This window comes from Accumulibacter sp. (genome assembly GCF_029255145.1).
Taxonomy (GTDB): Bacteria; Pseudomonadota; Gammaproteobacteria; order Burkholderiales; family Rhodocyclaceae; genus Accumulibacter.
Window position 1 is genome coordinate 1 of sequence record NZ_JAPUVQ010000016.1, and the last position, 57,671, is coordinate 57,671.

Sequence of the window (57,671 nt, forward strand, 5' to 3'; positions counted from 1 at the left end):
GGAGGCTTCAGCCGCTTCGTTACCTCCACGACTGCTCCAGTTGCTACCGGCCGGAGCGAAAGTCGCCGGGCGGGATTCGCACCCGCTGGAAAACAGCGCCTTAGCACGGCGCACAGGAAAATAGGATCAAGTGCCAGAGATTCGCTCGCCTTCAGGAGGGTGTTCTTTCACGGTAATGTCTATGAACAGCAAATGGCAGAGAAACAACCTAGCCCGGTGTCCGAAATTACTTGACCACTACGGAAACGCACGACCCCGTGTTACGACGACGCCGCTTCCTCATGCAACCGGGGGCGTACAGACAATTCCCCAGGCGGGACTTCAACCCGCCAGACTTACTGTTTAACGGTCCGGCTCGCCATTTCCTGGGACCGCCGAGGAGCGCACAGAACCGCCGCCCCGCCCGGCCCTGGCGGGCAGCATCTGCCCCTCGCGCCGCTCTCAGGCCTTCTTCAACGCCTCATCGCGCAGTTCACGACGCAGAATCTTGCCGACGTTGGTCTTCGGCAACTCGGCACGGAACTCGACCTGACCCGGCACCTTGTAGCCGGTCAGGTGCTCCCGGCAATGGGCGATCAGGACCTCGGCGGTGAGCGCCTGATCCTTCTTGACCACGAAGATCTTGACGGCCTCACCGGATTTTTCATGTGGTACGCCGACCGCGGCCACTTCCAGGACGCCCGGATGCTGTGCGACGACATCCTCGACCTCGTTCGGGTACACGTTGAAGCCGGACACCAGAATCATGTCCTTCTTGCGATCGACGATGCGGACGAAGCCCTTGTCGTCCATGACCGCAACGTCACCGGTAAGCAAGAAGCCGTCGGGCATGATCACCTTGGCCGTTTCTTCGGGCCGATTGTAGTAACCCTTCATCACCTGCGGACCGCGTACGCACAGTTCACCCCGCTCACCCAGAGGAACATCGGCCCCCGCGTCGTTGCGAATCGCCACTTCCGTCGACGACACGGGTAAGCCGATCGAACCGTTGTACTCGGGAATGTCGAGCGGATTGATGGTCGCCGCCGGCGACGTTTCGGTCAGACCGTAAGCCTCGATCAGAGGTTTGCCGGTCACCTGCTTCCACTTCTCGGCGACCGCTTTCTGTACTGCCATCCCACCACCAAGGGTAACCTTCAGCTTGCCGAAGTCGAGCGCACAAAAGGCGTCATTGTTGAGCATTGCATTGAACAGCGTGTTGACACCGGTAATCACCGTGAACGGATACTTTGTCAACTCAGCGACAAACCCCGGAATGTCGCGCGGATTGGTAATCAGCAAGTTGCTGGCGCCAACCTTGAAAAAGGTGAAGCAGTTCGCCGTCAAGGCAAAGATGTGGTACAACGGCAATGCTGTGACCACCAGGTGCTGCTCCTTGCCCAGCGCCGGCCTGATCCAGGCGTGCGCCTGCGCCAAGTTTGCCAGGATATTGCGGTGGGTGAGCATGGCGCCCTTTGAAACGCCGGTCGTCCCGCCCGTGTATTGCAGAAACGCGAGATCCTCCTGGCTAACCGCAACGGACTTCAGCTCGGCCGATGCGCCCTTGGCGAGAGCGGCCCGGAAATCGACCGCGCGCGGCAGACTCCACGCCGAGATCATCTTCTTGACGTACTTGACGACAAAATTGACGACCGCACCTTTCGGGAAGCCAAGCATGTCGCCAAGTCGAGCGAGCACGATATGCTTGACCGGGGTCCTGGCCACCACCTGTTCGAGCGTGAACGCGAAGTTTTCGAGGATGATGATCACTTCGGCACCCGAATCCTTGAGTTGGTGCTCCAACTCACGTGGTGTGTAAAGCGGGTTAACGTTCACCACCACATACCCTGCGCGCAAGGCGCCGAAGATACAAATCGGGTACTGCAGGACATTCGGCATCATCAGCGCCACCCGCGCCCCCTGCGGCAGCTTGATGACCGATTGCAGGTACGCCGCGAAATCACGCGACAGCTTGTCGAGTTCCCCGTAGGTAAGTTCCACGCCCATGTTGATATAGGCCACGCGGTCGCGGTACTGTGCAACACTCTGTTCGAAGAGTTCGCCGAGCGACTGGAAGTCGCTTAGGTCAACCTCGGCGGGCACACCCTCCTGATAGCTCTTGAGCCATATCTTCTCCACCTGCTCTCCTCCTGAGTCACTCGGTATGTATGGACCTACGTACGTAAGGCGACACCGCCGATCGGTTTGCGGCATCCCGGGTTGATCCCTGCCAGACAAGCACCCTACGCCTTGCACTACCAGTCTAATTCTAATGGATTTTTGCGCTTAGTTCCCTTTTCCACCCCGGGCCAGCCGACGAGCGTCCTGGCAACCGCCGTCCGGGAAGTGGCGGACAAGATGGAGGCGCCCCGCCCTGTTCCCCGAGGCCATGCGCCGATCGCCAGCGCCCTGCCTGACGTGGCGACAAATGTCTCGGCACGCGGAATGCGCGCAGCGCACGCTCCCGTCGCCATCAGATTGCCCAGGGAACGTGCAACCTATCAAGAGCTCACTACTCACCGCAGCGCTGCCGGGTGCTCCCCATGAAGCCACGAGGCGCCTACGTGCCGGCCCAGCCCGCGCGCACAGGCGGCGGCAAGTGCCCTGCTCACCGCTCCAGATATTTCAGCTTGTCGGGCTTGTTGTTCCACTCGTCGGCATCGACCGGCGGTTCCTTGCGCTCGGCGATCGTCGGCCAGATCTTGGCCAGCTCGGCGTTGAGTGGAATGAAGGCGCGCTGCGAGTCCGGCACGTCGTCCTCGGCAAAAATGGCCTCTGCCGGGCACTCCGGAACGCACAGAGTGCAATCAATGCACTCGTCAGGATCGATTACCAGGCAATTCGGGCCTTCGCGGAAGCAGTCAACGGGACAGACATCGACACAGTCCGTGAATTTACACTTGATGCAGTTCTCAGTGACGACGTAGGTCATTGTCTGGATTCTTGAAATTGAGACGCGAAACACTATAGCGTACTTGCCGGTGCCGAGACAGCCGGCGGCTTCCCTTCGAAGGATTTTTTCGCTAGCATTGCGTGACTGGCTGACCGACCGCGCTGGAGGCTCGATCCGGAAGGCCACTCCACCCGCTGCCGTTACGCACTCCACCCAAGTCCCCCGCACGAGGCTTCTCAATGAGCGAACACATCCACCACGTTTCGGACGCCAGCTTCAGCGCCGAAGTACTGCAATCGGAGCAACCGGTTCTGGTTGATTACTGGGCCGAATGGTGCGGTCCATGCAAAATGATTGCACCCCTCCTGGACGACATCGCCAATGACTACGCCGGGCGTCTGACGGTGGTAAAGCTGAACATCGATGACAATCAGAAGACGCCTGCCAGCTATGGCATCCGTGGCATCCCGACGTTGATGATCTTCAAGAATGGCCAGGTGCAAGCCACCAAAGTCGGCGCCCTGTCCAAACTGCAGCTGACCACGTTCATTGACAACAACCTCTGAAGTCGATACCCTGAACCTGAAGGTTGGGGCAGCATCTGGCCGATAGCAGGTCACGAAGCCGCGCAGAACCTTCAGGTCTCCTCCTCCCTATAGCAACTCCGCGACTCCCGCCCGCCGGCCCCCGCCGCAGTTCGCCCAGCACGCGCTTCGTTCGCGGCAGCGCGCGGCGCTCTTGCTTGTTCCCTCCTGTTTCCCCCTTCTCCGTCTCCAACACATGCATCTATCCGAACTCAAAGCACTCCACGTAAGCCAACTTCTTGACATGGCGATCACCAACAACGTCGAAGGCGCCAACCGCCTGCGCAAGCATGAACTGATCTTCGCCCTGCTCAAGAACCAGGCCCGGAAAGGCGAAAGCATCTTCGGCGACGGCACGCTCGAAACGCTCTCCGATGGTTTCGGCTTTCTGCGCTCGCCTGACACCTCGTATCTCGCCAGCACGGACGACATCTACGTCAGCCCAAGTCAGATAAGGCGCTTCAACCTGCATACCGGCGACACCATTGAGGGCGAAATCCGCACGCCGAAAGAAGGCGAACGCTATTTTGCGCTGGTCAAGGTCGACAAGATCAACGGTGAAGCACCAGAGGCATCGAAGAACAAGATTCTCTTCGAGAACCTGACGCCTCTGCACCCCGCCGAACACCTGAAACTCGAACGCGACATCCGCGGTGAGGAGAACATCACCAGCAGAATCGTCGACATCATCGCGCCCATCGGCAAAGGTCAGCGCGGCCTGCTTGTTGCCAGTCCGAAAAGTGGCAAGACGATCATGATGCAGCACATCGCGCATGCAATTACGACCAACCATCCGGATGTCACTCTGATCGTGCTGCTGATCGACGAGCGTCCGGAGGAGGTCACCGAAATGACCCGCTCGGTCCGCGGAGAAGTCGTCGCATCGACTTTTGACGAGCCGGCAACACGCCACGTGCAGGTCGCCGAAATGGTTATCGAAAAGGCCAAGCGGCTGATCGAACATAAGCGGGACGTGGTCATCCTGCTCGATTCGATTACTCGCCTGGCGCGGGCGTACAACACCGTTCAGCCGGCATCCGGCAAAGTATTGACCGGCGGCGTCGATGCCAATGCCCTGCAGAAGCCAAAACGCTTCTTCGGAGCCGCACGCAACATCGAGGAAGGCGGTTCCCTGACGATCATTGCCACCGCGTTGATCGACACCGGCAGCCGCATGGACGACGTTATCTACGAGGAGTTCAAGGGCACGGGAAACATGGAAATCCACCTTGATCGCCGGATGGCCGAGAAACGCGTCTATCCGGCGATCAACGTCAATCGCTCGGGCACCCGCCGCGAAGAACTCCTGCTCAAGCCGGATGTCCTCCAGAAAATGTGGGTCCTGCGCAAATTGCTGTACAACATGGACGATCTCGAAGCGATGGAGTTCCTACTCGACAAGATCAAGGCGACCAAGAACAATGGTGAGTTCTTCGACTCGATGCGTCGCTGATCACCAGCGCATTGCAGAGCATCGAAAAATCACCGATAATCCACGTCTTTCCGAAGAGCCTCAAGTCCCGGTCGCCGCCCCTGGCGAGGGACTTATCGATTTTACATACAGGAAATGCACCAGATGAAAGCCAACATCCATCCTGCCTACAACGAAATTGCGGTGACCTGTTCCTGCGGCAACGCCTTTGCCACCAAATCAACGATGAAGAAACCCTTGCACGTCGAGGTTTGCGCGGCCTGTCACCCTTTCTACACCGGCAAGCAGAAGATCATCGATACCGCTGGCCGCGTCGAGAAGTTCAACCAGAAGTACGGCGCAATGCGCAAGTCGGCTTAGGCCGGCCCGCGAGGTCGACTGGAGTCGGCAAAAAAAGGCAGCCGCATGGCTGCCTTTTTCATTTCCGTCAGCGCACGAAAATGGTGTGAGGACCAGTCTCTAGATGCCAGTACAGCCGGAACACACGCGCTTCAAGGGGATCGCTCTGCCGCCTAACGGCTGGGCACTCGCGGTCCTGCTCGTCCTCTACATCTTCACCGGACTGATCGGCCACGACCCGTGGAAAAACGACGATGCCGTGACCATTGGCGTGGTGCACGACCTGGTCATCAACGGTCAGTGGTTGACCCCAAGCCTGGCTGGCCGCCCCTATCCCGACGCACCGCTGCACTATTGGGTTGCAGCCACCAGCAGCCACCTGTTCGCCTGGATCCTGCCGGTACACGAGGCCGCACGACTAGCCAACGGCATTTTCACGTTGCTCGCGCTGGCCTTTATTTACTTCGCCGCACGCCAACTGCACGGCCGCGAACAAGCGCCGGCGGCCCCACTGCTGCTAGCCGGCAGCATCGGCTTCCTGTTTCACGCGCACGAGGCGCAGCCGATGTTGGCCACGCTTACCGCACACACCGCCGCCTACTGGGGACTCAGCCAGTTCGAGAGTCGGCCGCTACCTGGCGCGTGCTGTTTCGGGTCGGCACTGGGGCTCGGGTTCCTTGCCAACGGTCTGGCGCCAATGCTCCCGCTCTTGCCGGTCGCCGCCTTTGTCGTCTGGCGCTCGGAAAATCGCCAGCGATCAGCGCTCCTGCTGCTCGCCTCCCTGCTCCTTGCCACCATGATCGCGGGCGCATGGCTGGCGGCCCTGCTCGCCAGGTCACCCGATTACCTGACGGATTTCTGGCAACTCGAGTTGACCCAGCTCAGTGGCAACGCACAAGCGGGACTCAGCTTGCTGAACTTCGCCACCCTGCTGCCCTGGTACGCTTGGCCGGCCTTCCCGCTGGCCGGATGGACGCTCTGGGTGAAGCGAAGACAACTGCGCTCAACCCAACTGGCCCTGCCGATTGTCGCTTTTCTGGTCACCCTGGTGGTGATCAGCGTCTGCCTAGGAGCGCGCAGCGCGCCAGCATTGCTGCTCTTGCCGCCGCTGGTTCTGCTGGCCGTGCCAGGGGTCACCTCTCTTCGGCGCGGTGCAGCAAACGCCTTCGACTGGTTCAGCATGATCACCTTCAGCTTTTTTGCCGTGCTGGCGTGGGTTGGCTGGTCGGCGATGGTATTCGCCTGGCCAGAGCGCCTCGCCCGGCAGGTCAATCGACTGGAACCGGGGTTTGTCGGTCAGTTCAGCTGGTTCAGTGCCAGCTTCGCTGTGCTGGCGACGCTCGTCTGGTGCTGGCTGATTGTCACCAGCCCGCGCTCGCCAATGCGCGGAATCATGCACTGGATGGCCGGCCTGACCCTGTTCTGGCTATTGATCGCGATGCTCTGGATGCCGTGGATCGACTACGGAAAGACCTACCGTCCGATGTCTGCATCGCTGGCCAAAGCGCTGCCCGAGAAGCGCGGCTGCATCGCCGGCGTCAACCTCGCCGATTCGCTGCTCGCCTCGCTCGACTATTTCGACGGAATACGCACGGTTTCGCCAGAATCGCCCGAGGGCAAGGACTGCGCCATGCTGCTGATCCACGGCTCGCCGAGGACTGGCAACTGGCACAAGATATGGGAGGGCGGACGTCCCGGCGAGCGCCGCGACTCCGAAAAGCTTCGCCTCTACCGGCGTGAGGCAGGCCGCAGCGGCCATTGAGCGGGCATCCCGGACAAGCTTCTTCGGCAATGACCTTGTCAGAGCCTGATGAAGTGCTCACGATAGTAGGCCAACTCGGCGATCGACTCGCGGATGTCGGCCAGCGCGGTGTGGTCGGAGCGCTTGACGAAGCCCTTCGCCACCTCCGGCTTCCAGCGCCTGCAGAGCTCCTTCAGGGTGCTGACGTCCAGGTTGCGGTAGTGAAACCAGGCCTCGAGCTGCGGCATGTATTTCACCATGAAGCGCCGATCCTGCCCGATCGAGTTGCCACACATCGGACTGGCCGCCTGCGGCACGTAGGCCTGCATGAAAGCCAGCGCCTCCGCTTCGGCAGCCGCCTGCTCCAGCGTGGACGCCCGCACCCGATCAATCAGGCCAGACCGCCCGTGCGTTTTCCGGTTCCACTCGTCCATCGCGTCCAGGCAGGCATCATCCTGATGCACCACCCACGCCGGCGATTCGGCAATCGTCGTCAATTGGCTGTCGGTAACGATCATTGCCAGCTCGATGATCCGGTCACGCTCAGGTTCGAGACCGCTCATCTCCATGTCCAGCCAAACGAGGTGATTTGCATCCTGTGCCATATAATCCGCCTGAACCCTTGAAAACAACATTGTGTCACACTCGCATGTCCGATACTTTCTCCCTCGTTTTTGTTGCCGCATTGATGTCGATGTCCGCCTTGCGCCTGTGGCTGGCAGGGCGGCAGATTTCGCATGTCATCGCGCGTCGGGCGAAGGTACCAGCAGCCTTCGCCGGCCGTATCGAGCTCGCCGCGCACCAGAAGGCTGCTGACTACACGGTGGCGCGTACTCGTCTGGGCCGCCTGGGCCTGGCCGTGGAGGTGACGATTCTGCTCGCTTTCACTCTGGGTGGCGGCCTTCAGGCCTTGCATGACTTCTGGTCGGTGCGCGTGGACGGCCTGCTTTACGGCGTCGTGCTGATCTTCAGCGTGCTGGCGATTTCCGCTGTCGTTGATCTGCCGCTGGCGCTCTACCGTCAGTTTGTCGTCGAAGAACGATTCGGCTTCAACCGCATGAGCGTACAGCTCTTTGTCGTCGACCTCTTGAAGCAGACAGCGCTCGCCGTCGCCATCGGCACGCCGGTGCTGCTCGCAATGCTCTGGCTGATGGCGAGCATGGGCGAGCTGTGGTGGCTCTACGTCTGGCTGTTCTGGTGCGCCTTCAATCTGCTCCTGCTGTTCCTCTACCCGACCTGGATCGCGCCGCTGTTCAACAAATTCATCGCGCTCGACGACGCGCAGCTCAGGGCGCGCGTCGAAGCGCTGCTGACACGCTGTGGCTTCACCAGCTCGGGCCTGTTCGTGATGGACGGTTCCAGACGGTCGGGCCACGGCAACGCCTATTTCACGGGCTTTGGCAGGACGAAACGTATTGTTTTTTTCGACACCTTGCTAGGTCGCCTGCAGGCGGTCGAGGTGGAAGCCGTGCTCGCCCACGAACTAGGTCACTTCAAGCACCGGCACGTGCTCAAGCGGGTCGCGCTGCTCTTCGCGATGTCACTCGCCTTTCTCGCCGTCCTTGGCCAGCTGATCGACGCCAAGTGGTTCTACAATGGTCTCGGTGTCGACACCAGCAACACGGCGCTCGGGTTGCTCCTGTTCTTCCTCGCCGGACCGGTGTTCACCTTCCTGCTGACGCCGCTGCTGAGTCTGCTCTCTCGCCGCGACGAATTTGAAGCGGACCGCTACGCGGCGGCGAACAGTTCGGCCAGCGATCTCGTTGCAGCGCTGGTCAAGTTGTACGAGGACAACGCCGCAACCTTGACCCCCGATCCATTGCACTCGCTGTTCTACGATTCTCATCCACCCGCCGCGCTACGCATTGCCCGCCTGCAGGAGGCGTGACCAGACCGTCACCGGAGACCCCCGCCATGACTACCGCCGAGGAACTTGCCCTCGAACATTGCCGCCCCTTGCGCGGCAGCGAACACTTGCTTGATCTGGCGCAGGCATCTGCGTTGCACGCCTGCCTGCCCGCCGACTGGACGATTGCCGAAAGCGGCGTCCTGCAAAAGGACTTTTCCTTCGCCAGTTACCCGGCGACGCTGCTGTTCGTCAACACCGTCGCCGGGCTCGCTGAACGCGAAAACCATCACCCTGATCTGGCAGTCGGCTACGGCCGGGTCCGGGTCAGTTACTGCACGCACGACGTCGGCGGCCTGTCGCGCAACGATTTCGTCAGCGCGGCAAAGATCGAGGCACTGACACGGATCTGAACCGCACGGGCACCGTCGTCGCGGCCTACGGACGGCAATACCGGGTCGAATTGGCCAATGGCGCGACGCTGCTTTGCTTTCCGCGCGGCAAGAAGAGCGAACTGGCCTGCGGCGACCAGGTCACGGTCCAGCAAACCAGCGCCGCGCAGGGCGTGATCGGCGTGGTGGCAGCGCGGCAAACGCTGCTCTTTCGTTCGGACCAGTTCAGGCAGAAGCTGATTGCCGCGAACGTAACGCAGGTAATCGTCGTGGTCGCCACTGAACCGCCGTTTTCCGACGAACTCGTCACACGCTGTGTCGTCGCCGCGGAAAGCCAGGACATCAGGGTGCTGATTGTGCTCAACAAGTGCGATCTGAGCGATCGACTGGCGGCAGCCAGCAGCATGCTGGTGCAGTACGAGAAGCTCGGCTACCCCGTCGTCAAGCTCTGCGCGCGCGACAACAGCGCGCTCCTGTTGCCGTATCTTGCCGGTCATCTCAGTCTACTGATCGGCCAGTCCGGAATGGGCAAGTCAACCCTGATCAACGCCCTGATCCCCGGCGCCAGAGCGCCAACCAGAGAGATCTCGCAGGCTCTCAACACCGGCAAGCACACCACGACGCACGCCAGGCTCTATCGCCTCGACAGCGCCGCCAGCGCCGCGGCAATCATCGACTCGCCGGGACTGACCGAGTTTGGCCTGCATCACCTGTCGACCGAAGACCTCGCTCTGGCCTTTCTCGAACTGCGGCCGCTGCTCGGCCAGTGCCGCTTCCGCAACTGCCGGCACGATCGGGAACCCGACTGCAGCGTCCATGCGGCGCTCCGGAACGGCGACATCGACCCGCGCCGCTACGCCGCGTTTCGCTCACTTTGTGGCGAAATCGCCTAAACCGACAGGATCCTTCGATGAGCGACATCAGCATTCGCCGCCAGCATGGCAAGACCCGTGCCGAGGCCCGCGCCTCCGCCGAACACATGGCTTCCGAACTGAAGGACGAGTTCGACCTGAACTACGCCTGGGAAGGCGACGTTATGAACTTCAGGCGCCCGGGGGTCACCGGCGAACTGTCGCTCGACAACCAGGAGGTCGCGCTGAACATTCGTCTCGGATTGCTGCTCTTCGCACTCAAACCGAGCATCGAGCGCGAAGTCCTCAAGTTCTTCGACGAGAACTTTCCGGCCTGAGAGGGCCGGCGCGAGAAACCGGCACGCGCGGGTTTCAATGCGCTTTCAGACGTTCGATCAGCGCCACGTACCGGGTCATCGCTGCAGCCGGCGCAGTGCCTTTGATCGCGGCCCAGGCGTCATACTTGGCGCGCCCGACCAGATCCGTAAACCCCGGACGCCGGCCCTCGACGTCGCCGTCGCTGGCCTGCTTGTAGAGTGCGTAGAGCTGCAGCAACGTGGCATTGTCCGGACGCTCGGCCAGATCCTTCGAACTGGCCACGGCGGCCTCGAACTGGGATTGCAGGTCACTCACGCTGATTCCTCCGGTTGATGATCTGATGAAATGGCTTGCTATTATATGGGTTTGCCACTTTGTACGGGCTTGCCATTTGCCTGGGGAGCATAGGCGATGACTTCGCGCCAAAGAGTTTCCCACGTCGACACCGCCTGGCTGCGCATGGACCGGCCCGAGAACCTGATGCAGATCGTCGGCGTGATGATCTTCGCCGGCCGGATCGACGCCGAGCGTTTCAAACGTACGGTCGCCCGACGCCTGCTGCGCTACCGCCGCTTCCAGCAGATCGCGGTGCACGACACCGACGGTGCGTGGTGGGTCGATGACCCGGACTTCGACATCGACATCCACGTCCGCCACTCGTTGCTGCCCGCCCCCTGCGGCCAGCACCAGCTGCAAAAGTTCGTTGCCGAGGCGGCCAGTGCGCCGCTCAACCCGGCGCGGCCGCGCTGGGAGTTCAATCTCGTGGAACTGGCCGACGGAAACTCGGCGCTGGTCGTTCGCATCCATCACGCGATTGCCGACGGCATCGCCCTCATCGGCGTCATGAACTCGCTGACCGACGAGCGCATCGATGCCCCGGAGGACGGAGACCCGCGGCCGACCAGGCACGCCGCCGCGGCAGAACTCACCGAGCAAGGCAACGCTTTCTGGCACTTGATTCTTGAACCGCTTACCGGCCTTGCGCAGACCGCGATCAGCGTCGGCGGCAATCTTTGGGGGCAATACCTCGGTCTGCGCAGCGCGCCGGGGACAATCGGTGACTACGCGCGCGTCGCTCACGCGGTCGCCCAGGAGGTCGGCAAACTCGCGCTACTACCGGCCGACAGCACGACGCGCTTCAAGGGCAAGCCCTGCACCGTCAAGCGCGTGGCCTGGTCCACACCGATCTCGCTGGCCGAAATCAAGGCCTGCGGTCAGGCGCTTGGGTGCACGGTGAACGACACGCTGCTGTCCGCTGTCGCCGGCGCCCTGCGCGCTTACCTGGTGGCCAAAGGCGACCCTGTTGCGGCTGCCGAGATTCGCGTCATGGTCCCGGTCAATCTGCGCGCGCGCGGGGAGGTTGACGACCTCGGTAACCGCTTCGGACTGGTCGCCCTCGAATTGCCGATCGGCATCGAGAACCCGCTGGCCCGGCTGCATGCCACGCGTGCGCGGATGGAAACCGTGAAGGGGTCTTATCAGGCGATGCTGACCTTTGCGCTGCTCGGCGCGGCAGGCATGGCGCCTAGCTTCGTCGAGGAGCAACTGCTCAAGCTGCTGGCCGGCAAGACGACCGCGGTGATGACCAATGTTCCCGGCCCGCAACAGGCGCGCTACTTCGCCGGCAGCAAGATTGAGCAGCAGCTGGTCTGGGTTCCACAGACAGGCGACATCGGCCTGGGGGTGAGCATCCTCTCGTACAACGGTCGGGTCCAATTCGGGGTAATCACCGACAAGGGGATGGTTGACGATCCACAGAACATCGTCGAGCGCTTTGCCGGCGAGTTCGAGAAGCTCCTGTGGATGACGCTGCTGCTACCCGCTGATCTCCTGGTCGACCCGGCAGCCGTCGAAGGACACCTGGCCAGCCTCGCCAGCCGCTGATCGGCAGCGGCGAGTCCGGCGCCATTCCATGCCCCGTCGGGGGGCTTTCAATCGGCCAGTTCGGCCTTTGCCACCTCGACGTCAAGACGCTCCATGGCGTCCATCGGCACGCAGTCGGCGGCCTCCTGGTACAGGCGCTCGGCATCCTTCATCCTGGACTTGCCGAACATCATCACCAGCGCATTCGCATACTCGACGCGACTGATCGCCGAATCGGGGTTAAGCTTGAGGGCCGCTTCAAGCAACTCGTTGCCGGTAGTCTTCTTGGCTCCATAGGTGAGCCCGCCAACCAGCACCCCCACCTTGTCGATGACCTCGGCGTGGTAGGCCCCAAGAGCGACCAGTGCGTCGGCGTGCCCGGGCTGGATTTCCAGGGCCCGCGTCAGGCTATGTTTGATCTTGCCGCCCAGGCCCTGCGCCAGCGCCTTGACCACCGAGATGCTCTGGCTATAGCGACCCAGCGCATAGGCATGGAGATACCAGGCATTGGCGTCGTCAGGCATCTGTTCCTGCTGCTCTTCGCAACGCTGCGCAACTTCCACCAACAGGCTGCGCTTTCGCTCGTCATCGGATTCCAGGTAGTTCGCGTAAATCGCAGCAGCCTTGTTGGCCGCGTTGTAAGCCGCCATGCCGCAAGCCAGACCGGCGTCGACGGCCTTGCCGAAATCCCCCGCGTGATAGCTGCGCCATGCCTCCTGCACCGTGGGATCTTCGGGAAACGGCTCACAGTCGCCGCGATGCAAGCGCGCCCAGTTTTGTTGCAACGCGGCGCCGGGATAGACGTACGCGGCGTCAGGATAGGGAAACCGCTTCCATGCCATGATCATTCTCCAGATGGGTAAAGCACTGCCGGCAAACGCAAAGCAGTCGCTACCGTCAAACGTACTCGCGTGACAGCTTTTCGAGCAGGCCTCTCGATTCATCGAGCAGAAAAGGTGAAACCATCGCCATGACCTGGTACACACCGCGCCCGATGCGACCACTCTCGACTTTTCCTCGCGGGTCGCAAGCGTACTCAAAAGACAGCCAGTAGCTGGCGATCACCGTCATGTTGGTGGCCAGGGCCCGCAATTCATCGGTCGTTGCCCGCATGGCGCCGGTCGACACCAGTCCCTCGCAGAGCTTCGTAGCGGTGTGCACCTTGTGCGCCATGATCTGCTTGAAGTGGATCTCGAGGACACGATTGCGGGTCAGCAGATCGTTCAGGTCGCGGTAGAAAAAACGATACTTCCAGATCTGTTCGAAGAGCAGGTGCAAGAACAGCCAGATGTCTTCGACGTCGGCCAGTCGGCGTGTCGGCGCGGCAAGCGTTTCCTCGATCTCCCGCTCGAAGACGGTGAAAATCGCCTCGAGGATCTCGTCCTTGTTGTGGAAGTGGTAATAGAGGTTGCCCGGACTGATGTTCATCTCGTCCGAAATGACCGTGGTCGTCACGTTCGGCTCGCCGAAGTCGTTAAACAAGCGCAGGCTGGTCTCGATGATCCTTTCCCGTGTCCGCCGCTTCGGCTTCCGTTCCATCAGCGCCTCGCCGTAATCCTGATTCTGGTCAGCCGCCAGCATAGCACCGCCGGTCCGCGCAGCAAATGCCGGCGCTCGCAATCCTGCTGCCGGACGCGTGCCATCACCTCTCCAGCGCCTTCAGCCAGACCTCCAGGTCGTGCAGCGAAGACTCCAGCGCGCTGGCACTGGTCGCCAGATCGGGGCGGCGCTTGTGTGACAGCAACGAGCGGGTGTGGTCCTTGAGCACTCCGAGGTTCAGACTGATCCCGTGGCGCTCGAGGATCGGCCGCAGCGCATGCCGACGCGCGTACAGATCCTTGCGGGTGCGCTGGTAGGCGTGCTCGCACAGGCGACTGCGGCCGCGGTAGCTGAAGACATTGGTAAAGAACATGTCTGCATCATCGCGCGTCGGTTCGAACAGCACCACATCGGCATTCGCGAACTCAAGCCGGTAGCGATCCATGCCGGTGCGCATCCGCGAGTGGATGATGGCGCGAAAGGTCTGTGCCAGGACCACCGGCAAACCACCGTCTACCAGATGCGCTGGAGCGGCCGTCGGCGGATCGAGCGGCGAACGCTGTGCCGCCAGGCGCAAATCGAAGGGCACCAGCGGGTTGATGCAAATCACCAGTTCGGCGCCTTCGTGCAGGGCAACCGAAGCGTGCAGGGTCTTGATCAGGGCGCCGTCGACGAAATCGCGCTCGCCGATCCTGACCGGTGGAAACAGCCCCGGCAGGGCGGCGCTCGCCTGCACGGCGACAGAAATCGGCACATCATCATGTCCTTCGGAACCGAAAGCCACCGACTCACCGGTATCGAGATCGGTGGCTACCAGAAGCAGACGACGCTTGAGTTGGCGGAAATCGTTGCTTCGACCACCCGTCGAAAACAGCTTGCTCAGCAGCTGATCGATGCCTGCATTGTTGAAAACACCGGTCGGGATCGCATGGCTGAGACCCTGAAACGACTCCACCAGACGGAGATGCCACGGGTCCGAGAGATACTGTCGCAGCGACGACCACAGCAGTACCGGTACCGACAGCGCCCGCTGGAGGTATTCACCGAACGCTGGACGCAACAGCATTTCGGGGTCGAACACTTCATCGGTATCGTTCTCGACGAGCATCCGCGCCAGCGTCTCGGGCCCCAGACCGTTGGCCACCGCCGCCGAAATGAAGGCGCCGGAGCTGACGCCGACGTAGATATCGAAGGCCGTGAAGTCGACACCATCTAGTGCCTCGGCCAGCGCGGCCATCGCGCCAACTTCATAAATGCCTCCGACCGGACCACCACCGGCCAGTGCCAGGCCAATCTTTGCCCGCTCCTTTCCTACCGCCATAGAACAGCCCCTTGTCGAGGAAAACGCCGCCTTTGGCAGCCTTGCTGGCTGCTCGCTCGCACCGTGGTGTCTAGCCGGCGGTGGTTTCACGCTGGCGCCGGCAGCGCCGACGCGCCAGGCAATCAGCCGAAGGCCCTCCCGGGGAGGGACGGCTGCGCGAATTCTGGCGACCTCCTGGTCCTGATCCGATCCTTGGCGGATCCCGAATCAGGACCAGGAACGGTGGGCCGACTTACTCGGTGGTCTGCGGAAGGGTCTTTAGCACATCGGCCGGCGTCACCGGTGCCGCAGGTTTGGCGGCAGCAGGTTTACGGACTGCCGGCTTGCGGACTGCTGCTCTCGGTTTGGCGGTTGCCGACTCAGCCGCGGCCGCAACATCCGCCACGACTTCCTTGGCCACGTCCTTGGCAGCCGGTTTGGCCACAACCTTGGGAGTTGCCTTGACAGCAGGCGTCCCTTCCGTCAGTGCCTGCACTGCGGCGCTCAAGTCAACGACGCGCCTGGACAGCTTCTCGATATCCTGCTTGCTCGGTACGCCGAGACTGCCCAAAGCCCGCGCGACGCGATCCTCGAACACCTGCTCGAGGCGATCCCAGGTCCCAGTCGCTTTGCCCGCGACCTGCGCGATTTTTTCATCAGTCATCTTGCGGGTTTTCGACTGAATGTTCTCGCCTTCCTTGACCAGCGCGTCAAACACCTTGCCGCCCTCTTCCTGTGCTTTGGCAAAAGCGCCAAGCCCGGCCAACCAGATTTGCTGGGCAGACTCCTTGACCGTCATTGCCAGTTGGTTCTCCGTTGCGTCACCCGCCAATTCCTTGAGTTTCTTGCCCATTTCCATCTCCTTCCACGTAGTAATCAAAAAGGTCAACAAGTTTTCTGCTTGCCCTGGAAAGCCAGTCTAGTGACAATATCTAGAGGACGCACACTAAAGGGCCCGAGTGTGGCCTCTAGAGGCCGCTAGTCTAGCAAATACCAATGACCCAGCAAGTTCATGCCTATCAGGAGACAGCAATGAATTACTTCGTTACCGGCGCCACTGGCTTCATCGGCAAGCGGCTGGTCGCAAAACTATTGAGCCGCCCGGACAGTGTGGTCTATTTCCTGACGCGTTCGCTTGAACTTCCCAGACTGCAGGAGTTGTACGAGTACTGGGGCTGCGACGACAAGCGCGTCGTCGCCATCGTTGGCGACCTGAGGCAGGCCGATCTGGGCGTCTCGAAAGCCGATATCCGCAAGCTTAAAGGCAAGGTCAAGCACTTCTTTCACCTGGCGGCCGTCTACGACCTCAAGGCCAGCGCCGAGGAGCAGCAGCTCGCCAATGTGGACGGCACGCGCAACACCGTGCGGCTGGCCGAGGCAATCGGCGCCAAGCACTTTCACCTGGTCAGCTCGATTGCCGCCGCCGGACTCTACGAAGGCTTGTTTCGCGAGGACATGTTCGACGAAGCGGAGAACCTCGACAACCCCTACTTCCGTACCAAGCACGACTCCGAAGCGATCGTGCGCAAGGAGTGCACCGTCCCGTGGCGTGTCTTCCGCCCGGCGATCGTCGTCGGCGACTCGCGCTCCGGCGAAATGGACAAGATCGACGGTCCCTACTACTTCTTCAAGCTGATCCAGAAAATCCGCAAGAGCTTCCCGTCGTGGATGCCGACCGTCGGCATCGAAGGCGGCCGCATCAACGTCGTCCCGGTCGACTTTGTGGTCGCCGCCATGGACCATATCGCACACCTCGAAAACGAGGACGGTCACTGTTTTCACCTGACCGACCCGACGCCGATGCGCGTTGGTGATCTGCTCAACACCTTCGCCCGCGCGGCGCACGCACCCGAAATGGCGATGCGCATCAATGCCGCACTACTCGGTTTCATCCCGCGCTCGGTGCGCAAGGCGATGTTCGCCCTGACGCCGGTGCGCAGGATCCGCAACGCGGTGATGAAGGACCTGGGACTGCCCGACGACATTCTGGACTTCATCAACTACCCGACCCGCTTCGATTGCCGGGAAACCCAGCGCGCGCTCAAGGGCACCGGCATCGTCGTGCCGCCGCTCGACAGCTACGCCTGGCGTCTTTGGGACTACTGGGAACGTCATCTCGATCCGGATCTGTTCATCGATCGCACGCTGCGCGGCAAGGTCGAAGGCAAGGTCGTTCTGGTTACCGGCGGATCGTCCGGAATCGGCCGAGCCACCATTCGCAAGCTGGCCGAGGCCGGCGCGATCGCGATCACCATCGCCCGCGATCCGAAGACTCTCGACGAGACGCGCGCCGAGTTCGAGGCTGCCGGTCTGAGGCTGATCACGCGCGCGGTGGACATTGCCGATCCACAGCAATGCGCCGATCTCGTGAAACAGCTCACCGACGAGCATGGCGGCGTCGACATCCTGGTCAACAACGCCGGTCGCTCGATTCGCCGCGGCATCGAGAATTCCTTCGATCGCTTTCACGATTTCGAACGTACGATGGAGGTCAACTATTTCGGCGCCCTGCGCCTGACCATGGGCCTGTTACCGGGAATGATCGCCAAGCGCAAGGGACAGGTGATCAACATCTCGTCGATCGGGGTGCTGACCAACGCCCCGCGTTTCTCGGCCTACGTGGCGTCGAAGGCGGCGATGGATGCCTGGGCACGTTGCGCCGCATCCGAGTTTGCCGATCGTGGCATCGAGTTTACGACCATCAACATGCCGCTGGTCCGGACGCCGATGATCGCACCGACCAAGATCTACGAACAGGTGCCGACGCTGTCTCCGGAAGACGCCGCCGATCTGGTCGTCGAAGCAATCATCCACAAACCGGTGCGCATCGCCACCCGACTGGGCATCTTCGGCGCCCTGCTCCATTCGCTGACCCCGAAAGTGGCCCAGATCGTGATGAACACCAGCTTCCGCATGTTCGCTGATTCAAGCGCTGCGTCGCACCAGCTGGAGAAGGCTGCACCGCAGACTGCCGACCAGATCGCCTTCTCGCAGATGATGCGCGGGATTCACTTCTGAACGCGCTACGGCAACCGCCGGACGCGCGTGCCGTCGCCGAAAAAGACGCCAGACCGCTTGCTCGACTCTGGCCCTCCCGCCTACCCCTTACTGCAGCACAGTAGCCATGACAACACCCACCTCAAGCCCGGAACCCGCCCCAGCCAAGAACCCTCGCCAGCTGCTGAAGGATTTGCAGGAGACGTTTCCCGTGTTCCGTGACTGCCTGCCTTTGGCTATCGGCATCGACAAGCAACTCCTGTTGCGACAGCCTGGCCTCGATCGCAAGCCTTTGCGTATCGCATTGGGGATCCATACGCACTCGCTGCGTTACCTGAAAACCGTCGAAAGAGCTGCCGGACGAGTGGACCTTGATGGCAATCCAGCCGGAGAGATCACCCCTGCGCATCGCTCGCACGCGTCGGAAGTGCTCAAGGAACGGCTGCAAAAACAGGCGGAGCAACGCCGGGCGCAGCGCGAAGCTGAAGCACTGGCGCGCCAGCATGCGGAGAAGCTGGGACAGCTGATCGAGAAGTTCGGTCGCAACAAATGAGTCACCGACACGGCTCGACTCCGCGCCAGCAAGCGCACCGTGCGGCCTAGCCGCCAGCCAGAGATCATGGATCACCTGCTGAAGGACAGCAGCACGCTCGAGTTATACGCGTGGCTGGACGACGACGCCTTGTCGCCGGGCTGGGACATTCTGGTCGGCAATCCCTTTGGCGAGTCGCCTCCGGACGACCGGATCATGACCGTCCGGAACTACTTTGCCGAGTATCACCTCGAGTATTTCCGCCAGCGGCTGTACCAGCACTTCCCCAGCCGGCTGCACGCGGTCCTGCTCTTTGCCACCCGCGTCGATGCCGAAACCTTCCGCGCCAAGCATCCAGCCCAGGTTTTTGGCAAGGCGCTCACCCGGGCACGAAGCAAGGGGACTTACATCTGTTCGTTCCACGATTGCAGCTGGCTGGATTACCTTCGCCTGCCGCATAGCCTTAGTCTCTCGACCCTCGATGAAATCGCCAACCACTACTGGCGCGGCGCGCTGGTCGAGGAGGTCGGGCTGACCTTCATGAACGAACGCTGGCGAGAGCCGCCGGTGATCGAAGCGCTATTTCAAGGCACGCTTGAGACCGTCAACACGTCACAGCAAAGTGGCTGGCTCCCCGGATTCGGGTGACGCAGCAGTTCGGCCGGTTCGCCCGGCGAACGCACGGCAGCGCCGTGCTTGGCACGTGGACTGATGCGAGGCAGACGTCCCGATGACTGGCGAAACACGACTGACCGGGGTGATTCTGGCTGGCGGCCTGGGCCGCCGGATGGGCGGCGCCGACAAGGGATTGCAACTCCTCGACGGCAAAGCGCTGGTGCAGCGCGTAGTCGAACGCTTTGCGCCGCAGGTCGATGAATTGCTGCTCAACGCCAACCAGAACCTAGCCCGCTACCAGGCCTTCGGCTACCCGGTGGTCGCCGATCAGCTCCCCGGCTTTGCCGGCCCGCTGGCCGGTCTGCAGGTCGCTATGGCGACAGCCAGCCACCCGTTGGTGGCCACCGTACCGTGCGACTCGCCGTTCCTGCCGGTCGACCTGGTGACCCGCCTGCGTGCGGCGCTGCTTCTCCACGGCGCCGACGTCGCCACTGCCCGGACTTCCGATCAGCGACAACCGGCGTTCTGCGTCTGCCGACGTGCGCTGCTGCCGCAACTGAGCAGCTTCCTGGCCAACGGCGGGCGCAAGCTCGACTGGTGGCAGCGAACACTCAAGGCAGTCGAGGTGAGCTTCGACGACCAGCCGGAGGCTTTCAGAAACATCAACACCGCCGAAGAACTCGCCAACTCCGGCAGCCGCGCGCGTTGAGCACCGCAGCGCCGATCGGACACGTCGGACGGCAGCGAACAGCATGCCCCGGCCACTCCTGGCCTCCCGTCGAGGTCCGCCGATGGCAGCGAGCGAGGCTTTTTCGGCGATGACCAAAGCCTTGCCCCTGCCAAAATCTCGGTAACTGCTTGCCGCCGGGCCGGTCAGCCGCTAGAATCCCCGGTTCGCTTCGCCAAGCGATTTACTATTTGTCCATCTGGCTTTGGCTCTATCAAACCGGGGCTGCGCCGTTTTTCATGAAAGAGAGTTTGACATGGCGATCACCGTTGCGCAAAAAGCGCAAATCATGACCGACTACCAGCGCGCCGCCGGCGACTCGGGTTCTTCCGAAGTCCAGGTGGCGCTATTGACCGCACGCATTAACGACCTTACCGGTCACTTCAGAGAGCACAAGAAGGACAACCACTCGCGTCGCGGTCTGTTGCGGATGGTCAGCAGGCGCCGCAAGTTGCTGGACTACCTGAAGCGAACCAACGTCGACTCGTACCGTTCGCTGCTGCAGCGACTCGGCCTGCGCAAATAAGTCCGGCCGCCGATCCGCATCGCGGTCGGAGATGCGGACAATCCCGAAAGCCGTCAGCGGCCAGCCCCTCGTGGGCTGCGCCGCTGTTTCCGCTGCGGCGGCTTTCTTGCCAAATTGGTGCGCTTGTTGATTTGCCTGCCGGAGTCGTGGGCAGGCGCCGCGCCAGACTATTGAGAAAGGCAACAATGTTTACTATCGTTAACAAGAGCTTCCACTACGGCGCCCATCAGGTGACCCTGGAGACCGGCGAAATCGCCCGCCAGGCCGGCGGCGCCGTCATCGTCTCGATGAACGACACGGTGGTGCTGGTCAGCGCCGTCGGCAACAAAGCCGCCAAGCCCGGTCAGGACTTCTTTCCACTGACCGTCGATTACATCGAGAAGACCTACGCTGCGGGCAAGATCCCCGGCGGCTTCTTCAAACGTGAAGGCCGCCCCTCGGAGAAGGAAACGCTGACCTCGCGACTGATCGACCGGCCGCTGCGTCCGCTCTTCCCCGAAGGCTTCTACCACGAAGTCCAGGTCGTCGCGATGGTGATGTCGCTAAACCCGGAAATCGATCCCGACATTCCGGCGATGATCGGCGCCTCGGCAGCTCTGGCGATCTCCGGCATCCCCTTCGACGGTCCGATTGGCGCCGCCCGCGTCGGCTACATCGACGGTCAGTACGTGCTCAATCCGACCAGCACACAGCTCGCCTCCAGCCAACTCAATCTGGTCGTCGCCGGCACCGAGACAGCCGTGCTGATGGTTGAATCGGAAGCGAAGGAACTCTCCGAGGAAGTCATGCTCGGCGCCGTGGTGTTCGGCCACCAGCAGATGCAGACGGTGATCCAGGCGATCAACGAACTGGTTGACGAGGCCGGCAAGCCGGAATGGGACTGGACCGCCGCAGCCAGAAATGAAGCCGTCCACGGCAAAGTCAACAAGCTGGTCGAAGGCGAGCTTGAAGAAGCCTATCGGATCACCAGCAAGGGCTTACGCAGCCAGCGTCTCAAGGAAATTACCGCCTACGCGGTCGAAGCCATGACCGCCGACGACAACGCCCCCGACGCCAGCGCGATCCGCAGAATGGTCTCCGACGCCGAAGCACGGATCGTACGCGGCCGGATCCTCGCTGGCGAGCCGCGCATCGACGGCCGCGACACCCGCACGGTCAGACCGATCGCCATCCGCTCCGGCGTGCTGCCGCGCGCGCACGGCTCGTCCCTGTTCACCCGCGGCGAAACGCAGGCGATCGTTGTCGCCACCCTCGGCACTGGCCGCGACGAGCAGATCATCGACGCGCTGGCAGGTGAATACCGTGAGCGCTTCATGTTCCACTACAACTTCCCGCCGTACGCGACCGGGGAATGCGGACGCGTCGGAACGCCGAAGCGTCGCGAAATCGGTCATGGCCGCCTGGCCAAACGGGCGCTGATCGCCGTGTTGCCGTCGCCGGAAGACTTCTCCTACACCATTCGCGTCGTCTCCGAAATCACCGAATCGAACGGATCGAGCTCGATGGCCTCGGTCTGCGGCGCATCGCTGGCGCTGATGGACGCTGGCGTGCCGCTCAAGGCACACGTCGCCGGTATCGCCATGGGGCTGATCAAGGAAGGCAATCGCGTTGCCGTGCTGACCGACATTCTCGGTGACGAGGATCATCTCGGCGACATGGATTTCAAGGTCGCCGGCACCGAGTCCGGGGTCACCGCACTGCAGATGGACATCAAGATCCAGGGCATCACGCAGGAAATCATGCAGGTCGCCCTCGCCCAGGCCAGCGAAGCCCGCTTGCACATTCTCCAGCAGATGCAGAGCTCGATGTCCGTTCATCGGGAAGAGGTTTCGACCTACGCGCCTCGCCTGTACACGATGAAGATCAATCCCGAGAAGATCCGCGATGTGATCGGCAAGGGCGGCGCCGTGATTCGCGCCATCACCGAAGAAACCGGCACGACGATCGACATCAAGGACGACGGCACGATCACCATCGCCTCGGTCAGCGGTGAAGCAGCCGACGCCGCCAAAGCCCGTATCGAGTCGATCACCGCCGACGTCGAAGTCGGGAAAGTCTACGACGGCACGGTGCTCAAGCTGCTCGACTTTGGTGCCATCGTCAGCATCCTGCCGGGGCGCGACGGCCTGCTGCATATTTCCCAGATCGCCAACGAACGCGTCAATGCGGTAGCCGATTACCTCAAGGACGGCCAGAAGATCCGCGTCAAGGTGCTCGAAGCCGACGAGAAGGGGCGCGTGCGCCTGTCGATGAAGGCGCTGACCGCCGAAGAAGGCGGCGGCGCCGCGGTGACGCCGGCATCCTGACAGCCGCGCGTCGGGACCAGGCAGCACAAGAAAGGACGCCGCGGCGTCCTTTCTTCCTTCTGCAGCCATCGGGATCGATCGAACCCCGGCGCAACCCCTTACTTGGCGATCTGTTTCTCGCGCACTTCTTCGAGCGTCTTGCAGTCGATGCACAGCGTCGCCGTTGGCCGCGCTTCCAGGCGCTTGATGCCGATGTCGACGCCGCAGGCGGCACAATAGCCATAGTCGCCGCTCTCGATCAGATCCATCGTTTCCTCGATCTTCTTGATCAGCTTGCGCTCGCGATCACGGTTGCGCAATTCGATGGCGATGTCGGTTTCCTGACTCGCGCGGTCGTTGGGATCGGCGAAAACGGTCGCCTCGTCCTTCATGGTATGCACCGTACGCTCGATGTCGTCCATCAACTGTTTCTTGAGCGCCTCGAGGATGCCGCGAAAATGATCCAGCTGAGCGCTGTTCATGTACTCCTCGCCAGTTGTTGGCACGTATGGGGTGAAATGCTTGTGCAGCAACTCGTCAGCCATTATCGGGAACCCTGATTTGAAAAAACACGACTAGATAACAGAAATGGCGCCGTCTTGCAAGCGACGCGCACGCGCGTGGGCCAACAGCGGAGTAGCTAGCGGGCAGCCGGGCGTCACCGATCGGAGTCCGGTAGCGCCTCTCGACGGTGGGCCTTGTACCGTTCACGCTGGGCCATTGCCATCTCGAACGCCGCCTGCGTGAAGCTCAGGATCTCGGAGAATTCCTGGTCACTGAGGCCGCGCGCCGCGTCATTACTGCGGTAGACGTTGACGAACTGGTGCTCGCGTACCGACTGCAGCACCAGTTTGCCGACGCCGAGCGTTTCGAGGCTCTTCCACAAATCCGGATTAGCCGTGCGGGTCAAGCTCATGACAAAACCGATCGGATCCTGGCGACCAAAAACCGCCGCCAGACGGAGAATCAACTCGAACGACAACGCCATGCGACCGTTCTCCAGGGCCTCGATCAGCGACGGATCCTTGAGGTCGATCGCCGCACCGACTTCAGCGATCGTCAAGCCCGCGGCCTCGCGCATCGCCCGGATCGCGGCACCGGTCCTGGCCCAGGCAGCGGATTCCGCCGCACTCGGCAAGACCACGCGCAAGACCTCGGAAGCCGCCTCGATCGCCTGCCCGTCCCACAACGCTTTGGACACCTTGCTGGCGGCCTCGAGCGTTCGCCCGGCGACGCCGGCTGCCGAGCTCACGTCGAGCAACTTGCCGGCCATGCTGCGCACCTGGTCGATCAGACCGGGCTCGTGCCGGGAGTCCGGAGCAGCGGTGACGGCAGGCGGCTTTTTCGTTGTTCGCCTGACGGCATGGGCCTTGCGCTCCGGAGGTGGCGCCGGTGGCTTGTTCATTGGTCACTCCTTTTCTCATGACTCGTCCGACACAGCAATGGTCAGCGCCCTGCCGTTCGGCAGCAGGCGAGCCGCCCAGCGACGCACCGCCGACGATCACTATACATCGGCCGGTCGCGGTCGCGGCACTTCCGCCGCTACCACACCAAGGACAGCGCGTCGGACAGCGGCCACGGCGGCCGGCAACCTGCCAGCGCGTGGCCAGGAACTACATCGGCTTCCCGGACGGCGCTGGCACCGGCTTCGGCAGCGGGCGGGCAGTGCTCGCCGCTGGCGCCGCCGTGCGACCGGCGATGGCCGGGAAGCTGGCCCGGCACTTGATTCCCGCCGGCAGCTTCAAACCGGGATTGGCCAGCGCCAGGCGAACACCGAAAGTGCCGCTGGCGGCGTCGAGAACGCGGTCGATGACCGCCACCGTCGCCGCATAGCGACCGCCGACAGGCGCTTCGGGCAAGACCTCGACGGTCTGGCCAGGCGTCAGCTTTCCGAAGGCATCGATCGGCATCAGCACTTCGACGTGCAGCGTGCCGATGTCGGCCAGCCTGAGGATCGGCTTGCGCAGGTCGCGGTTGTCGGCAAGTTCGCCAGCATTGAGGAGCCGGTCGACGACCACCCCGTCAACCGGGCTCTTGATGGTCCGCAGGCGCAGTTGCTCGGCAAGGCGGCGATACTCGATCTCCGCCAGGCGACGTTCATCCTTCGCCTCGAGCAGCTCGGAATCAGCCAGCCGCTTCTCGGTCAACGCCTCGTCGCGGTCGCTCAGCGAAATGAAAGACTGGCTCGCTAGTTGCTCGCGGCGCTTGTATTTGGTCGTCGAAAACTCGACACGGCTTTCGCCGGTCCGGATCTTTCCCTGCATCGTCGCGCGATAGCGCGCCGATTCGGCTGCCGCTCGCTCGACTCCCGAATCGAGCGTCACCAGGATCTGGTCCTTTTTGACCATATCGCCGCGGTCAACCCAGATCTTCTCGATCAGGCCTTCGCTCGCCGCGCGCACGTCGACCGTCTTGCTGGGTTCGATGATGCAATCGAATTCGCCCGCGTAGCCCGCGCCAACCGACGCCAGCGCCAGCGCCAAGGCGCAGCGCGCTGCTCTTCCCAAGCGCGTCGCCATCTCCTACTCTCCCTTTCCGGCAAAGGCCAGAGACTGTTCCATGCGTCTGTCCATCTCGACCGTCAACTGTCGAATCCGTGAATTCTGTCGTTCGGCTGCCGCCTGCGCCGACCGCCGAAGCGCGCGGCCCATCACGGCCGGCAGCACACCAGCCGGAGAAACCCGCCCGCGCAGCCAGCCAAGCCACTGCGAAGCATGCGCGAGAAACAGTTCGTCATCAAGCGAAACGATCGCTTCGCACGATCCCGGGTCACCCTGACGACCAGCGCGACCGAACAGCTGGCGGTCGATACGGGCGGCATCGTGGTACTCGGACAGGATCACGTGCAGGCCGCCTGCTTGCCGCACTTCCGGGCTCAACACGATGTCGGTGCCGCGCCCCGCCATGTTGGTCGCCACCGTGATCCGGCCAGCCTGCCCCGCCTGCGCGATGATCTCCGCCTCGCCCTGATCCTGGCGGGCGTTGAGCACTTGATGCGGCAGCGCGGCGTCGGTCAGCCACTGGCTCGCCAGTTCCGACGCTGCCACCGAACGGGTGCCAATCAGTACGGCACGGCCGCTGGCGCGCATTTCCCGGGCGCGTTCGACCACCGCCCGCCAGCGCCCCTGGGCGTCCAGGAATACGCGCTGGCCGAGGTGGCGGCGCACCGCGGGACGGTTCGGGGGAATCCGGACGACGTCCATCGCATACACCGAACGCATTTCTGGCGCCACCTCGATGGCCGTACCGGTCATCCCCGCCAGGCACAGGTAGCGGCGAAAGAAGCGCTGATAGGTAATCCGCGAGATGGTGTCGCGCCGCTTGCTGATGTCGAGTCCTTCCTTGACCTCGATCATCTGGTGCAGGCCACGCTCCCACGAACGATCGGCCATCACCCGGCCGGTGTATTCATCGACGATCTGCACCTTGCTGTCGGCGATGATGTAGTGCCGGTCGCGCTGGAACAGGTGCAGCGCCGACAGCCCCTGCTCGACGAGTTCCTCGCGCGCGCGCGGGATGGTCCACAAGCCCCGCAGGCCCGAGGCGAATGCGGCGATCGCCGCACGGCCCGCATCGGTCAGCTCAATGCTGCGCTCGCTGGGCCGCAGGCGATATTCACGCACGTTGGCCAGACTGGCGGCAAGCGCCAGAGCCTGCTCGTAGAGGACACGCCCGTTCGGGTCTTCGACGTCGCTGGAAATGATCAAGGGGGTCCGCGCCTCGTCGACCAGCACGCTGTCGGCTTCGTCGACAATCGCGAAATAGAGTCCGCGCAACAGCGCCGCTGGCCGCTGCTGCTTGCGCGGCCCGGTCAACCAGCCGTCGAGTAACCCACGGGCGCCGACAGACACTCGCTTCTGGGTAATGCGATCGCGCAGATAATCGAAAACCAGGTCCTTGTTGACGCAGTAGGTGACGTCGGCGCCGTAGGCCTCGACGCGCTGCGCACTTTCCTGGTCGGGGACGATCAGGCCGACCCGCAGACCGAAGAACGCGTAGACCGGCGCCAGATACTCGGCATCACGCGCAGCGAGATAGGGATTCACGGTGATCATGTGCACCGGCGCACCAGCGAGCGCGACGGTCACCGCCGGCAGCACCGCGGTCAGGGTCTTGCCTTCGCCGGTTCGCATCTCGGCCAGCGAGCCGCGCAGCATGGCATAGCCGCCCATCAGCTGCACCGGGTAATGGCGCAGCCCGAGCTGGCGCGAGCAGACTTCGCGCACCAGCGCGAAGCACTCGCTGGCAGCGTCGTCGGACGGACCCTCGGCGGTCAGCGTCGCGCGTAGCGCCGACGCTCTGCGGCTCAGTTCTTGCCTATCGACACCGATCAAGTCGCCGCCGAGCGCCTCGACGCGATCGGCAAAGCGCCGCAGCCGTTGCCGCCGCAGCGGCAGACCGCTTTGCGCCCAGCGGCCGATCAAGCGGCCGATCAGGCGGTCCAGGCGACCGTCCTTGACGTCGCGACGTTCCGGGTAGAGGCCGCCGGCGAACTCATCCACCTGCCAGCTGTCGAGCAGCGCCCTAGACATCGAAGCGCGCCAGGAAGAGTTGTCGCAGGCGTCGCGCCCACTGATTGGCGAGGGATTCGGGGCGATGCTGGAAGCGCACGAAGACGCGCGTGCCGATCTGCAGCGGGCCGACCTCCGGCGGCAGTTCGAGGTCGAACTGGAACAACCGCCGCAGGGTTTTCAGACCGTTCGGGTCGTGCGGGTCGGTAACCTGCTGACCGCCGCCCTGCAGCGCCAGCGCCTTGCTCGGCAGCCGGTCGTGCGCCCCCGGCACCTCGCGGATCAGCCGCGCCTCGTAGGTCCGCTCCAGCCGGTCGGCAATCTTGACCTCGACGTGCTGGCGCCGCTCGCGAACCAGCGCGATGTCGTCCTGGCTGACGATCACCCGCACCAGCCGCGGTGGCCCGGAGACGATGTAGCCGAGCAGTTCGCCTTTCTTCACGAAACGGCCCGGCAGGTCCTGCGGCCGCGCCAGCTTGACGACGCCGGGCACCGCGGCAAGCACCAGCAGCGCGTCGAGTTTCTCTTCGGAACGCGCCAGAGCAACCCGTTCCCGGAACAGGTCCTCCTGGATCGCGGCGGCCCGCGAGCGTTCCTCGAACATCAGCGCGGCATACTGGACCTCGAACTGGCGAACGCGCGCCCGCGCCTGTTCGACGTTCGCGGCGAGGGCCGGCTCGCCGGTCGTCAGCAACAGGTCGCCGGGGCTGACCGGCGACTCGGGTTCGACCCACAGCCGCTCGACGAAGCCGTTGGCGCCGGCGCGGACTTCAGCATTCTCGGGCACCCACACGACGCCCTCGGCGTAGGTGCGCAGCGGCATCGGCACCGCCAGGACGAACAGCAGGAAAGCCGCCAGCGATCCGAAGGTGACCAGTTGGGCACGTCGGCGCGTGCGCTGCAGTTCGGGACTCGACAGCACGTAGGAGAGTCCCTTGGCCAGCGGCAGGACGAGCAGGGTGAACGCGCCCCAGATCGCCAGAACGACGCCGACGAAGAAGAACTCGCCGGCGATGAACAGGGTGATCATGATCATCACCAGCGTCCGGTAGAGAAAGGACGCAGAGCCGTAGAAGAGGAACCAGCGCCGCTCGCCGGCGGTCGCCGCTGGCCGCTCGACGGTGGTGGCTCCGAAGAGGTAGCGTTTGGCGAGCCACTGCCAGTATTGGTTCGAGCGGTTGCCGAGATTGGCGATTTCGATCAGGTCGGCGAGGATGTAGTAGCCATCGTAGCGCAACAGCGGATTGCCGTTGAACAGCAGGGTAGACGCGCCGGCGACGAACAGGACGTTGAAGGCGATCGAGCGCACCAGCCCGGGCTCGATCAGGACCCACAGGGCCATCGCGATCGCCGCCAGGAAGAGTTCGACCAGCATCCCGGCGGCGCCGACCAGGGCGCGTCGGGCCTTGCTGCGAAAGGCGCCGGCGGCGGTCGCGTCGACGTAGGGAATGGGCGCGAGAACGAGGAGCATGATGCCCATTTCGTGCACTTCGCCGTCACCCGATTTGACGGCGTAGGCGTGGCCCAGCTCGTGCAGGGCCTTGATCAGGGGATAAACCAGCCACAGCAGCAGGAGGTTGTGCGCGGAGAGTAGCTGGTCGCTGAGGTTGGCGGTCAGTTCGTGCCAGTGCACGGCGGCGAGGACGATCGCGGGGACGACGGCAGACAGCCATAGCAGCAGTCCGAGCGGGGTGAACAGGTGACTGAAGAGCGGCCAGGTCCTGTTCAGGAAGGGGTCGGGGTCCCACAGCGGGATGCGGATCGAGAGGGGGTTGATGAAGCGTTGGAGGAGCCGCTGGCGCCTTTGTTTGCTGCCGCGTTCGGCCAGTTCGTCGACGTCGGGCGACAGCTCGGTTTGCAGCAGGTCGCCGGCGTGCAGCTGCGACAGTAGCCGGATCACGTCGTCCTGGGTCGGTGCTTCGGCCCCGGCCTGGGCGGCGACTTCGCTCCAGATGTGGTGGATGGTCCGCTGGCCGTCCATCAGCTGGATGACCCGGTAGGCGGCGGGGCTGAAGCGGTGGAGCTTGCCCGAGGCGCTGTCGCGCAGGATGTACCACGGCTGGCCGCGAAAGCGCTGGCGGTGGATGCGGGCGTGCGCTCGTAGCTGCGGCCGCAGTTCGGCGACCCGGTACCATGATGCGCTGAGGAAGGGGCCGGCCATGCCGCGGCTAGGGCAGCCAGGTCCAGGCTTGCATGCGCAGCCAGTCGGTCAGTCGGTGCGTCCAGATCCAGGCGTAGGTCTGTTCGCCAACCTTGATCTTGCCGACGCCTTCCATGCCAGGGCGCAGTTTGAGGTCACTGCGGGCGAGCCGGGCTTCGACGCGAAAGACGTTCTTGCCGTCTTCGGCTTCGGCCATCGAGACGTTGTGGACTTCGAAGTCGAGTGCTTCGCCGGTCAGCCCGGTCAGGACCAGGGTCCCCTTCTGACCGGCGTGGACGTCGCGGATGTCGCGGTCTTCGACCTTGAGGATCACCCGGTAGGCGTCGAGCGGGGCGAGTTCGAAGAGTTGCTTGCCTTGTTCGAGCGGCGACCCGAGCAGTTGGCTCAGGTCGCCGGAGACGATGATGCCGTCGAACGGGGCGACGATGTTGGCGCGGGTCAGTTTCTCGTCGACCAGCGCCAGTTGTGATTCGGCTTCCTGCATCTGCGCCAGCGAGACGTTGGCGTTGGCGCGTTCGTGCTTGGCCAGGGCATCGCGGTAGCGCCCCTGGTGCTGTTCGCGTTCGGACAGCCAGCGCTGGCGCTCGACCAGCAGGTCGCGGTCGTCGAGGCTGGCCAGGGTCTGCCCTTGCTTGACGACAAAGCCGGCGCGTACGGGTGCTTCGTGCAGGAAGCCGTCAAAGGGGGCGACGACGGCGCGCTGGACTTCGCCCTCGACGACCGCCCGGGCACTGACCCGGTAGTCGCCGTCGAGCGCGAAGACGCCGATGGTCAGCACGGCGGCGAGCGCCAGGGCGACGCGAAAGCCGGGTCGCCGCGGGTCCTTGAGATGGCTCGACCAGTCGCGCAGCAAGTCGACCAGCCGGCCGGCCAGCCAGCGGTGCAGTTCGAGGCGGTCGTCAAGCACCGGGCCGAGTAGTGCGCTGACGGCTTCGAAGGTGCTGATTTCTTCGCTGCTGAAGGGTTGGCCGTCGTCGCGCTCGAAGGTGAGTACGCCGACGCCGATGCCGCGGCTGTTGAGGACGACCGAGCAGGCGGTGCGCGCGGCGGCAAAGTCGCGATGGGCGATGGCGATTCCGCTGGCGTTGTCGTCGGCCGGCGGGAAGGCGACGCTGCGCCGCTGGTCGAGCGCTTCGTCCATGGCGTTCTCGAGGGCGGTCACGAACTGGCTCTTTTTTTCGAAGAAGGCCGAGTGGGAGATCGCCAGCAGGCGCGCGCGCCCTTGCCGGTCGACGCCGAGCGATACCCGGTCGCAGGCAAAGCGGCTGGCGAGGTCGTTGACGACGGCCATCGCCAGCGGTTCGAGGCGCGCTTGCTCGGCGGCGACGGCGAGGACGTCGAGTGCGGCGCGCGCGCGCTGCAGGGTCTGCTGCTGGTCGCTGTTCTGGCGGCGCAGGAACAGGGTTTCGATCCAGCCAACGCCCCAGTGCAGTTGCCTGAGGACCCGTTGCAGGGCGTCATCGGCGCGCTCGGCGACGTCGAGGACGATGGCTCCCTGGAGCTGATCGTCGAGTTCTATCGGGTAGGCGACGATGGCCAGGGCTCCGGGGTGTTCGCGCAGGAGCAGGCCGCGCCGCTCGCGCAGGCATTGCTGCGCGGCCGCTGCGAGATAGGTGACGTCGGTCTGTTCGCTTGGCCAGACGGCGGCCGGGACGAAGGTGCCGCTGCTCTGTTCGAGGAGCAGCATGCCGGTGCGGGCGTCGGCGACCTGCGCGCACTGCAGCGATAGCCAGCTGCTGCAGAATTCGGCGGCGCTATCCGCGGCGGCAAAGGCGCCCCACTGGGCGTCGTCGTGCGCCCGGCCGGCTTGCGCGCCGATGCCGGGCGGCAGGTCGGCCTGGTGCGCACTGGGGGGGGTGGGGCTTGCAGACAAGTGCGGGCCTTACCGGGGTGGTCAGGGGGACGACAAGGAAGCCGGCCGCTTCCCGAGCAGGCGGACGGTCGGCCAGCGCATGCGGGTTCGGGGGGCGCCCGCCGAGGCTTACTTCAGTTCGCCGTAACGTCCTTCGTATTCGTCGACGAGTTTGCCGAGCATGGTCGCCAGCCGCTTGGCGGCGAATGGACTCATCACGATGCGATGTTCGAGCCGGACGTCGTATTCGGAGGCGCCCCGGTCCCAGCTTTCGTTGACGCCGAAGTTCATGACGACTTCTTCGCGCGTGGTGGTGACGTTGACCATGTTGCAGTAACTGCTTTTTACCGACGCGGTGTTCATCCGGATGCGCTGCCCCTCGTCGCCGGCGGCTGCGCTTTCGATTTTTTCGTCTGCCACTTCCTTCTCCCTGGTAGGTTCTTGAATATTTCCGGCTCTTGTGGTGCCAGCGGCAGGATGACCATCAGGCTCTCCAGTAGGCCGGCCTCGGTGCGGTTGTCTTGCCAATTGTTTTCCCGGTTGTTTTCCTGTGTGGGCTCCGGCGGGCTGTCGGGCGTGCCGTTCGGCGCGCTGGCCGGGGTGCCGAACGGGGTATCTGGCGAAGGACGATTTTGCCTGTCTTCCGGTGTCCCTTGCGACATGCCGTCCGCTAGGTCTTGGCGGAGTTGGTCAGGCGCCGACGGGCTGGCTGGCGATGGTCCGGGCACCACCCGCAGCGCGGCGTTGGGATTGTCGCGCTTTTGCGCCATGTTGGTCACGAACAATTTCCGCCATTCGTCACGCTCGCCACGCCCTGCGTCCACCGGGAATCTGAAGCCGGCCGGACGCGGGCTAAAGTCGATCTGCGGCAGGTTTCCTGGGGTTTCTGCCACCGTCGGCGTCGAGGCGTCGGCGGTGAAGCCGAGTTGCGCGCGGGCCAGGGTGTCGGCGGGCGCGACGGTGCGCTGGGCGGGCAGATTGGCTGCTGGTTCGACGCTGCCGGGCTGCTGCCCGGTGCCGGCACTGCCGGCCGTGGCGGCGAAGCCGTTGCTGTCGCGACCGAACGAGGTGAGTTGCAGGGGTGGCAGCCGGCTGAAGATCGGTGGTGGTACTTGTGGTGGGATTTGCGGTGGTACTTGCGGTGCTGGCGGCAGGACGACGATTGACAGCGGCGCGAGGCTATAGCTGCCATCTTCGTCGGTGGCTACTGCCTGGATCTGGATCGGCCCGTCGATGCCGCTATAGCGGTGCTCCAGCTGACTCGGGTTGCCGGCATGGTCGATGATCTGCCCGTCGCCCCAGTCGATCCGCCAGTTGCGGATGGTGTCGTCGCCAGGGTCGGCGCTGCTCAGTGCGAGGCGGTAAAGTTCGCCGGCCTGGGTCGATGGCAGGCCGGAAACGCTCAGCGCTGGTGCGACGTTGAGGACCATTACGGTGAAGCGGCGCGCCGCCGAGGCGCCGGCACGGTCGGTGACCTGAACGCTGAAGTCGTGGCGGCTGTCGCCGTCGAGGGCCCGCCAGTCGATGGCGCCGCTGCTGGCGTCTATGTGCGCGCCTGCCGGCGCGGTGAGCAGTGTGTAGCTGAGGACGTCGCCAGGATCGACGTCGTTGCCTACTGCGGTCAGGGTGAGGGTGTCGCCTTCGGAAACGCTGCGGTCGGCCAGCGCGGCCAGCGTCGGTGCGTGGTTTGGCCCAGGGCCGATGGTCACGTGGACGGCTCCGATGGCGGTGGCGCCGGCGCTGTCGGCGACCAGGTAGTGGAAGTCGTCGACAGCGAAGTTGCCGGGACCCGGCGTGTAGCGCACCTGGCCCTGCTCGATAACGGCGCTACCGTGCAGCGCCTGGCCGACCGCGGCCAGCGTCAGGACCTGATTCTCGGCGTCGCTGTCGTTCGCCAGGACGTCGATCAGCACCGAGCCGCCAGCAGCAACCGTGGCGCTGTCCGAAACAGCGACCGGCACATCGTTGACCGGCGTAACGGTGATCGTCGTCTGGCCGGTCGCGGTGAACTGGCCATCGCTGACGCTGTAGCGGAAGTCACCAACGACATCACTGCCGTTGTATTCGGCCGGTGGCAGGTACTTCAAGCCGACCAGTTGCGTACTGCTCAGGGTGTCGTTGTCGCCAACCGCGCTGCCATTGGCGTACTGTACCTCGCCGACGATCGGCAGCCCGGTCACGACGATGGTCAACGCCGGGCCATCGACGTCTATCGGCGCTCTCAGGCCGAGTGCCACGGCGGCGCCCTCTTCGTTGGCGGTGATCGCGCTGCTGCTGGCGATCGGCGCGTAGTTGCCCGGGATGACGGTGATCGCCGTCTCGCCGGTCGCTGAACGGCTGCCGTCGCTGACGCTGTAGCTGAAGCTGCCGACCGCATCGTTGCTGTTGTAGAGCGCCGGTGGCAGGTACTTCAGGCCGACCAACTGCGCGCTGGTCAAGCTGTCGTGGCCACTGACCGCGCTGCCATTGGCGTACTGCACGACGCCGAGCGCCGGCAAACCGCTGACGACGATCGTCAGCAGCGTGCTATCGACGTCGCTTGGTTCGCTCAGACCGAGCGCCACCGGGCCGCCGCCTTCGGCGGCGGTGATCGCGCTGCTGCTGGCGACCGGCGCGTCGTTGACCGGCGTGACGGCAATCGTCGTCCCGCCGGTCGCCGAGAACTGGCCATCGCTGACGCGGTAGCTGAAGCCACCGACGACATCGCTGCCGTTGTACTCGGCGGGCGGCAGGTACTTCAATCCGACCAGTTGCGCGCTGCTCAGGGTGTCGTTGCCGCCGACCGCACTGCCGTCGGCGTACTGCACCTCGCCAATGGTCGGCAGACCGGTCACGACGATGCTCAGGACGATGCTATCGACGTCGCTCGGGGCGCTCAGAGCGAGCGACACCGGGCCGCCGCCTTCGGCGGCGGTTATCGCGCTGCTGCTGGCGACCGGCGCGTCGTTGACCGGCGTCAGCGTGATCGCCGTCTCGCCGGTGACCGTGCTGACGCCGTCGCTGACGCTATAGGTGAAGCGCCCGACCGCATCGCCGCCGTTGTACTCGGTCGGTGGCAAGTACTTCAGGCCGAGCAGCTGCTCGCTGTTCAGCGTGTCGTTGACGCTGACCGCGCTACCGTCAAAGTACTGAATCTCGCCTAGCGTCGGCAGACCGGTAACGACGATCGACAGGAGCGGACTGTCGGCGTCGGCCGGTGCGCCGAGAGCGAGCGATACCGCCGCGCCCTCCTCGCTGGCGGCAATCGCACTGCTGCTGGCGACCGGCAGCAGATTGTCGCCAGCGCCGGCCTTGACGATGCTGACGTTGTCGATCCGCAACTGACTCGCCGCGCCGGAAAAGCCCAGCAGGTCGAAGTAGAGCGTCAGTACCGTGCCGGCGGCGATACCGCTCAGGTCGATGCTGACCGTCACCGGCTGACCGGCTGGCAGCGTACCGCCATTGCGGTTGGTGAGCCCGGTCGCGCTCACCGACGATGCGGCGAAGACCTTGCCACCCGCCTGCAGGTTGAACAGCGCGTCGCTGTTGCCCACCGGGATGGTGCCGGCGACGGCGTTGCCGAAGAGATCGAGCAGCGCCACCTCGAAGGCATCCGAAGGGCCTTCCTGATTGCCGACGAAATCGGCGCCGAGCAGTTCGAAGCGCAGGATCTCCGCCTGATCGGGGACCGTGAAAGTCTGTACCAGACGCGACGCCAGCCGCGGATCTTCGTTGAGAACGCCCTGTCCGTTGACGACGCCGGCCTGGCCGACGCCGGTCCAGCCGAAATCGGTCGCCGTTACGTCGTCAACGTCGAAGCCGTCGTTGACGATGCCGGCGTGAATGTCGCCATTGAGCAGCAGCGCTTGCGAAGTGACGCCGGCGGTCGCGGCGCCCTTCATGCCGATGAACGCCAGCAGCGCGGTCAGGGGATCGGCCTCGGGGTTGCCGTCGCCGGCTCCGGGCGACAGCGCCTGCACACCCCGGCCGGCGCGGTTCGACGCGTCGAGCGCGTCAAGGTCCAGGTACCAGGTCGCCAGGGCATTGGTGCCGGCCAGTGAAACCGTCGTCTCCGGATTGTCCATCGCCAGGTGCAGCGCTTCGCGCTGTCGATTGGCGACACTGACGGTGTTGGCGGTCGACATGAAGTTGGCCCCGCCGTTGCGCGGCACCGACTGGAAGGGATTGTAGATGTATTCGTCGAACAGGCCGAGATTGTGCGCCAGTTCGTGACCGACCACCCAGCCGAATGATTCGCCGACGTCCTGCCGCGTATCGCCGACGTTCAGATAGGCGCGCAGGATGCCATCGACGACCAGCGTCATCGCGCTGCCACCGGCCATCGCGCCGGTACGCAGCGGATTGACCACCTGTGAGAGCAGAAAGCGCTTGCCGGGAATCGAGAGGTCGTCGCGCAGGACCTTGCCGCCAAAGCTGCCGGCGCCGGCGCCCGCGGTGGTGAGCTTGTTCTCGAAGCTGGTGTAGGCGAAGTCGAGCCCGGCAAAACTGCGCGCGTCATTGTCGGTCGCGTTCAGCCACGGCCGGTTGATCATCACGATCGGATTGAGGCCGTTTTCGCCGTACGCGAACTCGTTCTGCTGGATGCTCGGCAGATAGATCGAGGCGGCGTACACCGGCCCCATCGCGTTAGGGTCCTTGCCGAAAACGGTGTGGAAGCCGGTCAGCACGTCGGCCCATTCAGCATCGGTGATCACTGGCGAGAACAGACCGGCGAAGATTCCGTAGTTGCCGGTCGCAAAACCGTTCGCGTCATGCACCGGCGTCGTCGGATCGGCCACCCACTGGTCGTACTCGGTACGAATCGCCTGCACCATCGTGCGCAGCGTCGCCAGCGAAACGCCGACGGTCTGCTTCTCGACCGCACGCGCCTTGACCGTGATCTTGCCCAGGTTGCGGCCACCCTCCTCGATCTGGTACTCGGCGAAGTCGTCGATCGGGCTGGTATACACCGACTGGTACTTGATCCCCTGCGCGATACCGCCACTCTCTCCGACCGAGAATTGTCCGGTCGGATTCGACACCGGCTTGACTTCGACCTGGGCAGCGTTGTCGAAGCCCAGCGTGCGGGTCTTGCCGTCGAGCGTGTCCATCATCGACCACACGCCGTCGCTGGCGTCGCCGTCGGCGAAGTCCGGCAGGTAGAAGAGGTCTACCACTTCGTCACGAACGCTGCCGTTGCCAAGCGTGATGGTGAAATACAGAGCGGTCTTCTCGATCGGCAGGTCGGCGTCGGCGTAGGTCTTGATGAAGTTGTCGCTGAACCTGGCTTTCAGGTCGAGGTGCAGCGTGCCACCCGGATTGACGACGAAGCTGTCATAGAGCGGCGCGTGCGCCTGGTTGTCGTTGAGCAGTTTTTCAAGCCCGCCATCGACGAAGACCAGGAAGTCGTTCGGGTCGGTGGTCACGGTGACCGTGAACGGGTCGGCGAAACGATTGGTCAGTTCGACCCATTGACTGCTCAGGCCGGTCGTCGGACCGGTCGCGGTATCGGTGAAAAATACCCCCTTGTCATTCTTGTCGGTGGTGCTGTCGGTGATCAGCCCACGCATGAACTGGACGTGGTCGAGCAGGATCTCGGCGTCCGCCGAGCCACCGCCGCTGAGCGAAAACCTGAGCATCCGTTCGGCGCCCCGGAAATCGACCGGAATCTCCAACAGGCGGTTCGCGAAACTGCTTCCCTGGCTGTCGAGCGCGACTGCCCCGAGGTCGACCCAGTTTCCGGTGTCGGGCAGGTAGCCCTGAACCTGCAGCGTCTCGCCGGCAGCCGCGGCAAGCACCTGGACGTCGAAGCTCAGGTACTCGGCCCAATCCGGCACGACCATGCGGTTGTGTCGGACCCACGAATTGTCGTTGTCGAGCATCGCCGCATGCGTGCCGTTGGCCATGGTGACCAGCCGGTCGCCCGGGGCGTAGGTCTTCTCGAAGCCCCCGCCATGGAACGACCAGCCCGGCAGGTCGCCGGTAAGGTTGGTCGCCAGGCCACCGGCAGAGTACTGCAGCAACCAGCTGCGGTTGAGCGCGCCTTCCTCGAAATCGCCGTTGAAGACCGATGGCACCGGCAGGCCGGACGGATTCATCGTCTCGGTGTTGTCGAAGCTGACCGGGATCCTGGTAGTGCTCGGAACACCCGCGAAGGGCACGCCGCCCTGCTGCGAGAACGCCCAGCCGGTGCCGATTCCCTCCCAGGGACCCAGGCCGACGGCAAACGACTGGGCGTTGTACCAGGGAATGCTGACGCCCTGGAACTCGGTCGCGTCCTTGTCCGCGAGACGACGGAAGACCGGTTCACCGCCCTTGTTGAACTCGGTCACCGAGAGATCGGTGGTCGCTCCGTACCAGCGCCAGACGCGGCTGTGCGGACCTCCCGGCCGCAGCGAGCCATTGTTGATGGCAGTCAGCGTCGCCAGCCCGTCGTCGGTAGTGAAACCGGCGCGACCGTTGAGGTTGATGCTGACGTCGAAGTTCGGGATGAAACGGCCGTTCGGTGTCGAGACGATGCCGGCGCCGACCGGCAGCGCCGTGGGGCTGGCCAGAATCTGGTAGTAGTGTTCGGCAAAATCGATGTTGCTCCAGCGCTGTACATCCGGGTCAAGGAAATTGCCGGTCGGAATGATCGCGTTGGTCGGCATCATTCCCCACAACTGGATCGCGGTGCCCAGCGCGGTCGCCCCCAGTGCGCTCACCCCACTGCCAAATAGCTGGATGTACTCGCCAACGGGAATGTCGAGCGACGGCTGGTTGAAGTCGTGGGCGTCGAGCGAGGTCATCGACAGCCGCACCGCCGGCGCGTAGTTGCCGAAGCGCTGTGCGATTTCGCTGTTCACCACCGTGCCACGGCTGTGGCCGATCAGGTGGATCGGCGAGTCGAACAGCTTGTTTCCGCCGATGTTGAAGTTCAGCCTGGCCAGCGCCGAATAGAGCGCATCTGCGGCCGCCTCGCTGAAGCCATTGGTCGGGAAATCCGACTCGTTGTACCAGTCGCTGACCAGCACCACCGGCTTGCCAACCATCGCCGGCGAGGCCAGCACCGATTCCAGATCGACGCCGGTGACGAAGGTCGCACCGTTGTAGAAGACCAGCCAGCGGCCGGTCGTCTTCTGGTACAACGCGGCCACTCCCTCGCCGCCCGCCCGGGCGATGTTCTCGGCCATCTCGATGAACGCGGCAATGCTGTCGGCGACGTTGGCCGGCGCCGTCGGCGAAAGCTGGAAACCATGCGTCAGCAACGTTACGCTGCTGAACGGTTTCGACACATCGCGGAACGCTTCGGTCTTGAACAGCCGCCAGTCGCGGGCAACCACTGTCCCCGCCGGCGACACCACCTCGACACCCCAGAAGTACTGCTGGCCGGCGGTAAGCTTGAGTTGCGCCGCCAGCGCCTTGATGAAGATTGCGTTGCCTTGCGGGTCGATGCTGCTCGCATCGAGCAGCGCCGACGAGAAGATCCGGTCGGCATTCAGATCGGGCGTCCCGAGGTCGGTCGGGAAAAGGCCGTCGCTGCCCCGGTAGGTGCTCACGTAGAGCCGGCTCTTGGCGTTCTCGAAGCCCTTCACCAGCCACGAGAAAGTCGGCGTCAGGTTGCTGGTCAACGCGCCGGGCGCCAGCAGTTCGAGCGACGCTCCGCCCTGCGCGATCAGACCGTTCGCCATCCCGCCGACGCCGATCGGGCCGTTCGTGGCGCCTGCCGGGACGCCGAAGACCGGGTCCTTGAAGCGGCTGCCGGGCTCGATGATCTTGAAGTTGGAGCGGACGTTGATCGACGGATCGAGATCGTCGATCGGCTTGCGGTCGAGCTGCCCGGCGAACGCCGGGTTGTTGACCGCAGCGATCATCGCCTGCACGTCGAAACCCATCACCACCCGCTGACCGCGGTAGCCGCTGTACAGGGTATTGCCGTCCGGCGACAACACCAGGTTGTCGGGCCAGGACATCGGCACCGGACGCGTCGCGGCGACCAGTGTCGGCGCCGCGCCGAGCGGATCGCGGATGATCCCGACGTTGCCGCCGGCCGGATGGAATGGGTCGTAGTTCGGGTCGTGCGACGGATTGTCCTGAATGTAAACGTTGAAGCCGGAGACGAAAGCGTAATCTCCGTCCTTCGAGAGCACCACCGAGATCGCGTTGTTGACGTCGAAGTAGTCGCTGACTGATCCCAGGTTGATCGCCACCGGGGTCTGCGTGTAGCTACCGACGTCGCCCTTGACGATCACCACGCCCCTGGAGTCCGACAGGCGGTTGGTGTACAGCATCACGTTGGCGTCGTTGGTCGCCGACACGCCGTACGGTTCGGCGCCGGCCGCCAGCACTTCCAGGACCTCGCCGTAAGTGGCGCTGCCCTGGTCCACGTCAATCACGAAGACCCTGCCATTACCACCGCCGGCGCCGCCGAACAGCGCTTTTTCCGGCGCGGCGACGAACAGGCGCGTGCCGTTGGCGTTGATCGCCATGCCGCGCAGACCGGAAGGAGCCGGCGCCACGTCGATGGTCTGCACCAGCTTGTTGTAGCTGCTCGAAGACGGATCGATGTCGAGGACGTAGATCCGCCCCGCAACCTCGTCCGAAACGTAAGCCTTCTTGCCACCCTTGCCGACAGCGATCCAGAACGGTTGCGCGCCCGGCAGCAAGGCGATTCGACTGACGCCGTTAGCCAGGTCGCCGTCGGCGTCCACCTGCTGCAGCGCGACGGTATCGACGACGGCGACGGAGCTGGCGTAACGCAGGGTCACGTATGCGCGCGTGTTGTCGGCGCTGATCGCCACCGAGCGTGGCGCCGGGAAGCCACCGGCGATCGGGATGCGCGCCGCCAGCTCCCTGGTCTGGCTGTCGATCACCAGCAGCTGATCACCGCTGAGACCACCGAAGATGTAACGCGCGTCGTACGACAGCTGCACGCGGTTGCTTTCTTTTCCGACCAGCTGATTCCAGGCGCCGTTGTTGCTGAGCACCTGCGGTCGCTTGACATAGATCTTGGCGGTTCCAATGGCGATCGACTGCGGCACCTGCACCAGCACCTCGGTTGGCGAACTCGATGCGTCGGGATGAACCTCGTAGCTATGGCCGTCGGGAGCGACGAAGACGACGAACAGGTCGGCGATGGCGCTGCCGTCTTTCGCCGACGCTGGCGCCGGCGGGTTGTCGTAGGTAAAGCGATCGCCCTTGATCTCGACGAAGGGCGCCAGACCGCCACCGGCGGTGGCGCGGAAGACCAGCCGTGCTTCCGAGATGAACGGCTCGCTGGCCGGCGAGGTGCTCGGGCTGTACGGATTGACCACCTGGATCGAGTAGTCGCTGACCTTGCCCGGAGCGACCTCGACACCGACCGTGGTTTTCTGCGGCAGGCCCTGTGCCGGTACCGAGATGATCTGCAGCTCACGCGAGCCGAACAGCGCGGTCATGATGAAACCGGCGGTCAGCGAGAACGCGGCACCGATGGCGGCGCCGCCGCCGAGCGACGAGAGCACCGCGAACGACGAGCCACCATCGTTGATCCCCGACGGAAAGGTCGCGTAGGTACGCCCGCGCAGCTGCCCGAAGCTGGCCTCCGGCGCAATGCCCATGGTGTACACCCCCGACACCGAGACGCCCGCATAAGGTGGCGAAGAGGTACGTGCCATACCGTCGGCACCGACGACGCCGGTTTCCTCCTGCAGCCAGACCGGCAGCAGCGTTCCCTCGGGGGTCGGCAGCTCGGCGTAGCGCATGAAAACGACGTTGGTGCCGGCCGCCAGACCGCTGGTCGGAATCGCCAGTTGCACCGGCGTCGCCAACTTGCCGTCGCCGACTTCGAGCCGGAAGGCGCCGGCCACGGCCATGCTCTCGGGCATTGCCAGCGGCAGCGCCGCCGGCATGACCGTGGCGATCGAGACCTGCGTGTTGCCCGACAGGGAACCTGCGGCGACCGCCACGACCGAGCCGTCGGCCCCCTCGACGATGCCACCGAGACTGCCGAGCAGCGCGGGCCCGCTGATCGGCGCCTCGACCTTCGCCGACACGACGAATTCGCCACCGCCGTTGATCACCGTGACCGTCGAGCTGCCCGCTGCCTTGCCGGTGATCAGGCCGTCGGCCGAAACGCCGAGTACCCGATCGTCGCCGACGAAATAACGCGTGCCGGTGCTCGCCGGCGTCAGGTCGGTCTGGCCGGCGAGACTGGCGACGATCTGGCGCTGACCGCCGTTCTCGACCAGAGCGACGGCGCCCGGATAGACGTCGATCCCCATCCCGAAGACATACGCGGCGACGGTCTCGGTCGGGGTTCCGACGGTAAACGACGTCGCTGCGCGCAGGTCGCCACGCTCGGCGACGATCACCCCCGAGCCCTTGCCGACGCCGCCGATCCGCCCGCCGGTGACAATCGTGCCGCTGGCGGCGTTGCTGCTGGTCAGGCTGACGTACGACGCCGGCAGTGCGACGCCGCTCTGGTCGGCGAAATCGCCAATCAGTTGGATCTGCCGCCCTTCGCCGAGTTTCAGCCGCAGGACACGCTCGACGAAGTCGATCCGCGTCAGCGCGGCTTTACTGATCGCCACGGCGATCGTCTGGATCGTCTGGCCAAAACCGTCGTCGGCACGGATGGTGAAATCGGCGCTGCCGACAAAGCCCATTTCGGGCGCAAAGATCACCGACCGGCCGTCGCCCGACAGACGCGCCGTGCCGTGGCTCGCGCCAACGATCGAGAAGAACGCCCGGTCGCCTTCGGGATCGGTGACGAAGGTCGAAACCGGCGCGCTGACGTCGAGATCCTCGTGCGTGGTGACCGTACCGGCGACCACCAGCGGCGCCCGGTTCGGCGTGAAGCCGGCGTTCTGCATCAGCAACTGCAGGTCGAGGCTGTCGATCAAGCCGTCGGCGTCGGCGTCCAGCGCCAGGGTGTAGCCGGCATCGCCACGGCGCAGCCCGGCGGCGGCGGCGATCAGCACCGCGTCGCTGCCGTCGGCCTTGCCGTCGCGGTTGGCGTCGCCAGCGACGAACAGCGACAGCTGGTAGCTGCCAGCGCTGGCAGCCGCCAGCTCGATCAGCGCCAGTCCGGCGTGATCGAGTTTGTAGAGCGCGAAAGCGCGGTTGCCCTGGACCGACGACGCCACCGGCGCAAGCCCCGGCAGGACCGGAATCAGCGGCAGCAGCCCGGCGCTGCCTTCGACGATCAGCCCAAGGTATACCGACCCACTGGCCGTCGACGCCAGTTCGGACTGGCGAAGCGTGAACGCGAAGCTGACCGTCTCGCCGGCTGCGAGACTACCGGCGACCGGCGTCGCCAGATAGCCCAGCGACGAACCCAGGTCGGCAGTAATCGCCTGCTGGGCGACGCCGGTCGCGCGATAGGCGAAAAGCTGGCCGCCACCGCCGCCCGAGACCATCGCCAGACGCCCGAGAGCACCCTCTGCGTAGCCGTAGCGCACCGAACGTGCCGCCTCCAGGTCACGAACGGCAAGCAGCCGACCCTGCGTGTCGTAATCGTAGAGGAACTGGCGGCCGTCGCTGGCGACGACGCGTTCGATGAAACCGTCGGCGTTGAGCGAAAACTGCACGCGCTCGCCGCTGCTGGCGACGATGCCGCTGTCGCTGACCAGCAGGCGAACGCCGTCGGCGAAAGCGATCTCGCGCACTTCGCCATCGCCAATGCTGTAGCGCGTGCCGTCGGGAGCGACCAGCAGGTAGTCGGTGCCGACTGCGTTGGCCGGGTTGTAGCCGCGGCCGGTGCGCAGGTCGAAATAGCCTGTCCCGGCGCGCTGCAGCGGCGTCGCTGGCGCCTCCAGCGACCAAGCGCTACCGTCGGCGGCGACGAACGCCGGCAGATACCAGGTCTGCCCCGGAATCGAGTGCTTGGTCGGGGCAAAGGTGAAGGCCGTGCGCTGGCCATCGGGCAGAGTCACGAAGACCCGCTGGCCATCGGCAAAGGTGCCCAGCACGCCGGCCGTTTCGCGGCCGGTGAGCGCCACGTCGGTCTGCAGGTCGACGTCACGGAAAGCGAGTCGCCAGCCCTCGCCGAAGCTGCCCGGAATCGAACGGGCGAGCGAATCGTAACTGCGCGCGAAGGGCAGATCGTGGGCGGCCACGGTGAGCACGAAGTCGGTCTCCGAGCGCAGCAACTGCGGCTTCTTGGTCGCCGAATCGACCTCGATGGCGATGCTCGCCTCGCCGCGCCGCCCGGCCAGATCGACCACCCGCAGGCGCAGCGTATACAAGCCGTTGGCCAGGCTGGTCGGATCGAGCTGCAGCAAAGCGGCGGCGTTGACCTCGGCGTCGCCGCTGGCCAGCAGCGAAAAGTGCTCCTCGCCGTAGCGGGCGATCTCCAGCGTCCAGGAATCGACGTTGTCGTCGCCGGTGCTGCCGACCAGCGCCGTCGTTTCCCTGATCCGGGCGAACGCCAGCTGGCTGGCGAACGACGGCGTCGGCGCGCTCCGGTCCTGCGGATCGCGAACGCGAATCGTCGAAGTACGGCTGCCCACGAAGCCGTCGACGTCGGTAGCCTCGGCGCGCAGCGCGATCTTGCCGACCGCGGTGGTCGTCAGCAGTGCGCGACCGTCGGGGTCCAGCGGTACTTCGACGCCGTCGGCGTAGAGCCGCAGGCCGGCGATCGCGCCGAAGCTCTCGGCGATCACGTGCACCAGCACTTGCTGCCCGGGGATTACCGGGAAGCTCGGCGTGTTCTCGATGATCACGCTCGGTGCCGGCGGTGTCAGTGCGGCGCGAATCACCAGCGGCAGCGACGTACTGGCGAGGCCGTCGGAGACCAGCGCCATGACCAGATAGTCGCCCGCCTGGCCGGCGCCCGGCGTCCATTGCAGCAGCCCGGTCGCCGGATCGAGCGTTGCGCCTTCGGGGAGACCGCTGGCGCTGTAGCTGAGCTGGGCGTTCTGATCGGCGTCGCGACCGACGATTCGGAAAGCGAGCGGCCAGCCCAGCAGCGCGACGTGGTTGGAGACGATCAGCTGCGGCGCCCGGTTGACGTTGGCGATCGCCAGGCTGACCGTCGTCTCGCTGCTCGCCCCCTGCGGGTCGCGCGCCGAGAAGGTGAAGCTGTAATCACCGGCCTGCTCGTAGTTCGGTGTCCAGCGGAACTCGCCGCTGCGCGCGTCGAAGCGCGAACCCGCCGGCAGCGGCGTCAGCGCGCTGAACACCACCGGGTCACCGTCGACGTCGCCGACGGTCAACTGGAATTGCACCTGCGAACCCTCGCGCCCGGTCTGCGGCAGCAACGAGACGACGATCGGCGCCTGGTTGCTGTTCTGTACCGAGAGACGCACGCTCTCGGCGCTCTCGGCACTGCCATCGCTGACCGAGAAGCGGACATCCGGGTACTCGCCGGCGCTGAACAGGTTCGGCGTCCAGTTCAGAACGCCATTGACGGTATCGAAACTGGCGCCCGCCGGCAGATTGCCGACCACGTAGGTGAGTGCGTCGCCATCGGCGTCAAAGGCCGCCAGTTGCAGACTGAAAGCCTGCCCCTCGACCAGCGCCAGGTTGCCGACCGGTGCCAGGACCGGCGCGGCGTTGCTGTTGCGGACCTTGACGCGCACCACCTGCGACACCTTGTTCGGCGCTGTCGCACCGTTGTTGCCGTTGTCGCTGACTTCGAAGCGGACGTCGAAGCTCTGACCGAGACTGGCCGCAGTTGGCGTCCATTCGACCAGCGCCCGGCCGTAGGTCGGCTGCGGCGTGATGGTCATCCCGGCCGGCGCATTGAGCATCGCGAAAGCGAGCGAATCCTGGTCGAGATCGCGAACATTGATGGTGAACCGCAAGCGTTGGCCGACCAGCGCCAGCTTGTCGCCGATTGGCGCCAGCAGCGGCGATTCGGACGCCGACAGCGCGCTGAGGATGAAGCGCCGGGTGAACGACTGCGCCAGCAGCGCGCCGCCGCCGTCACCGTCGTCGGTCGCGGTCAGGGCGATCTCGTAGTCGCCACGATCGCCCGATTGCGGCGCGAAGACGAACTTGCCGGTACCGTCGCCGTTATCGACGAAACTGGCGAAAGGCGGCAGACCGGTAACGCCGAGGGTCAGCGGATTGCCGTCCGCGTCGCTGGCGCTTACCGGCAGTTCGAAGACGCTGCCGCGTTGCACGCCCTGCGGCAGGATCTCGGCGATTTCCGGCGCGCGGTTGGCGTTGCGGATACTGATCGGCACGACGATTTCGGACGTCAGCGGCAAGCCGCCGTCACCGTCGTCGGTGGCGGCAAAGCGGACGCTGTAGTCGCCGGCCTGGCTGAACCCGGGCGTCCAGGTGAACATCGCCGTTACCGGGTCGAAGCTGGCGCCAGCGGGCAGACCGCTGACCACGTAGCTGACACTCGCGTCGGCACCTTCCTGCACGGTCAGCGTGCCGCTGCTCTGGCGATCCTGCGGGATGAAGCCGGGATTGTCGGCGTCAAAAGCAAAAGCGCGGAAGCTCAGCAACTGCCCCTCGAAGCTGATCCACGAACCGAGTTCGTCGAAACGCGGCGCGGCATTGACGTTCAGGACGTGCACCCGCAGCTCGGTTTCGCTCGACTTGGCGCCGTCGCTGGCGCCGAGCTTGAGCAGATAATCGCCAGCCTGGGTGAACCCGGCGGTCCATTCAAAGACACCGGTATTCGGATCGAGGTAGGCGCCGACCGGCAGGATGTTGGCGAAGAAGCGGAGTGGCTGCCCGTCGACGTCGGAAGCCTGCAGTTGCAGGCGCAGCGAATCGCCTTCGCGGATCGTCCGTTCGGCGACCGGTTTGACTTCCGGCGGCGCGTTGTCCGGCTTGATCAGCAGCGCAAACGAGCGGCTGACCGAAGTCTTGCCGTCGCTGACCACCAGTTCGACGTTGTTGTAGGTACCGGCCGACTGGTAATCGGGCGTCCACACCAGCGCCTTGAGCAGCGGATCGAAGACCGCCCCCGGCGGCAGGTTGTTGGCGAAGTATTGCAGGAAGTCCTCGTCGGGGTCTTGCGCCGAGACGCCAACCAGCAGCGATTGACCTTCCCGGCCCTCGATCTCGGCCGGCAGCTCGGAAACCACCGGCGGGCGGTTGGCGCCGGCGACCTCGACGACAAAAGCCTGGGTGTCGAAGCCGCCACGCGTATCGTAGACACGCAGCAGCACCGATGCGCTGGCCGGGCTGAGTTCGGTCGGCAGCCAGCTGAGGACGCCGCTGCTGCTGTCGAGCTGCAGGCCGCCGGGGCCGTCGAGCAACAGGTAGGCCAGCGCGCTGCCGTCGGGGTCAACGGCGACGGCCTGGTAGCTGTAGGGCTGGCCGGCGGCGGCGACGCTCGCCGGCGTCGACGTGAAGGCCGGCCTCTGATTCGGATACGGCACCGCGTAGATCCCGTGTCCGATGCCGATCTGCTGCGCGGCGCCGTTGGTGATCGAGACGCTGAAGGTGGCCAGCGACGCGCCGGCGTGGAGCTTGCCGTCGGGCAGCTTGCCGGAAAGATCGATATACCACAGGCTGCCGGCGCCTTGCGGCGCGACGCCGCCGAGCGGCCGGCCCTGGAAGTACCGCGCCGGGTCGATGATCAGCGACGCCGGCAGCAGCAGATCGTAATCGGCTTCGTTGGTGATCGTCACGTCGTAGGAAACGATGCCGCTACCGCGGTCGCTGCGGACGCGATCGAAGTCGAGGCGAACCACCGACGAGAAGTCCTGGGCGGCGACGAAGCTCGAGATGAACGCCGATCCGAGCGCCATGCCGGCGCTGCCGCGAACGCTGCCGAGCACGCGCAGATCGTAGAGGTCGGCTTCGAGGTCGCTGACCGCCAGCGTGACGGTACGCGCCGGCGCGTCGTAGCTGACGCCGGTGATCGTCGCCATGCCACCGTTCTGGCGAACGACCTGGTAGTTCAACGGGTTGAGCACCGAACCCGAATCCGACGCCGGCCCGGCGAACATGTCCTGGTCGAAGGTAACCGTCAGCTCCGACAGCGGCAGCAGCACCACCGCCATGTCGGGTGGATTGGTGGCGATCACCTGCGGCGCGACGATCGGACTGATTACGTCGACCTGGTGTGACTGGCCGAGCAGCACGCGGCCGTCGCTGGTCGCCACCACGCCTTCGCCGCGCGAACCGCCGCGAGCAATCTCGACGCTGCGCAGGGTGGTCAGATCGACCATGGTCAGCGCTGACCCGACCTCGCCGCGCGTCGAATTGCTCGAAACGAACAACAGACCCGCCAGGCGGGTGCCGGTGCGCCCGAAAGCCAGCGAGTCGACTTCGCCGTCGAGACGCACCTTGACCGTCGCGCGTCCGCGCTGGTCGAAGCTGACAACGTCGCCACGCGCCGGCCATGAGGTGCCCCACAGCGTCTCGTCGGCAGCGAAAGCGAGGTCGTCGACACGCAGGTCGCTGAAGTGCCGGAAGCTGCCGCTGGCCGGGTCGAAAATCTCGACGCCGTCCCCCGACGACACGTAGATCTCGCCGGTCGACGGCTTGATCGCCAGCGCCTGCGTGATGCCGGTGCCAAAGCGTGCCTGGATCGCGCCGCTGTCGGCGTCGAGGCGCAGCAAGGCACCGCCGCCGGTGGTCGCCCAGAGCTGTCTCTGGTCGTCGAGCGCCAGATCGAAAATCGGTTCGGCGAGTTCGACGAAAGGCTGCAGCGCGCGGCCGCCATCGTGCGCGATGCGGTACAGCCAGCCGCGGTTCGGGCCACCGCTGACGATCGTCGACCCATCGGGCATCTCGACAATCGCCAGCGGGCCGATCGCCGCGTGGCTTTCGACGAAGTCGGTGGCCCAGGACTGCGCGGTAAACGGCCGCATGACCTCGCTGAACTCCGGCAGCCTGGCGAGCGGTGTCGCCGCGGGAATCTGCTGCTGCGCGGCGACGAACAGCGGGTTGGTCGCCGGCAGCACTGGCGCCGGTGGCGGTGGCAGGTCCTGTGAGGTCTGGCCGAAACTCGGCAGACCGCCGAGGTTGGCGCCGGAGCCGTCGTCGGGTGCCTGCACGCCGCCGGGCGCGGCTTCGCGATTGCCGGCACGGTCGGTCGCCAGAGCGAGGAATTCGTAGCGATGGCCGGCCTCGCCGGAGTAGATGTCGAAGGCGTCGGTCGTCTGCCGTTTCCAGATCCGGAAGTCGCCGCCGTCCCTGGCGACATAGACCGTGACCTGGGCGACGCCGGAACCGCCGTCCTCATCGACGGCAGCCCAGCGCACTTCGTAGTCGCCGCCGCCGGTGTGCACCGGCCGGGCGGTGAGCGTCGTCACCGGCGCGCCGGTATCGAAGGTCTGCACCAGTTGCTGCGTTTCCTGCGGGGCGATGGCGTTGAAGCGCACCACCGCCTGCGCCTTGACCAGCGTTCCCGAGGCCAACCCGTCTTTCGCCTGTACGGTATAGCCGAGTTGGCCGACGCCGCGACCGTCGGCGGCGCTGGGCAGCAACAGCCCGCGCGTGGCGTCCTGCAGCAGTTCGCCGGTGTCCGGGTCGATCGCCTGGAAGACCCACGAAGCGGTGTGCGTGCCGGGGTCGATTCCAGCCGAGACGCGCAGGATGAAGCCCTTGGCATTGCGCAGGTCGAAGTCGCCCTGGAACAACGCCCGGCCGGTCGGGATGTGCACGCTCAGGTCGCCGAGTTTGATGTCGCCGAGCCGGAACGTGCTCGGATCGAGTGCCGGGTCGAGCTTGCTGACGACGCGGATTTCGGTCACCGATGTCGCCGCCGCCGACGGGTTCTCGAACTTGACGGTGTACGGGAGCGCCTGCCCGACCGGCAGGAACTGATCGACGCCGTAGCCCTGCGGACCGGCGATCGACGCCAGTTGGCTATCGCCGATCGCCTGCTCGTAGAGCCGCGAGAAATCGAGCGCGGTCAGTTGATTGGACGCCGCCACCGAGGCGTAGTCGGGCAAGGCAATCGTTGCCGCCGACGCACCGTCCTGGTTGAAGCCGACGTAGGGAACGAAGATGTTGAAGGTCTGGAAATACGTCGGATGCGACAGGTTGAGGTTGTAGTCGTCGAATACCGGCAGGGCCGGAACCGGGATTTCCCCCGACAGGCACTCGCTCTCGCGCGACTCGTAGTGGTCGACGGCAGCTCTGGTGCCCGGTTCGTCGCCGTACCATTCCTTGATCTTGGCGAAAAAATCGGCGAGGTCGGCGGTGCTGCGGATCTGGTCACCGACCGGCCCGATCAGAATGCCGGTGGCCAGCGTGCTCATCAGGCTCATCACCTTGATGTCCTGGCGGATCGGCGGCGCTTCGTCGACCGGACGCAGGATGCCGACCTGTTCCAGCGCCGCCAGGTAGGCCTGGCTCCAGGTCGCCGCGTCGGCGGCGAGCACGCGCAGGGCGATCGCGGCGCGCTTTTCGGCCAGCGAAGTGTCGTCGGTGCGCGTCTCGGCGATCTTCGCGTCGAGGTCGGGGTCGGCCAGAATCGCGGCCCGCAGCTTGAGCGCCTCGGCGGTCTGATCGGCGATGAACTCGTCACGGGTCATCGCCGTCGCCGCGCCGACGATGTTGAAGCGGTAGGGAATGAAGGGGAGCACGCACTTGTCGGGCAGCCCCTCTTCCGAACCGGCCTGCAGCCACAGATCCCAGAACTCCGGCAACACCGCGCTCATCGACTGCGGGCCACCGGCGAGCGCCTGAATCGGCTCCAGCTTGGGGTACATCTCGTACAGGCCGACGCGCAGCGCATCCCAGTTGCGTGTCGACAGAGCCTTGAGCAAGGGGTAGGTCTGGACGTTGAAGGTGGCGCCGACGTAGCCGCCGGCGATCACGTCGTAGGCGTAGCCCGACGACAGGATCTGCCCGCTGGTGTTGGTCGCCGAATCGAGGCTGGCCCACGGAACGTCGTCGCCGCCGCTATCGGGCTGGCCGCGCAGGTTGTTGTAGTACTTGAGGAACGGCAGGTCGTAGACGTACTGGTTGGCGCCCATTTCGGGAACGCCGAAGGAGAAGCGCACGTACGGCGTGTCGACGTTGGTCAGGCTCTGCAGCGCGACGCCATAGATGCCGGTCTCGCCGGCGGCGAGCACGCGCGGGCCGCCGAGGCCGATGGTCACGTCGGTTTCGAGCGCCCGCTCGATCAGGAAACGGTAGGCGACGACCGTCTGTTGGCCATTCGGGTTGATCACCTTGAGGTCGTAGAGACCGAGCGGCGCGTCGCGGAAATCGAAGGTCGCGCGGATCCAGGTCGAGTCGATGACATCCCACTTGACCGGCTCGTACTCGGCGACGTCCGGCCGCACGAGCTTGAGAATCGCGTTGTCGGCAAACTTGGCGCCGCGCACGTCGATCGTCACCCAGCGGCTGTCGCCACCCTGGTCGACCTGCACGCCGGTGATCGCGAAGGGCAACACTTCGGCGAGCAGCTTGACCTGCGCGTTTGCCTTCGGTTCGCTGTGGCCGCGAATCAGGACGTAGTAGTCGCCCGGCTTGGTGAACGCGATGACCGCCGTCTGGCTGGCCTGCAGCGGGTTCTCGTAGGTCGCGTCGTAGTTGAAGCCGTCGGGAACGTCACCGTAGCGGACGAATATCTCGTTGGCGGCGTCGTGGTCGGCCGCGGTCAGGCTCAGCTTGAGCGTCTCGCCGTGGCCGACGGTGAGCTTATAGACGCGGCTCTGGCCGGTGGACAGGGTGGTGCCCAGAGCGACGCCCAGATGCAGTTCGTCGACGGCGATGCTCAGCGCATTGGCCGAGGTGCTGAAGTTGTTGGCCTCACCCGCCGAGCGGTACGGACCCTCGAAAACCTCGTTGTAGACGTCCGGCCGCACGATCAGCCGATACTGGCCGACCTTGACCGGCGGCACCAGCGCGTCGAGGCTGGCGGTGTAGCTGCCGTTCCCGTCGAGCACGCCGTCGTGCGCAACCTTGCCGAGCAGGCGGTCGTTGATGTCCCAGAGATTGTCGTCGGAGAGATAGACCGCGTCGGTCCAGCCGCTCGAAGTGACGTTGCTGCTGTGGTTGGCAACGCTCCACTCGACGTGCAGCGTGTCGCCGGCAGCGCCGACGCCCGAAAAGGTGATCGCGTCGACCTGCAGATCGGCCGGTGGCGGCAGTTCGAAGATCGACGGCGGGGAGTTAGGTGTCGCGTTGTTGCGCTCGAAGCCGCCCTCGAAAACCTTGCCACGCCCACTGCCACGAGCCGGATCGGTGACCACGAAGACGTAGTAGGCGCCGCTGATGTCGAGCGGCGCGCGGAGCTTCTGCTCGACCGTGTAGCTGGCGCCCTGCGCCAGCCCGCCGAGGTGCTCGACGGCGACCATGTAGCGGTCGCTGTCGAGGTCGAGCAGCGGATCGCGCGACAGGTAGATCAGGTCGTCCCAGCTCGCCTGTTCGGGCAGCGTGCCGGCGCCGCCGAGGTTGCCGACGGTGTAGGTGACGGTGAACTCGTTGCCGACGGTAATATGCTCCGGCGCACTCACCGCGGTGACCTGCAGATCGGCCAGCGGCGCCGCCGCCACCGGCAGTGCGGCGACGGTGATGTTGTTGCCCTCGCCGCGGAACTCCGGCACCGCGTCGCTGTTGGCGTCAATGCCGACGCCGCGATACTCGGGAACGATGTTGCTGTTCCACCACGCCAGACGGCTGTCGGCTTCCGAATCGGTGAACGCCAGCAGGCTGAAAGCGCCGGCGATGCCGTCGGGCAACCTGACGGTCGCCGTCCCGGTATAGCTTTCACCGACGGCAAGCGCGCTGTAGTGGTGAGCCTCGGCGACCTGCAGATCGAAAGTGTCGAGTGAATCGTCCCTGGACAGGAACAGGCGGTCCCACCAGCCGCTCTCGCGGGTGTCGCGGTTGCCGATGTTGCTCACCGTGTAATTGACGGTGAGCGTGCTGCCCGACTGGCCGCCTGCCGGCGGCACCAGCAGCGAAGTGACCTGCAGGTCGGGTTCGCGATAGGTGACCGGAATGCTGCCGACGCCGCGGTTGTTGTCCTGGCCGCCGACACCCTCGTACGCCGACGCCGGGTAGTAGACGTCGCGATAATAGGCATTGTCGCCGGCGTCGCCCTCGCCAGCCGGGTAGCGCGGGTCGTAGCGATTGGCATCGGTGATGACATAGAGGTAGAAATTGCCGCCGATGCCGCGCGGCAGAGTCACCTCGGCGCTCTCGGTGTAGCTCGCGCCAGCCGCCAGACCGGCGGCGTTGCTGTGCACGAAGGTGCCCAGGCTGGTCGCCCGCTCGGGCAGGAAGACCGGATCGGGCGACAGGTAGACGCTGTCCAGCCAGTAGCGCGTACCGTCCCAGACCGCTTCGCCGAAGTTCTTGACCGTCCAGCTGATGGTCGTCTTCTCGCCCGAGAAATTCTCCCCCGGCGCGGCGATGGTCACCACCTGCAGGTCGGCTGGAAGCGGCACGACGCTGGTGGCCTGGACGCGGGTGTTGTTCTCTTCGTCGCCTTCGACGATGTCGTAGGGTTTGCCCTTGAGCGGGTTGTAGTCGGTATAGGCGATCAGGTACTGGCCGGCGGCCGCCGGGTTCAGCGCGAAGCTGCTGCTCTGGGTGTAGCTGGCGCCGGGCGCCGCACCACCCTCGTGCGCCACCGAGCCGAGGTACCACTGCCTGGCCCCGGGAGCGTCGAGCGTCGGCTTGTCGGACAGCCAGAAGACATCGTTCCAGTTGCCGGCGGCTTCACCGGCGCCGGCGTTGGCGACGGTCCAGGTAAGGCTCAGCGGCGCGCCGGTCGAGGCCAGCGGCGAAGCGGCGAGAGCGGTGATCCGAAGGTCGGGCGGCGGCGGCGCGAAGCCACCGATGACGTCGATCGCGCGCGCCTTGTAGTTGTTGTTGTCGAGCTCGTTGAGGTCGTCCGGGTTCAGGTTGCTGGCCAGCGTATCTTCGAGGATGACGTCGTAGGAGTCGCTCCAGACGGTGACGTAATACCTTCCCGAGGCGACCTGCCCCGGCAGGGCGACCTGGGTGGTGACGTCGTAGCTGCTGCCCACCGCCAGGGCGCCCTGGTGCTGCACGCTGCCGAGCAGGATCGCGCTGTTCCCACTGGCGTTGGGCCGCGTCTTGTCGCGCGACAGCCAGATGGTGTCGGTCCAGTTTCCGCCGGCGGTGGTGCCGCTGCCGCGGTTGGCGACCGTGTAGCGGACCTCGATGCTGGCGCCCTCGACCGCCTGCGCCGGGGCCACGACGCTGCCGGCGACCAGGTCGGCGAGCGGATACGGCTCGACGAAGAGCGGCACCGCGGCCAGGTTGTTGGCGTCGTTGGGGTACTCGTCGACCGAACCACTGCCGTCGGCCTGGACGATCAGGAAGACGTCACCGCGGAAGCGGATCGGAATCTGCAGGCTGCCGCTTTCGGTGGCGTACTGCTCGCCGGGATTGAGCGCGGCACCGTTGTCGTAACTGCCGATCAGCAGGTCGTCGCCCGACAGTTTGTTGTCGAGCGACAGGTAGACGCGATCACTCCAGCGCGGCGTCGTCGTCGGAACGCTGCCCTGGTTGATGATCGAAAAGCGCAGCGACACCGTCGCGCCGGCCGAAGCCCGCGCCGGTGCGACGACGTTGGCCACCTGCAGGTCGGAGCGCGGCAGCAGCGCGACCTGCAGCACCTGATCGTCGGCAGCGCTGTTGTTGGCGGCGGCGCTGCCGTACTCGTACACCTGCCGGCTGGCGTTGGTCAGCACGACCACCTGATAGACGCCTTCGGTACGCGGCGGCAGGCGGAAGCGCTCGGTGCGGGTGTACGAGATGCCGGCTGCAAGGCCACCGGCGTCGTAGTTGAAAGTGCCGAGGAAGATCCCCGGGTCGTTGGGCTGGCCGACCTTGCGCATCGAGACGACGTCGGTCCACGCGCCGTCGGCCCTGGCCAGACCGTTGTTGGTGACCGTCCAGCGGACGTCGATGCTATCGCCTTCGGATGCCGTCGCCGGCGTCACGATGTCGGTCACCTGCAGGTCCGGCGAGTCCGACAGAACGACCTCCACCGGTCCGGCGACGCGGCTGTTGTTGTCGGTGTAGACGAACTCGAAGGGACCGGCGGTGCGCACGCGCACGTAGTAGTTGCCCGACAGTCCGTTGGGAATCGCAACTTCCTGCGTGCGGCTGTAACTGCCGCCGGCAGCGAGTACGCCGAGGTGGGTGAAGGCACCGAGCACGGCGACCACCTGCGTGCCCGCCGCATCCGAGGTGAGCACCACTTCGTCGTTCCAGCCGGGGATGTCCGTCGGACCGATGCCGGCGTTGCTGACCTGCCACGAGACGTCGATGCCGCGACCCGAGCTGGCGGTAGCCGGCACACTGGCCTGGCTGACCACCAGGTCGGCATTGGGGATGCGCATGACGTCGAAGATGCGCGCCGCCTCGGCGGCATTATCGACCTCCAGGCCGTTCTCGAAGACCTGGTTGGCGGTGTCGCTGCGCACGAAAAAGTGGTATCGCCCCTGGAAGTACGCCGGCAGCAGGAAGGTCTCGGAACGCGTGTAACTGTCGCCGACGGCCAGCGCGCCGGCGTGCTGATAACTGGCGACGACCTGGTCGTCGGCGTTGCCGACGATGCTATCGGTGGACACCAGCAGGGTATCGGTCCACTGCGTGCTCTGGCCGACGCCGGTGCCGTCGTTGCTGACCGTCCAGCTGACGGTGATCTGCGCCGGATCACCGACGACCACCTCGGGCGCCGGCGCATAGGGCACGCTGGCGTCGGCGGTCACCGCGCTGACGACCAGGTTGGCATAGGGCGCCAGCGCCGCCGCGAACGGCGTCGAGCCGACGTTGTTGTTCTCGGCGCCGACCTCGCGAAGTTGTCCGAGCGCGTCGCTGTACACCAGCAGAAAATAATCGCCGCTGGCCGCCAGCGGCAGGTGCACTTGTAGTTGGCCGTCGTAGCTGGCGCCGACGGCGAGCGGCCCGGCATGCGCCAGCTCGCCGAGCAGCGCGTCGTCGGCGCCGAGGGTCGCGTCGCGCGACAGATAGACGCGATCGGTCCAGGCGCCCAGGGCGTCGCCGCTGCCGGCGTTGCCCGTCTGCCACGAAACGACGATGGCCTCGCTGGACAACGCGCCGGCCGGTGCCGCGACCGATACCGGCAGCAGATCCGGGTGCACCACGCGCAGGGTCGCCGCCGAGGCGGTGGTGTTGTTGCCCTCGCCGCTGCCTTCGAAAACGGTGTCGGTGACGTCGCTGCTGACGACGATGCGGTAATCGCCATCGGCGACGTCCGGCAGGGTGATCTCGGTGCTCGCCGTGTAGCTGGCCAGCGCGGCGACCTCGCCGATGTGCTGCACCGTCGCCAGCAGCTGTGCGCCGACCAGACTGCCGGTGGCGCTCAGGTACACGCGGTCGCTCCAGCTGCCGTGCGCGGCGCCGCTGCCGGCGTTGCTCACCGTCCACGCTACGGTCGCCGTCTGTCCCGGCGCGCCCTGCGCCGGCACGACGATCTGGCCGACGGTCAGATCGGCCAAGGTCGGCTCCAACACCTGCACCGCGGCGATGCTGGCGGTGACGTTGTTGCTCTCGAAAACGCTCTCGAAGACCTGGCTCTCGGAATCGGTGTCGACCAGGATGCGGAAGTCGCCGGCAAGGCCGAACGGCAGAAAGACATTGCTTTGATCGCTATAGCTCTCGCCGACGCCCAGCCCGCCGACATGGAGGATCTGTGCCAGCAGCGTATCGCCGGCATCGAGCGTGCTGTCAGTCGACAGATAGATGCTGTCCTTCCACTGGGTCACGTCGGTCGGCCGATCGCCGGCATTGCGCACCCGCCAGCTGACCGGCGTCGCTTCGCCGCTACGCGTGCTGGCCGGCGCGGCGACGACCTCGACCTGCAGGTCGGCGTGCGGCGTCGACAACTGGATATTTGCCGTCGAGGTGTTGTTGGCACGGGTATCGGGTTCGCTGATCTCGCCGAGCGCGTCGGCGACGATTGCCAGGCGGAATGACCCGTCGAGCCGCTCGGGCACGGGCAACTGCCGGCTCGACCGATACGACGCGCCCGGCGCGAGCACGCCGTAATGGCCGACGCTGGCCAGCGTCACGTCGTCGGCATTGCCGATCACGTCGTCGCTGCTGAGCAGCACGCGGTCGCTCCACTGCGCGCCGGTGGCGATGGCCCCCTGGTTGAGTACCGTCCACTCGACGGTGATCGTCTCGCCACCGCGCCCGCTGCCCGGAGCGCTCAGGCTGCCGACGATCAGGTCGGCGTACGGCCTGGCCGCCGCGGTGACGGTCAGGCTGGCGCTGTTGTTGTTCTCGCCGCTGTCGCCGGCGGCGGTGTATTCGACCAGGCCACCCTGGCCGGCGACGTTCTGGTCGGCACGGACCTCGACCTCGATCTGGCCGGTGCCGCGCAAACCCTCGGGCAACTGGAAGGTGTGCGAACGCGCGACGCTGGCGTTGGCCGCCAGCGCACCGTTGCCGATCAGCGCGATGTTGTAGGGCAGGTCGACGTCGAGCAGCTTTTCGCCAGTGCTCAGGTTACGGACGATCAGGCGGTCCTTCCAGCTCGCCGGGGTGGCGGTCAGGCCGTCGTTGCGGTCGTCCCAGAACACCGTGACGCTATCGCCGGCGGTGGCTGTGGCGGCTGCGAGGCGCAGATTGAGTACCCGCAGGTCGGGTGCCGAGGCGACCACCAGACTGGCGCCGTTGTTGGTCTCGGCGGTATCGCTGGCGTTGCTTTCGAAAATCTCGCGATCGTCGTCGGTGCTCACCAGGAATTCGAACTGGCCGCTGCCGGCGGCGCCGGCCGGCCAGCTGAAAGTGAAGCTGCGGTCGATGGAGCCGCCGGCAGATAGCGTCCCGGCGACTGCCGGCAGATAGCGGCTGCCGGCGTTGAGCAGGGTCGCACCGGTGCTTACGTTGCGCACCACGATGCGGTCGTTCCACGCGGCGTCGACCGCGACGCTGCCGCCGTTCCTGACCCGCCAGTTCACGGTAACGCTGCTGCCAGCCGCCCAGCCGCTGCTCGGGGTCACCGCCAGCGCGTCGACCTGCAGGTCTGGATACGGCGTCGCCGCGGCCAGCGCACTCAGGCTGGCGCTGTTGTTCAGCTCGGCGACGCCGGGCTCGGCGACGACGTTGGTGACATCGGCGGCGACTTCGAAACGCAGATTGCCGGTACCACTGTTGCCCGGCGGCAGGCCGACCAGCACCTGCCGGGCGCGACGCGCGCCAGCCGCCAGCGGATCGTCGGCCGCGGCGCCGAGGTCGGCGTAGTCCACCAGCAGGTTGACGATCAACTCGCCGCCACGGTCCATGTTGCGCACCAGGATCCGGTCTTTCCACGGCGCGTTGGCCGGCAGCGTGCCGGTATTGCTCACCTCCCAGCCGAGCAGCACCTTGCCGCCGGCGACGAGGCCGCCACCGACCGGCGTCAGCGCCAGGTTCTCGACTTGCAGATCGGGACCGGGCGCGGTGCCGAGGCCGGCCAGGATGACCCTTTCCGAGATCGGCGACGGCGAGACATTGAGCGTGTAGTTGGACGTGCCGCTCTCGTGGTAGCGGCCCTCGACGAGCAGCGTGTACATCCCGTCGAAGTCC

The 57,671-nt window shown here is 65.1% G+C and carries 31 protein-coding genes (1 of these 31 running past the window's edge); 15 read left to right on the forward strand and 16 right to left on the reverse strand.

The window, feature by feature from the left end; translation table 11 throughout:
* Positions 1 to 441: 441 nt before the first annotated feature.
* Together fadD and fdxA are read right to left on the reverse strand one after the other, a co-directional pair.
* Positions 442 to 2,118 (reverse strand): long-chain-fatty-acid--CoA ligase FadD, encoded by a 1,677-nt coding sequence (gene fadD, locus Q1L50_RS01230; protein WP_300335304.1) that lies wholly within the window; start codon positions 2,116 to 2,118, stop codon positions 442 to 444.
* A gap of 469 nt (positions 2,119 to 2,587) precedes the next feature.
* Positions 2,588 to 2,911 carry a ferredoxin FdxA gene (fdxA, locus tag Q1L50_RS01235; RefSeq protein ID WP_300335367.1) on the reverse strand — a complete coding sequence of 108 codons (324 nt, stop codon included), beginning with the start codon at positions 2,909 to 2,911 and terminating at the stop codon, positions 2,588 to 2,590.
* A 200-nt stretch (positions 2,912 to 3,111) separates the two neighbouring features.
* Between fdxA and trxA the strand changes: the two genes are divergently transcribed.
* The 4 genes from trxA to Q1L50_RS01255 all read left to right on the forward strand — a co-directional run bounded on the left by trxA (position 3,112) and on the right by Q1L50_RS01255 (position 6,989).
* Positions 3,112 to 3,438: a thioredoxin TrxA gene (trxA, locus tag Q1L50_RS01240; RefSeq protein ID WP_300335305.1), complete on the forward strand. Its 327-nt coding sequence runs from the start codon at positions 3,112 to 3,114 to the stop codon at positions 3,436 to 3,438.
* Between the two features lie 214 nt (positions 3,439 to 3,652).
* Positions 3,653 to 4,909: a transcription termination factor Rho gene (gene rho / locus Q1L50_RS01245; protein WP_300335307.1), complete on the forward strand. Its 1,257-nt coding sequence runs from the start codon at positions 3,653 to 3,655 to the stop codon at positions 4,907 to 4,909.
* A 123-nt stretch (positions 4,910 to 5,032) separates the two neighbouring features.
* Positions 5,033 to 5,248 carry a 50S ribosomal protein L31 gene (rpmE, locus tag Q1L50_RS01250; RefSeq protein WP_300335308.1) on the forward strand — a complete coding sequence of 72 codons (216 nt, stop codon included), beginning with the start codon at positions 5,033 to 5,035 and terminating at the stop codon, positions 5,246 to 5,248.
* Between the two features lie 103 nt (positions 5,249 to 5,351).
* Complete coding sequence (locus Q1L50_RS01255; protein WP_300335309.1) at positions 5,352 to 6,989, forward strand: glycosyltransferase family 39 protein; 1,638 nt, start codon at positions 5,352 to 5,354, stop codon at positions 6,987 to 6,989.
* 38 nt (positions 6,990 to 7,027) lie between these two features.
* Here the strand turns inward: Q1L50_RS01255 and orn are convergent, their stop codons facing one another.
* A complete protein-coding gene (orn, locus tag Q1L50_RS01260) occupies positions 7,028 to 7,573 on the reverse strand; it encodes an oligoribonuclease (protein ID WP_300335310.1) in 546 nt (181 codons plus the stop codon).
* A 44-nt stretch (positions 7,574 to 7,617) separates the two neighbouring features.
* Between orn and Q1L50_RS01265 the strand changes: the two genes are divergently transcribed.
* Genes Q1L50_RS01265 through Q1L50_RS01280 form a run of 4 tightly spaced genes read left to right on the forward strand, consistent with a single transcriptional unit; the run spans position 7,618 to position 10,395 of the window.
* Positions 7,618 to 8,856, forward strand: coding sequence for a M48 family metallopeptidase (locus Q1L50_RS01265; protein WP_300335312.1), 1,239 nt, complete (start codon positions 7,618 to 7,620; stop codon positions 8,854 to 8,856).
* Between the two features lie 26 nt (positions 8,857 to 8,882).
* On the forward strand, positions 8,883 to 9,227 hold the full coding sequence (locus tag Q1L50_RS01270) for a 4a-hydroxytetrahydrobiopterin dehydratase (RefSeq protein ID WP_300335313.1): 345 nt from the start codon (positions 8,883 to 8,885) through the stop codon (positions 9,225 to 9,227).
* Between the two features lie 50 nt (positions 9,228 to 9,277).
* The gene (gene rsgA / locus Q1L50_RS01275; RefSeq protein WP_300335315.1) at positions 9,278 to 10,099 is read left to right on the forward strand and encodes a ribosome small subunit-dependent GTPase A; all 822 of its coding nucleotides are present in this window, start codon (positions 9,278 to 9,280) and stop codon (positions 10,097 to 10,099) included.
* A 17-nt stretch (positions 10,100 to 10,116) separates the two neighbouring features.
* Complete coding sequence (locus Q1L50_RS01280; protein WP_300335316.1) at positions 10,117 to 10,395, forward strand: polyhydroxyalkanoic acid system family protein; 279 nt, start codon at positions 10,117 to 10,119, stop codon at positions 10,393 to 10,395.
* Between the two features lie 34 nt (positions 10,396 to 10,429).
* Here the strand turns inward: Q1L50_RS01280 and Q1L50_RS01285 are convergent, their stop codons facing one another.
* Entirely contained in the window at positions 10,430 to 10,690 is a 261-nt protein-coding gene (locus tag Q1L50_RS01285) for an acyl-CoA-binding protein (protein WP_300335317.1), read from the reverse strand.
* Positions 10,691 to 10,786: 96 nt separating this feature from the next.
* Between Q1L50_RS01285 and Q1L50_RS01290 the strand changes: the two genes are divergently transcribed.
* The gene (locus tag Q1L50_RS01290) at positions 10,787 to 12,259 is read left to right on the forward strand and encodes a wax ester/triacylglycerol synthase family O-acyltransferase (RefSeq protein ID WP_300335319.1); all 1,473 of its coding nucleotides are present in this window, start codon (positions 10,787 to 10,789) and stop codon (positions 12,257 to 12,259) included.
* A 47-nt stretch (positions 12,260 to 12,306) separates the two neighbouring features.
* Here the strand turns inward: Q1L50_RS01290 and Q1L50_RS01295 are convergent, their stop codons facing one another.
* The 4 genes from Q1L50_RS01295 to Q1L50_RS01310 all read right to left on the reverse strand — a co-directional run bounded on the left by Q1L50_RS01295 (position 12,307) and on the right by Q1L50_RS01310 (position 15,930).
* On the reverse strand, positions 12,307 to 13,080 hold the full coding sequence (locus Q1L50_RS01295) for a hypothetical protein (protein WP_300335320.1): 774 nt from the start codon (positions 13,078 to 13,080) through the stop codon (positions 12,307 to 12,309).
* A gap of 55 nt (positions 13,081 to 13,135) precedes the next feature.
* Positions 13,136 to 13,777 (reverse strand): TetR/AcrR family transcriptional regulator, encoded by a 642-nt coding sequence (locus Q1L50_RS01300; protein WP_300335369.1) that lies wholly within the window; start codon positions 13,775 to 13,777, stop codon positions 13,136 to 13,138.
* Positions 13,778 to 13,880: 103 nt separating this feature from the next.
* A complete protein-coding gene (locus Q1L50_RS01305; RefSeq protein WP_300335321.1) occupies positions 13,881 to 15,098 on the reverse strand; it encodes a patatin-like phospholipase family protein in 1,218 nt (405 codons plus the stop codon).
* Positions 15,099 to 15,330: 232 nt separating this feature from the next.
* On the reverse strand, positions 15,331 to 15,930 hold the full coding sequence (locus Q1L50_RS01310) for a phasin family protein (RefSeq protein WP_300335322.1): 600 nt from the start codon (positions 15,928 to 15,930) through the stop codon (positions 15,331 to 15,333).
* A gap of 179 nt (positions 15,931 to 16,109) precedes the next feature.
* Here Q1L50_RS01310 and Q1L50_RS01315 point away from each other — a divergent pair, with 179 nt between their 5' ends.
* The 6 genes from Q1L50_RS01315 (at position 16,110) to pnp (ending at position 22,780) form a co-directional block, all read left to right on the forward strand.
* Positions 16,110 to 18,095, forward strand: a complete 1,986-nt coding sequence (locus Q1L50_RS01315; RefSeq protein WP_300335371.1) for an SDR family oxidoreductase — start codon at positions 16,110 to 16,112, stop codon at positions 18,093 to 18,095.
* A 106-nt stretch (positions 18,096 to 18,201) separates the two neighbouring features.
* A complete protein-coding gene (locus tag Q1L50_RS01320; protein ID WP_300335323.1) occupies positions 18,202 to 18,627 on the forward strand; it encodes a ProQ/FinO family protein in 426 nt (141 codons plus the stop codon).
* Positions 18,628 to 18,693: 66 nt separating this feature from the next.
* Positions 18,694 to 19,254, forward strand: coding sequence for a hypothetical protein (locus Q1L50_RS01325; protein WP_300335325.1), 561 nt, complete (start codon positions 18,694 to 18,696; stop codon positions 19,252 to 19,254).
* Between the two features lie 82 nt (positions 19,255 to 19,336).
* On the forward strand, positions 19,337 to 19,930 hold the full coding sequence (mobA, locus tag Q1L50_RS01330) for a molybdenum cofactor guanylyltransferase MobA (protein ID WP_300335327.1): 594 nt from the start codon (positions 19,337 to 19,339) through the stop codon (positions 19,928 to 19,930).
* Between the two features lie 274 nt (positions 19,931 to 20,204).
* Complete coding sequence (gene rpsO, locus Q1L50_RS01335) at positions 20,205 to 20,474, forward strand: 30S ribosomal protein S15 (RefSeq protein WP_300335329.1); 270 nt, start codon at positions 20,205 to 20,207, stop codon at positions 20,472 to 20,474.
* Positions 20,475 to 20,659: 185 nt separating this feature from the next.
* Complete coding sequence (pnp, locus tag Q1L50_RS01340; RefSeq protein WP_300335331.1) at positions 20,660 to 22,780, forward strand: polyribonucleotide nucleotidyltransferase; 2,121 nt, start codon at positions 20,660 to 20,662, stop codon at positions 22,778 to 22,780.
* A gap of 98 nt (positions 22,781 to 22,878) precedes the next feature.
* On the opposite strand, the gene dksA is transcribed toward pnp, so the two are convergent.
* The 8 genes from dksA to Q1L50_RS01380 form a co-directional block, all read right to left on the reverse strand.
* Complete coding sequence (dksA, locus tag Q1L50_RS01345; protein ID WP_300335333.1) at positions 22,879 to 23,304, reverse strand: RNA polymerase-binding protein DksA; 426 nt, start codon at positions 23,302 to 23,304, stop codon at positions 22,879 to 22,881.
* A 113-nt stretch (positions 23,305 to 23,417) separates the two neighbouring features.
* Positions 23,418 to 24,164 carry a helix-turn-helix transcriptional regulator gene (locus Q1L50_RS01350; protein WP_300335335.1) on the reverse strand — a complete coding sequence of 249 codons (747 nt, stop codon included), beginning with the start codon at positions 24,162 to 24,164 and terminating at the stop codon, positions 23,418 to 23,420.
* Positions 24,165 to 24,372: 208 nt separating this feature from the next.
* Complete coding sequence (locus Q1L50_RS01355) at positions 24,373 to 25,278, reverse strand: efflux RND transporter periplasmic adaptor subunit (protein ID WP_300335337.1); 906 nt, start codon at positions 25,276 to 25,278, stop codon at positions 24,373 to 24,375.
* A gap of 3 nt (positions 25,279 to 25,281) precedes the next feature.
* Entirely contained in the window at positions 25,282 to 27,291 is a 2,010-nt protein-coding gene (locus Q1L50_RS01360; protein WP_300335339.1) for a hypothetical protein, read from the reverse strand.
* Complete coding sequence (locus Q1L50_RS01365) at positions 27,284 to 29,431, reverse strand: PqqD family peptide modification chaperone (RefSeq protein WP_300335340.1); 2,148 nt, start codon at positions 29,429 to 29,431, stop codon at positions 27,284 to 27,286. Before Q1L50_RS01365 ends, Q1L50_RS01360 begins: the two co-directional genes overlap by 8 nt.
* A gap of 7 nt (positions 29,432 to 29,438) precedes the next feature.
* Complete coding sequence (locus tag Q1L50_RS01370) at positions 29,439 to 31,304, reverse strand: HlyD family efflux transporter periplasmic adaptor subunit (RefSeq protein ID WP_300335342.1); 1,866 nt, start codon at positions 31,302 to 31,304, stop codon at positions 29,439 to 29,441.
* A gap of 108 nt (positions 31,305 to 31,412) precedes the next feature.
* Entirely contained in the window at positions 31,413 to 31,703 is a 291-nt protein-coding gene (locus Q1L50_RS01375) for a DUF3467 domain-containing protein (RefSeq protein WP_300335344.1), read from the reverse strand.
* Positions 31,643 to 57,671 carry the 3' portion of a CARDB domain-containing protein gene (locus Q1L50_RS01380; RefSeq protein ID WP_300335346.1) on the reverse strand. Its footprint extends 10,436 nt past the window's final position, so only the last 26,029 of its 36,465 coding nucleotides appear in the window; the start codon falls outside the window, past its right edge; the stop codon is at positions 31,643 to 31,645. Before Q1L50_RS01380 ends, Q1L50_RS01375 begins: the two co-directional genes overlap by 61 nt.

Excerpts from the sequence above, each read along its gene's own strand:
- fdxA (WP_300335367.1), bottom strand. The coding sequence starts at position 2,911 with ATGACCTACGTCGTCACTGAGAACTGCATCAAGTGTAAATTCACGGAC.
- trxA (WP_300335305.1), top strand. The coding sequence starts at position 3,112 with ATGAGCGAACACATCCACCACGTTTCGGACGCCAGCTTCAGCGCCGAA.
- rho (WP_300335307.1), top strand. The coding sequence starts at position 3,653 with ATGCATCTATCCGAACTCAAAGCACTCCACGTAAGCCAACTTCTTGAC.
- rpmE (WP_300335308.1), top strand. The coding sequence starts at position 5,033 with ATGAAAGCCAACATCCATCCTGCCTACAACGAAATTGCGGTGACCTGT.
- Q1L50_RS01255 (WP_300335309.1), top strand. The coding sequence starts at position 5,352 with ATGCCAGTACAGCCGGAACACACGCGCTTCAAGGGGATCGCTCTGCCG.
- orn (WP_300335310.1), bottom strand. The coding sequence starts at position 7,573 with ATGGCACAGGATGCAAATCACCTCGTTTGGCTGGACATGGAGATGAGC.
- Q1L50_RS01265 (WP_300335312.1), top strand. The coding sequence starts at position 7,618 with ATGTCCGATACTTTCTCCCTCGTTTTTGTTGCCGCATTGATGTCGATG.
- Q1L50_RS01270 (WP_300335313.1), top strand. The coding sequence starts at position 8,883 with ATGACTACCGCCGAGGAACTTGCCCTCGAACATTGCCGCCCCTTGCGC.
- Q1L50_RS01280 (WP_300335316.1), top strand. The coding sequence starts at position 10,117 with ATGAGCGACATCAGCATTCGCCGCCAGCATGGCAAGACCCGTGCCGAG.
- Q1L50_RS01290 (WP_300335319.1), top strand. The coding sequence starts at position 10,787 with ATGACTTCGCGCCAAAGAGTTTCCCACGTCGACACCGCCTGGCTGCGC.
- Q1L50_RS01295 (WP_300335320.1), bottom strand. The coding sequence starts at position 13,080 with ATGGCATGGAAGCGGTTTCCCTATCCTGACGCCGCGTACGTCTATCCC.
- Q1L50_RS01300 (WP_300335369.1), bottom strand. The coding sequence starts at position 13,777 with ATGGAACGGAAGCCGAAGCGGCGGACACGGGAAAGGATCATCGAGACC.
- Q1L50_RS01305 (WP_300335321.1), bottom strand. The coding sequence starts at position 15,098 with ATGGCGGTAGGAAAGGAGCGGGCAAAGATTGGCCTGGCACTGGCCGGT.
- Q1L50_RS01310 (WP_300335322.1), bottom strand. The coding sequence starts at position 15,930 with ATGGGCAAGAAACTCAAGGAATTGGCGGGTGACGCAACGGAGAACCAA.
- Q1L50_RS01315 (WP_300335371.1), top strand. The coding sequence starts at position 16,110 with ATGAATTACTTCGTTACCGGCGCCACTGGCTTCATCGGCAAGCGGCTG.
- Q1L50_RS01320 (WP_300335323.1), top strand. The coding sequence starts at position 18,202 with ATGACAACACCCACCTCAAGCCCGGAACCCGCCCCAGCCAAGAACCCT.
- Q1L50_RS01325 (WP_300335325.1), top strand. The coding sequence starts at position 18,694 with ATGGATCACCTGCTGAAGGACAGCAGCACGCTCGAGTTATACGCGTGG.
- mobA (WP_300335327.1), top strand. The coding sequence starts at position 19,337 with ATGACTGGCGAAACACGACTGACCGGGGTGATTCTGGCTGGCGGCCTG.
- rpsO (WP_300335329.1), top strand. The coding sequence starts at position 20,205 with ATGGCGATCACCGTTGCGCAAAAAGCGCAAATCATGACCGACTACCAG.
- pnp (WP_300335331.1), top strand. The coding sequence starts at position 20,660 with ATGTTTACTATCGTTAACAAGAGCTTCCACTACGGCGCCCATCAGGTG.
- dksA (WP_300335333.1), bottom strand. The coding sequence starts at position 23,304 with ATGGCTGACGAGTTGCTGCACAAGCATTTCACCCCATACGTGCCAACA.
- Q1L50_RS01350 (WP_300335335.1), bottom strand. The coding sequence starts at position 24,164 with ATGAACAAGCCACCGGCGCCACCTCCGGAGCGCAAGGCCCATGCCGTC.
- Q1L50_RS01355 (WP_300335337.1), bottom strand. The coding sequence starts at position 25,278 with ATGGCGACGCGCTTGGGAAGAGCAGCGCGCTGCGCCTTGGCGCTGGCG.
- Q1L50_RS01360 (WP_300335339.1), bottom strand. The coding sequence starts at position 27,291 with ATGTCTAGGGCGCTGCTCGACAGCTGGCAGGTGGATGAGTTCGCCGGC.
- Q1L50_RS01365 (WP_300335340.1), bottom strand. The coding sequence starts at position 29,431 with ATGGCCGGCCCCTTCCTCAGCGCATCATGGTACCGGGTCGCCGAACTG.